At 56.3% G+C, this 54,050-nt stretch carries 49 protein-coding genes and 1 tRNA gene; 21 read left to right on the forward strand and 29 right to left on the reverse strand.

The features are described from left to right. The 3 genes from VFU50_10675 to hpt form a co-directional block, all read right to left on the reverse strand. Positions 1–1,689 (reverse strand): GAF domain-containing protein (locus tag VFU50_10675; protein HEU5233317.1); only part of this gene is annotated, 1,689 nt, incomplete at its 3' end. 145 nt (positions 1,690–1,834) lie between these two features. After that, positions 1,835–2,551, reverse strand: a complete 717-nt coding sequence (gene deoC / locus VFU50_10680) for a deoxyribose-phosphate aldolase (protein ID HEU5233318.1) — start codon at positions 2,549–2,551, stop codon at positions 1,835–1,837. A gap of 21 nt (positions 2,552–2,572) precedes the next feature. After that, complete coding sequence (gene hpt / locus VFU50_10685) at positions 2,573–3,127, reverse strand: hypoxanthine phosphoribosyltransferase (protein ID HEU5233319.1); 555 nt, start codon at positions 3,125–3,127, stop codon at positions 2,573–2,575. A 315-nt stretch (positions 3,128–3,442) separates the two neighbouring features. Between hpt and VFU50_10690 the strand changes: the two genes are divergently transcribed. After that, entirely contained in the window at positions 3,443–5,401 is a 1,959-nt protein-coding gene (locus VFU50_10690; protein HEU5233320.1) for a CocE/NonD family hydrolase, read from the forward strand. A gap of 18 nt (positions 5,402–5,419) precedes the next feature. Here VFU50_10690 and VFU50_10695 read toward each other — a convergent pair whose 3' ends face one another. Further along, positions 5,420–6,973: an alpha-L-rhamnosidase gene (locus VFU50_10695; GenBank protein HEU5233321.1), complete on the reverse strand. Its 1,554-nt coding sequence runs from the start codon at positions 6,971–6,973 to the stop codon at positions 5,420–5,422. A gap of 158 nt (positions 6,974–7,131) precedes the next feature. Here VFU50_10695 and VFU50_10700 point away from each other — a divergent pair, with 158 nt between their 5' ends. Further along, positions 7,132–7,488, forward strand: coding sequence for a hypothetical protein (locus VFU50_10700; protein HEU5233322.1), 357 nt, complete (start codon positions 7,132–7,134; stop codon positions 7,486–7,488). Here the strand turns inward: VFU50_10700 and VFU50_10705 are convergent. Beyond that, positions 7,485–8,378: a cytochrome D1 domain-containing protein gene (locus VFU50_10705; GenBank protein HEU5233323.1), complete on the reverse strand. Its 894-nt coding sequence runs from the start codon at positions 8,376–8,378 to the stop codon at positions 7,485–7,487. The two genes, VFU50_10700 and VFU50_10705, sit on opposite strands and share 4 nt — an antisense overlap. Before the next feature lie 218 nt (positions 8,379–8,596). Here VFU50_10705 and VFU50_10710 point away from each other — a divergent pair, with 218 nt between their 5' ends. Next, positions 8,597–10,771, forward strand: coding sequence for a discoidin domain-containing protein (locus tag VFU50_10710; protein HEU5233324.1), 2,175 nt, complete (start codon positions 8,597–8,599; stop codon positions 10,769–10,771). Positions 10,772–10,851: 80 nt separating this feature from the next. Next, on the forward strand, positions 10,852–11,676 hold the full coding sequence (locus tag VFU50_10715; GenBank protein ID HEU5233325.1) for an FKBP-type peptidyl-prolyl cis-trans isomerase: 825 nt from the start codon (positions 10,852–10,854) through the stop codon (positions 11,674–11,676). 177 nt (positions 11,677–11,853) lie between these two features. On the opposite strand, the gene VFU50_10720 is transcribed toward VFU50_10715, so the two are convergent. The 9 genes from VFU50_10720 to VFU50_10760 all read right to left on the reverse strand — a co-directional run bounded on the left by VFU50_10720 (position 11,854) and on the right by VFU50_10760 (position 22,752). Beyond that, the gene (locus tag VFU50_10720; GenBank protein ID HEU5233326.1) at positions 11,854–12,786 is read right to left on the reverse strand and encodes a hypothetical protein; all 933 of its coding nucleotides are present in this window, start codon (positions 12,784–12,786) and stop codon (positions 11,854–11,856) included. A 105-nt stretch (positions 12,787–12,891) separates the two neighbouring features. Then, the gene (ftcD, locus tag VFU50_10725; GenBank protein ID HEU5233327.1) at positions 12,892–14,373 is read right to left on the reverse strand and encodes a glutamate formimidoyltransferase; all 1,482 of its coding nucleotides are present in this window, start codon (positions 14,371–14,373) and stop codon (positions 12,892–12,894) included. Positions 14,374–14,428: 55 nt separating this feature from the next. After that, positions 14,429–15,538 carry a D-glycerate dehydrogenase gene (locus VFU50_10730; GenBank protein HEU5233328.1) on the reverse strand — a complete coding sequence of 370 codons (1,110 nt, stop codon included), beginning with the start codon at positions 15,536–15,538 and terminating at the stop codon, positions 14,429–14,431. Between the two features lie 154 nt (positions 15,539–15,692). Next, a complete protein-coding gene (locus VFU50_10735; GenBank protein ID HEU5233329.1) occupies positions 15,693–16,886 on the reverse strand; it encodes a pyridoxal phosphate-dependent aminotransferase in 1,194 nt (397 codons plus the stop codon). Between the two features lie 223 nt (positions 16,887–17,109). Beyond that, complete coding sequence (locus VFU50_10740) at positions 17,110–18,363, reverse strand: glycosyltransferase family 4 protein (GenBank protein ID HEU5233330.1); 1,254 nt, start codon at positions 18,361–18,363, stop codon at positions 17,110–17,112. A gap of 40 nt (positions 18,364–18,403) precedes the next feature. Continuing rightward, complete coding sequence (locus VFU50_10745; GenBank protein HEU5233331.1) at positions 18,404–18,772, reverse strand: hypothetical protein; 369 nt, start codon at positions 18,770–18,772, stop codon at positions 18,404–18,406. Next, a complete protein-coding gene (locus VFU50_10750) occupies positions 18,765–19,610 on the reverse strand; it encodes a response regulator (protein ID HEU5233332.1) in 846 nt (281 codons plus the stop codon). Before VFU50_10750 ends, VFU50_10745 begins: the two co-directional genes overlap by 8 nt. 35 nt (positions 19,611–19,645) lie before the next feature. Then, positions 19,646–20,677, reverse strand: coding sequence for a UDP-3-O-(3-hydroxymyristoyl)glucosamine N-acyltransferase (gene lpxD, locus VFU50_10755; GenBank protein ID HEU5233333.1), 1,032 nt, complete (start codon positions 20,675–20,677; stop codon positions 19,646–19,648). Between the two features lie 101 nt (positions 20,678–20,778). Continuing rightward, on the reverse strand, positions 20,779–22,752 hold the full coding sequence (locus tag VFU50_10760) for a mechanosensitive ion channel family protein (GenBank protein ID HEU5233334.1): 1,974 nt from the start codon (positions 22,750–22,752) through the stop codon (positions 20,779–20,781). A 345-nt stretch (positions 22,753–23,097) separates the two neighbouring features. Between VFU50_10760 and VFU50_10765 the strand changes: the two genes are divergently transcribed. Beyond that, positions 23,098–23,922, forward strand: a complete 825-nt coding sequence (locus VFU50_10765; protein ID HEU5233335.1) for a fatty acid desaturase — start codon at positions 23,098–23,100, stop codon at positions 23,920–23,922. A 344-nt stretch (positions 23,923–24,266) separates the two neighbouring features. Here VFU50_10765 and VFU50_10770 read toward each other — a convergent pair whose 3' ends face one another. Then, on the reverse strand, positions 24,267–24,827 hold the full coding sequence (locus tag VFU50_10770; protein HEU5233336.1) for a hypothetical protein: 561 nt from the start codon (positions 24,825–24,827) through the stop codon (positions 24,267–24,269). A 229-nt stretch (positions 24,828–25,056) separates the two neighbouring features. On the opposite strand from VFU50_10770, the gene VFU50_10775 reads away from it, so the two are divergent. Together VFU50_10775 and VFU50_10780 are read left to right on the forward strand one after the other, a co-directional pair. Next, positions 25,057–26,319: a GAF domain-containing protein gene (locus tag VFU50_10775; protein ID HEU5233337.1), complete on the forward strand. Its 1,263-nt coding sequence runs from the start codon at positions 25,057–25,059 to the stop codon at positions 26,317–26,319. Between the two features lie 259 nt (positions 26,320–26,578). Beyond that, the gene (locus VFU50_10780; GenBank protein ID HEU5233338.1) at positions 26,579–27,214 is read left to right on the forward strand and encodes a hypothetical protein; all 636 of its coding nucleotides are present in this window, start codon (positions 26,579–26,581) and stop codon (positions 27,212–27,214) included. 92 nt (positions 27,215–27,306) lie between these two features. Here VFU50_10780 and VFU50_10785 read toward each other — a convergent pair whose 3' ends face one another. Continuing rightward, positions 27,307–29,121: a family 43 glycosylhydrolase gene (locus VFU50_10785; protein ID HEU5233339.1), complete on the reverse strand. Its 1,815-nt coding sequence runs from the start codon at positions 29,119–29,121 to the stop codon at positions 27,307–27,309. Positions 29,122–29,447: 326 nt separating this feature from the next. Here VFU50_10785 and VFU50_10790 point away from each other — a divergent pair, with 326 nt between their 5' ends. Beyond that, complete coding sequence (locus VFU50_10790) at positions 29,448–31,349, forward strand: alpha-L-arabinofuranosidase C-terminal domain-containing protein (protein ID HEU5233340.1); 1,902 nt, start codon at positions 29,448–29,450, stop codon at positions 31,347–31,349. A 113-nt stretch (positions 31,350–31,462) separates the two neighbouring features. Here the strand turns inward: VFU50_10790 and hpnI are convergent, their stop codons facing one another. Then, positions 31,463–32,665 (reverse strand): bacteriohopanetetrol glucosamine biosynthesis glycosyltransferase HpnI, encoded by a 1,203-nt coding sequence (gene hpnI, locus VFU50_10795; protein HEU5233341.1) that lies wholly within the window; start codon positions 32,663–32,665, stop codon positions 31,463–31,465. Positions 32,666–32,777: 112 nt separating this feature from the next. On the opposite strand from hpnI, the gene VFU50_10800 reads away from it, so the two are divergent. Beyond that, positions 32,778–32,854, forward strand: a tRNA-Pro gene (locus VFU50_10800). Positions 32,855–32,915: 61 nt separating this feature from the next. Further along, complete coding sequence (locus VFU50_10805) at positions 32,916–33,398, forward strand: GNAT family N-acetyltransferase (GenBank protein ID HEU5233342.1); 483 nt, start codon at positions 32,916–32,918, stop codon at positions 33,396–33,398. A gap of 161 nt (positions 33,399–33,559) precedes the next feature. Here the strand turns inward: VFU50_10805 and VFU50_10810 are convergent, their stop codons facing one another. From VFU50_10810 to hfq, 6 genes are all read right to left on the reverse strand, one after another. After that, positions 33,560–33,832: a hypothetical protein gene (locus VFU50_10810; protein HEU5233343.1), complete on the reverse strand. Its 273-nt coding sequence runs from the start codon at positions 33,830–33,832 to the stop codon at positions 33,560–33,562. Between the two features lie 80 nt (positions 33,833–33,912). Next, the gene (gene obgE, locus VFU50_10815; protein ID HEU5233344.1) at positions 33,913–34,971 is read right to left on the reverse strand and encodes a GTPase ObgE; all 1,059 of its coding nucleotides are present in this window, start codon (positions 34,969–34,971) and stop codon (positions 33,913–33,915) included. A 181-nt stretch (positions 34,972–35,152) separates the two neighbouring features. Next, the gene (gene rpmA, locus VFU50_10820; GenBank protein ID HEU5233345.1) at positions 35,153–35,416 is read right to left on the reverse strand and encodes a 50S ribosomal protein L27; all 264 of its coding nucleotides are present in this window, start codon (positions 35,414–35,416) and stop codon (positions 35,153–35,155) included. A 57-nt stretch (positions 35,417–35,473) separates the two neighbouring features. Then, a complete protein-coding gene (rplU, locus tag VFU50_10825) occupies positions 35,474–35,971 on the reverse strand; it encodes a 50S ribosomal protein L21 (GenBank protein HEU5233346.1) in 498 nt (165 codons plus the stop codon). A 769-nt stretch (positions 35,972–36,740) separates the two neighbouring features. Beyond that, a complete protein-coding gene (hflX, locus tag VFU50_10830) occupies positions 36,741–38,198 on the reverse strand; it encodes a GTPase HflX (protein HEU5233347.1) in 1,458 nt (485 codons plus the stop codon). A 20-nt stretch (positions 38,199–38,218) separates the two neighbouring features. Then, positions 38,219–38,542, reverse strand: a complete 324-nt coding sequence (gene hfq / locus VFU50_10835; GenBank protein HEU5233348.1) for an RNA chaperone Hfq — start codon at positions 38,540–38,542, stop codon at positions 38,219–38,221. Between the two features lie 334 nt (positions 38,543–38,876). Here hfq and VFU50_10840 point away from each other — a divergent pair, with 334 nt between their 5' ends. From VFU50_10840 to VFU50_10855, 4 genes are all read left to right on the forward strand, one after another. Then, complete coding sequence (locus VFU50_10840) at positions 38,877–39,452, forward strand: BON domain-containing protein (GenBank protein ID HEU5233349.1); 576 nt, start codon at positions 38,877–38,879, stop codon at positions 39,450–39,452. 139 nt (positions 39,453–39,591) lie between these two features. After that, positions 39,592–41,430: a glycoside hydrolase family 15 protein gene (locus VFU50_10845; protein ID HEU5233350.1), complete on the forward strand. Its 1,839-nt coding sequence runs from the start codon at positions 39,592–39,594 to the stop codon at positions 41,428–41,430. After that, a complete protein-coding gene (locus VFU50_10850; GenBank protein HEU5233351.1) occupies positions 41,427–41,909 on the forward strand; it encodes a hypothetical protein in 483 nt (160 codons plus the stop codon). The genes VFU50_10845 and VFU50_10850 overlap by 4 nt, the downstream gene beginning before the upstream one ends. Before the next feature lie 132 nt (positions 41,910–42,041). After that, positions 42,042–42,437, forward strand: a complete 396-nt coding sequence (locus VFU50_10855) for a response regulator (GenBank protein ID HEU5233352.1) — start codon at positions 42,042–42,044, stop codon at positions 42,435–42,437. A 163-nt stretch (positions 42,438–42,600) separates the two neighbouring features. Here the strand turns inward: VFU50_10855 and VFU50_10860 are convergent, their stop codons facing one another. Together VFU50_10860 and VFU50_10865 are read right to left on the reverse strand one after the other, a co-directional pair. Continuing rightward, a complete protein-coding gene (locus tag VFU50_10860; protein ID HEU5233353.1) occupies positions 42,601–43,431 on the reverse strand; it encodes an alpha/beta hydrolase in 831 nt (276 codons plus the stop codon). 190 nt (positions 43,432–43,621) lie between these two features. Beyond that, the gene (locus VFU50_10865; GenBank protein ID HEU5233354.1) at positions 43,622–43,993 is read right to left on the reverse strand and encodes a hypothetical protein; all 372 of its coding nucleotides are present in this window, start codon (positions 43,991–43,993) and stop codon (positions 43,622–43,624) included. A gap of 337 nt (positions 43,994–44,330) precedes the next feature. On the opposite strand from VFU50_10865, the gene VFU50_10870 reads away from it, so the two are divergent. Beyond that, entirely contained in the window at positions 44,331–46,766 is a 2,436-nt protein-coding gene (locus tag VFU50_10870; GenBank protein ID HEU5233355.1) for an ABC transporter permease, read from the forward strand. 162 nt (positions 46,767–46,928) lie between these two features. On the opposite strand, the gene VFU50_10875 is transcribed toward VFU50_10870, so the two are convergent. Both VFU50_10875 and VFU50_10880 read right to left on the reverse strand, forming a co-directional pair. After that, positions 46,929–47,081 (reverse strand): DUF3309 family protein, encoded by a 153-nt coding sequence (locus VFU50_10875; GenBank protein ID HEU5233356.1) that lies wholly within the window; start codon positions 47,079–47,081, stop codon positions 46,929–46,931. A gap of 74 nt (positions 47,082–47,155) precedes the next feature. Next, entirely contained in the window at positions 47,156–47,554 is a 399-nt protein-coding gene (locus tag VFU50_10880; GenBank protein HEU5233357.1) for a hypothetical protein, read from the reverse strand. A 354-nt stretch (positions 47,555–47,908) separates the two neighbouring features. On the opposite strand from VFU50_10880, the gene VFU50_10885 reads away from it, so the two are divergent. Next, complete coding sequence (locus tag VFU50_10885) at positions 47,909–48,895, forward strand: hypothetical protein (GenBank protein HEU5233358.1); 987 nt, start codon at positions 47,909–47,911, stop codon at positions 48,893–48,895. 55 nt (positions 48,896–48,950) lie between these two features. Here VFU50_10885 and VFU50_10890 read toward each other — a convergent pair whose 3' ends face one another. After that, entirely contained in the window at positions 48,951–49,502 is a 552-nt protein-coding gene (locus VFU50_10890) for a PadR family transcriptional regulator (protein ID HEU5233359.1), read from the reverse strand. Positions 49,503–49,536: 34 nt separating this feature from the next. After that, positions 49,537–49,845, reverse strand: coding sequence for a helix-hairpin-helix domain-containing protein (locus VFU50_10895; protein ID HEU5233360.1), 309 nt, complete (start codon positions 49,843–49,845; stop codon positions 49,537–49,539). Positions 49,846–49,992: 147 nt separating this feature from the next. Here VFU50_10895 and VFU50_10900 point away from each other — a divergent pair, with 147 nt between their 5' ends. The 5 genes from VFU50_10900 to VFU50_10920 all read left to right on the forward strand — a co-directional run. Beyond that, positions 49,993–50,673, forward strand: a complete 681-nt coding sequence (locus VFU50_10900) for a VOC family protein (GenBank protein ID HEU5233361.1) — start codon at positions 49,993–49,995, stop codon at positions 50,671–50,673. After that, entirely contained in the window at positions 50,670–50,894 is a 225-nt protein-coding gene (locus VFU50_10905) for a hypothetical protein (protein ID HEU5233362.1), read from the forward strand. Before VFU50_10900 ends, VFU50_10905 begins: the two co-directional genes overlap by 4 nt. Before the next feature lie 289 nt (positions 50,895–51,183). Beyond that, positions 51,184–52,710 (forward strand): glycosyltransferase family 39 protein, encoded by a 1,527-nt coding sequence (locus VFU50_10910; protein ID HEU5233363.1) that lies wholly within the window; start codon positions 51,184–51,186, stop codon positions 52,708–52,710. A 159-nt stretch (positions 52,711–52,869) separates the two neighbouring features. Then, complete coding sequence (locus VFU50_10915) at positions 52,870–53,436, forward strand: type 1 glutamine amidotransferase domain-containing protein (protein ID HEU5233364.1); 567 nt, start codon at positions 52,870–52,872, stop codon at positions 53,434–53,436. Positions 53,437–53,465: 29 nt separating this feature from the next. After that, a partial coding sequence (locus VFU50_10920) for an alcohol dehydrogenase catalytic domain-containing protein (protein ID HEU5233365.1) occupies positions 53,466–54,050 on the forward strand: 585 nt, incomplete at its 3' end.

The following is a 54,050-nucleotide window of genomic DNA, read 5'->3' on the forward strand; positions in this document are numbered from 1 at the left end:
AGCATCGGCGATACCGTCGCTGAAAAATACGAACAGATCGCCTGATTGCGCGTTGACCGTGACCTCGTCGTAGCTGGCTTCTTCAAACAGACCGAGCGGCAAGCCGGCGCTTTCGATGACCTCAAGGTTCCCGTTTCGGCAAACGATCGGGCGGGGAATACCGGAGTTTGCCACAGTCATGGCGCGCGATTCGTCGTCCCACACCGCATACACGATAGTCACGTATTGTGCTTCGATGTGACGCTCGTTCAGCGAAAGATTGATGGCCGAAAGCATCTGGGCAGGAGAAGGCTCGAGCGATGCCGTGGAACGCAGCAGGCCGCTGACAAGCGCGGCATACAGCGCGGCCGGAGCGCCTTTGCCGCTTACATCCCCCAGAGCGAGTGCCACCCGCCCACCGCTGTACTCGAGGAAATCGAACAAATCCCCGCCGATCAGCAGCGCCGGTTCGAACTTAGCGGCGAGATCGGCATTGCGAAGCTGCGGACACACAGGAGGCAGCAGGCGTATCTGGAGTTCGCGGGCCATGGAGAGATCGCGCTCCAGCCGTTGTTCTTCGCGTGCCAGGCGCTCATATAGACGAGCATTCTCAATCGCAATCGCGATCTGTCCGGCGAGCGTCGTCATCGTGCGCACGTGATCTTCGGTGTAGGAATTGCGCCGGGTGTTTTCGAGATCGAGCACGCCGATAGCCCGCTCCTTATAGATCAGCGGCACGCAGAGCTCCGAACGAGTCTCCGGATTGAGTTCTATATACCGAGGATCTTTGGTGACGTCGGGCGCGAGCACTGCGACTTTCTCTCTGACTGCGTATCCGACGAGTCCGCGTCCAACCGGAATGTCATGTTTGAGATGAATGTTCTCCTGATATCGCAACGAGAAGCGATGGACGAGCATGGCCTGTTCTTCGTCCACCAGGAGGATCGAAAACATCTGGTACTCGATCACCCGCGTGAGCAGCTCGCCGATGCGTTTGAAGAGCTGATCGACATTCAGAATCGAAGTAAGCTCGCGGCTGATTTCGTTCAGGACCATGAGCGTTTGGGCCTGTCGCGCTACGCGCGTGTACAACCGAGCGTTTTCGATTGCGGCTGCGATGCGCGATGCGACGAGGCTCAGAATCCGGCTGTGCTCTTCAGTGAAATAGGCTTCTTTGCTCGCCTGAATATCGATCACGCCGATCACGCGCTTCTTGGCAATCAGCGGTACCGCCAGTTCGGAACGGACCAGAGGGTGAGCATTGATGTACTTGGGTTCTTTGCGAACGTCCGAGACCAGAACGGCACGTCGCTGCTCGACCGCCATTCCCGTAATCCCTTGTCCGACTTTGATCTTCAGCCGCTCGACTTCTGGTGTATGCCCGATTTGAAACCGCATGCGCAGCTCTTGCGTGCGCTCGTTCAGCAGAAGAATGGCAAAGATCTCGTAATCAATGACCTGCCGCACCAGTTCAGCCACACGCGCGAGAAGCTTGTCAGTTTCCAGCGTGCTGTTAAGCGTATCCGCGACATCGATGAGAAAAGTTTCGAGCTTGAGGGAAACCTCGGCCGCGCGTCCGCCTTCCTGATTGGCCTTCAAAACCTCAGATAGGGGAGCGGTCTGCCCGGCGGGATTGCCTTTCCCTCCGTTGCTGACCGGCTCTGCTGCAGGGCTGTCCTGCGCCGGAATTTTTGTGCGCGTAGCGGCCATGATTCGCCTTCGATGATAGCAGTGGGGATTAGAGCGCCGAAAAAACCCTATTTCACCACGGAGACACGGAGAACACGGAGAAAAGCGAAGCAACAACTCAGTTCTGTTGTTCTCCGTGGCTCCGTGGTGAATAAGCTGTTCGACGTTATCGCTTTCGCGCGGCTTCGAGGATCGCGGTTGCGGAATTTGTGGTGATGCGATTGGCGCCGGCTTCCATCATCGAATGCACATCTTCGAGTGTGTCGATCCCGTCAGAAGCCACCACGTCCAGCTTGTCACCGAGCACGCCGCGCATTAGCGAAACGTCCGACGGCGCGGAAGAGATGCCGGTGAAGCCCGTTCCCGAACTGACGCCATTGCTTCCCGCTGTCACTGCGAGTTGGCATGCCAGGATCTTTTCTTCGAGAGATAAGAGTGCAACTTCAATACTGACGTGCAATGAAGCGTTGTTGTCGTGAGCAAGGTCCGCCAACGCTCGCATTTCTGTTTCTACGCGAACTCGATCGCCCGACTTGAGCGCGCTCACGTTCATGATCAATTCAAGACTGCGCGCGCCTAATCGAATTGCATCGAGGGCTTCGTACCGCTTGGTCGTTGTTGTGCTAGTCCCGTAAGGGAAGCCGACGAGTGTGCCAATCTTCACTCGGGTGCCTGAGAGCAGGGAAGCACACAAGCCAATGTGAGCAGGGCTGACCACGACGCAATGGCAGCCGCGGTTAGTAGCTTCGGCGCACAATTGTTCGATGGCGGCGTAAGTGGCGTCTCCTCTTAGGAGACGGGAGTTGATGCGAGAAGCAAGGAGCTTCCAGTCTTGGGCTGGAGACCCCACCACAGATGGAGCTTCGGAAATCTCGATCGCCATGACTGCTAGGCCGATTTTAACTCACTCGTCTCCTAATGCACTCGGGGGAATCACGCAGATGTCGGGCAGGTTGCGGTAACGCTCGGCATAGTCCAGTCCGTACCCAACGACGAACTTGTTGGGAATGGTGAAGCCGATGTAGTCGCCTTCGATCTTCTGAATGCGGCGCGCGGGCTTATCGAGTAGAGCGGCGATCTTCAGGGACTTTGGTTGGTGCGCGCTGAGCACCCTGCGCAAGTACGTAAGCGTGAGGCCGGTATCGAGGATGTCCTCAACCAAAATGATGTTCTGCCCTTCGACAGAATGATCGACATCCTTCAACAGCTTGACTTCGCCGCTTTGCTGATGTCCTTTGCCGTAGCTCGAGGTGGAGAGAAAGTCGAAAGTGGCGTCGAGGCTGATGCAGCGCGCCAGATCGGCGAGGAAAATGGTCGCTCCCTTCAGCACTCCGACCAGCACAACTTTTTGTCCGGCAAAATCACGCGAGATCTCCTCACCCATTTCGGCCACACGTCGTGCGATCTGATCGCGGGTGTAGAGAACGTCGAGCCCGGCATGAACGATGGGGGCGGCCATAGGCGTATTGTCGCCTCGCTTCGCTGGAACGGCAACTGCAAAGCTAGCGCGTGGGACCCGGTGGACGCGATGGACGAACTGGACAGAATGGACGAAATGCACGGCTTTGCTGCTAGCGGGCTTTGCTTATCGATCTGGAGATAGATCGCTCAACAAAAATGTGATCTTCTAGCGAAAAGCACCCCTGTTACAACCCGCTTGCACGAGGTCCAGTCTTCCGTCCACAAAGTCCACTGAGTCCACAAGTTCCACCTCGTCCACTCATCCCGGCATTGACCTTTGCTGCGCGCCCGTGTTCAATACCTGCTTTCAGCCATGAACAAACTTATGGGTTTATTCCATCGAGCTGCATTTTTCGTTTTACTACTTGCATTTTCACTACTGCCACTACGCGCGCAAAAAGTGCAGTACCCCGACCTGCCCAGCGAAACTCCGGCCGAGCTTAAGACGGCGACTGAAACCTGGGACTACACGCGTCGCGAGGTGATGATCCCCATGCGCGATGGCGTGAAGCTGCACACGGTGATTCTCGTGCCCAAAGGCGCGAAGAACGCGCCAATTCTGCTTACGCGAACTCCCTACGACGCGACGGCGCTCACCAGCTATGCGCACAGCTCGCATCTCGGTCCGATCATCAATGGCTATGACAACGCCGTCGATGTGATCCTCGACGGCGGATACATTCGCGTGGTGCAGGACATTCGTGGCAAGTACGAGTCGGAAGGCGATTACGTGATGACGCGTCCGCTGCACGGGCCTCTGAATCCGACGCCTGTCGATCACTCGACTGATACTTACGACACCATCGATTGGCTCGTGAAGAACATTCCCGAAACGAATGGGAAGGTCGGGATTCTGGGAATTTCATACGACGGATTTCTTCCGCTCATGGCGCTGGTGAACCCGCATCCTGCGCTCAAGGTCTCTGTGCCGATGAATCCCATGGTCGATGGCTGGATGGGAGACGACTGGTTCCACAACGGCGCCTTCCGCGAGCAGAACATGCCCTACATCTATGAGCAGGAGGGCACGCGCAAGAACGACGCGAAATGGTGGCGCAGCCACTTCGACGACTACGACGAATTTCTCGCCGCAGGTTCCGCAGGCGAGTTGGGCCGCAGTCATGGCCTTGAACAGATGGGCTTCTGGCGCAAGATCCTCGCGCATCCCACGTACGACAGCTTCTGGCGTGAGCAGGCGATGGACAAGATTCTCGCCGCCCAGCCGCTGAAAGTTCCGGTAATGCTGGTCGATAGCCTCTGGGACCAAGAAGACATCTACGGCGCGACTGCCGTGTACAAAGCGATTAAGCCGAAGGACACGAATAACGACAAAGTGTTTCTCGTGATGGGACCGTGGCATCACGGGCAGGAGATTCACGAAGCCAGCAACCTGGGAGCGATTAAGTTCGACAGCGACACTGCGCTCTATTTCCGCCGCAACATCCTCGCTCCGTTTCTCGCACATTACTTGAAAGACGATTCGCCGAAGGACGATGTTCCCACTGTCTCGGCGTTCGAAACTGGAACAAACCGATGGGAACGCCTGTCTTCATGGCCCTCTGGCTGCGATTCGGGATGCCAGATTAAGCCGACTCCGATGTATTTCAACGCCGGGCTCAAGCTCAGCACCGCCCCTCCCAAAACGGGAGATCCAGGCTATGATGAGTACGTCTCCGACCCAGCAAGGCCGGTAACGTACCGGCCGCGCCCGATCGTTCCCGTGTACTCCCCGGGCTCAACCTGGTCGCAGTGGCTCGTCGATGATCAGCGCGAGATGTCCGGCAGGCCGGATGTGATCTCGTACGTTACAGATGTTCTGAGTTCACCAGTAAAGATCAGCGGGCAGCCGATCGTGAATCTGATCGCCTCGACCAGTGGCACGGATTCCGACTGGGTGGTGAAAGTTATCGACGTGTATCCCGACGAAGTCGCAGTGGATACACCGATGGGCGGATATCAACTGATGGTCTCAGCCGATATCTTTCGCGGACGTTATCGCGAGAGCCTCGACAATCCGAAGGCAATCACGCCCGATAAGCCATTGCTTTATAAGTGGGCTCTCCCCACGGCAAATCATGTCTTCCTGCCCGGACACCGAATCATGGTCCAGGTGCAATCAAGCTGGTTCCCGCTCTACGATCGCAACCCGCAGACGTTTGTGCCGAGCATCTTCTGGGCGAAACCCGGTGATTATCGCAAAGCGACGCAGCGCCTATATCACGCGCCGAGCCAGGCGAGCTTCGTGGAGTTGCCGGTGGTAGAGGGTCAGTGAATGCATATGATCTTCGGTTCAACAAGCATTTAGATCCTTCGTTTGGTTCGGGCCAATGGTGAATCTCTTGCCCCTTCCCGAAACGGGCTTTAGAAGTACATCGGTCTTCTCTGCCGCAAGGCCGACGGCTCGCCTGATTGAGCCACGCTGATCCGTTACGATCCGAACTGTCTGCTTTGATTGGCAAACGGCGCGGCCATTTATTACCGCTCTGGCCTCTCGTCCGCGGTAATGCAGCTCGGCAATTATCGTCGGACTTACGCGTAGACGAAAGCTGCTGCGCTTGTTTGCTTCGGGACGGAGATTCCACTCCAGTTCGTCTCCAAGTTGACGCACTCCCGACAATCGCCAGGTGAAGTCAGTGAAGACGAGCGCGGCGGGCGAGTAGTCACCTACGTCAGGCGTGAAGATTCCCGTATTGGGATCGAGCTGCTGCAGGAATCTGGGATCGCGCAGGATGGCGCGAACCCACTGCTGCATCAGATGCGCAAGATCGGCGGGCTTGCCGTAGTGCTCCATCCAGCGCGGCGTTCGTAGCGCGGAGAGGGCCTGCGAAGCGCCTCCCCAGGAGTTGCGAGGAATCGGACGCACGAACGTTGGATCGTCGAGCGCGATGGACGGTAGCGGATATGCCGCCCAGAAGGCGGATGGATTGTGAATCTGCCGTCGATAGATTTCTTCGAAAGCCTTCTGATCGACAACGTGTTCACCCAGCACGCGACTGATCACGTCGCCGCGTATGCGAACAAAGCGGTTCTGCGCGTCGAGATCATAGAACGCCGCGTCTTCCGGTAGGTATAGCTTGTTCATGATCGCGGACTGAATCGCGGCGGCATCGGTAAGCCAGCCGTCGGCTTCGGCGGATTTGCCAAGCGCGTGAGCCATGGCTGCTAAGGCAACACGTCCGCCGTAAACCGTGGCAGAGAGATCAGGGCATAGCCGTGGAAGGGAAGCTACGGGTGGGCACTTGTGCGCATCCGTGTCCGGACAGCGATTGGGAATTCCCGCCCAGCGTGGACTGTTGTCGTGTCCGGTGTCGTACGTGCAGAAGCCCTCGCAGAGACCAGTGTGGCGCGTATCGCGGTAGCGGCGAAGCCAGGCGTCCCAGCGGCTGCAGGCGGCGTAGGTTTTTTCGAGAAGCTCGTTATCACCCGTGCGCTGCGCCAGCTCCCACGCGGTAGCCGCGATCGGCACCACCATTTGAATTTGTCCGAAGCCTACGGAGTCTTTGCGCAGCCAGCAGGGAAGCTGGCCGTCCTCGCGCTGCTGCGAGAAGAATGCGAGGTGGTTGTTGCGGGCTGCGTCTGGTCGGAAGCGGGAATAAACGAGGCCTTCCTGCGGCGCGCATTCCTGCCAGATGCCGCCGTAGGTGCTGCCCTCGATTAGGACTGGACCGGGATACGTGTTGAGCTTGGTCGTGTTGCGATGGAGGACGTCGAGAGCGCGTGCGTAGGTCGCTTGATATTGCTGGTCGTCGGTTTCGAATGTTGGCTGAGAGTTGCTATTGTCGTGCAGATCACGATCTATGTTGTAAGCATGCAAGCCTCGCGTCGAGACAGACGCTAGCGCCATGCCAGCTACAGTAAGAAATTCTCGCCGGTTCAAGATTTCTCTGCCGAATCGCTCCTGTTCCCCGGACTGCGCTCAGGAGCATCTTTCTTGTAACGAATCGCCCTCGTCACTATGAGCGGAGGGCGACTTACCTTATACATACACTCCGGAAACACTCCATGTCAGTTTCGGCACATGTATCGCATCCGGTTCGCCGCTCGCAGCGCTTCAAGGTGAATTTTGCCATCAAGCTATTCACCATTGTGCAGCAACGCAAATGTGTCCTGCAGGGACGCAGCCATGATCTGTGCGAAGACGGCATGGCCATCTACATCCCGGCGGAGCTGCAGCGCGGACAAGTCGTGCAGATGGAGTTCATCCTCCGTACATTCAGCGCCGATTGGGCGTGGCGGCTACTGTGCGCGATTGCGAAGGTTTCCGCTGCGGTCTGCAGTTTGAAAACCTTAGCCAAGCCGAGCAGGACGCGATCGAAGAATGCTGCGGCAAACTCGCGACCCTCGATTAGCGTGATCTAGTCGCCTGACGCAGCCCAGGCCAATCCATCAGCACCCGCTCCGACGTTAATCAATCGATTCACCTTCCAGGTTCTCAGATCAATCTCAGCTATTTGCTTGCTGCGATCACACGAGACGTATGCGACCTTGGCGTCGGGACGCATCAGGATCTCTTGCGGAGCAGGTGGAACGTCGATCTTGTGCTCGGCTTTCATTGTGTGCAGGTTGAGCACCGCAATCTTGCCGCTCACAGGCAGCGTAATCAGCAGCCAGTTTCCGTCGAGAGTTGGACGAGTGCCGAATGCGATGTCCGCTAAAGGAACCCATCGAGCGATCTTGTTCCTTCGAGTATCGATTACGGCGAGCCGCGGCTTGGTCTGGTCCGCTGTGAAGACCCAGCGGTCGTCAGGAGAGATGGCGATGCGCTGAGCGATTCCGGAAACAGGAATGATGGCCAGAACTTTCTTATTAACCAAATCGATTGCTGAGACGGAGCCAGCGCCAACATTGGAGGTGTATCCCCGGGTTCCATCGTTCGAGATTGCCAGCATGTGCGACTCCCGCTCGCCGGTTGGGATGGATCCGATGATCTTGTGGGACGTGGGATCGATCACATCGATCGATTTCGTCAGCTCGGCTGTTACGTATAGCCTGCCGTCTTTGGGTCCGAAGACTGCGCAATGCGGGCGCGTCGGCTTTTGGAAATCGATTGTGTCAACAATTTTGCGCGTCTTCAGATCGATGACGCTGAGCGTCTGACCGTCTGTTCCAGGTCTGCCTACGCCCGAGTTTCCATAAATCGGCGCCCAGGCGAGGGAACCGTCAGGTGAGGCTGCGACTTCGTGAACCGTGATTCCGCCCACAGGCACGGCAGCAAGCTCGCGGCCGGCGTCGGGGTCGACGATGCTCACTGTGTGGTCTGCTTTATTTGCAACGAGGAGCACGGCGTGTGTTTTCGTGGCGTTGTTTCGCGCCGCAGATATGCTTAACAGGGCCAATAATGCAGCCCCAAGCACGCAGCTTCTGCGGGCAGCGTTCATCCATCGACTGCGACATCTGAAATCTTTGCTTGTCAAAGCGAACGATTCTCCATATCCTTCGACGAATTACAACTCAAGGTACCGAAACGTTGCCATCTTACGCTCAACTGCTCAGGCCAGGAAATATCCGCACGAATTCCAAATACTCGCTGCTGCGCCGGGCGGCAAAGACGTTTGCAGTCTTAGCGCTGGCGGGAGCAATGGCGCAGCCGCTTTATGCCAGCGGTCATTTTCAAGTTCTCACCCGCGCGTACGACAACCAGCGAACCGCTGCGAATCTCTCCGAAAAGAAACTCAAACCTGGCGACATCAATTCCGCCCATTTTGGGAAGCTGTTCATGCTGCCGGTCGACGATCAGATCTACGGTGGGCTTCTCTATGCGGCTGATCTGCGTGTCGGTGGTCATAAACATAACGCTCTGTTCGTGACTACTGTGAACAACAGCGTGTATGCCTTCGATGCCGACAAGCTCGGTGCTCCACTTTGGTTCCGCAACTTCAACGGCAATGGTCGTCCTACGCGCAACACCGAAGTAGGCCAGGCGTGCAGGATCTATCGCGACTTCATTGGCGACATCGGCATCGTGGGAACGCCCGTGATTGGTCCAGATCAAACGATGTACTTTGTTACCCGCACGGTCGAGCCAAGCGGAACCGTGCAGCGTCTCCATGCCCTCGATATCACAACGGGCAACGAACGTGCGAACAGTCCGCAGGTGATTCAGGCGAGCGTGCCGGGAAAAGGAGACGATTCAGATGGCGCCCACGTTCGCTTCAATCCGCTTACCGAAAATCAGCGTCCGGCGCTTGCGCTGAACAATGGCATCGTGTACATCGGCTGGGCTTCGTTCTGCGATACGCGTCCGTACCACGGCTGGATGATGTCGTATGACGCGAAGACTCTCGCGCAACTCGGAGTGTTTAACGCTACGCCGAATGGAAACATGGGAGGCGTGTGGATGTCGGGAGCGGCTCCGGCGTTCGATGTTGCTGGGAATCTGTATGTCTCGACCGGAAATGGCACCTACGACCAAAACGATTATGGCGAGTCGCTGATCAAACTCGAAGCCAAGACGCTGCGCGTGCTCGATTACTTCACTCCGTCGAATTTCAACACGCTGAACGATTTCGATTTGGACTTTGGCACGCAAGGCCCCACGATTCTGCCCGGCACCAACCTTCTCGTGGTTGGGGGAAAAGAAGGGAAGATGTATGTGCTGGATATAACCAAGCTCGGCGGCCAGGCTCCCGGCGATATTCAGATCCCGCAGGTTGTCCAGGCAGTGGATGCGACTGTTCGTCCGACGATCTCTCATCACATGCACAACGCCATTCCCGCGTGGCGCAGTTCGCAAGGGATGAACGTCTACGTATGGGGCGAAAGCGATTTCCTGCGCATGTTTCGCCTGAATGATTCCACCAAAAAGTTCGACGTGCCTGCGGTATCGACAGCTTCTATTCTCCCGCCCAGCGGTATGCCGGGAGGAATGATGACTATCTCCGCAGATGGTTCCCGTTCTGGAACTGCAATTCTCTGGGCGGCTGTACCGCGCGCTGGTGATGCCAATCAGATGACCGTCCCGGGAGATCTCTATGCCTTCAACGCAGAGAATCTCAATCTGCTGTGGTCGAGTAGTGGCGCCGGGGATGATCCGCTGAACTTCGCGAAAGGCAGTCCGCCGATAGTCGCGAATGGGAAAGTCTACGTGGCCTCGATCTCGAACTTCGTTTCCGTGTATGGACTCCGGAAGAAACAATCGCGGTCACAAAATCTAGCGGTGAAAGCACATGCAACTGGCAGTGCTCCGTGTAGCTCGCTAGAGACGCCGGATAAGGCGATCAACAACAGCACAGAAGGCGGCCCGGCTGATAAGTGGTGCTCATCGGCGCCAAATCCGTTTCTGCAGCTCGATCTTGGACGAACAGCGACAGTCGGCCGGTTCGTTGTGGAGCACGCGGGAGCAGGTGGCGACGACTTGAATCTCAATACGAGCGACTTCAATATTCAGGTGAGCACCGATGGAACGAATTTCCAAACGGTGGCAAACGTAACCGACAACGTTCAGAGCATCACCACGCACGATATTCCGCCGACCGCCGCGCGTTTTGTACGGCTGAATGTGTTGCCTTCTCGCGGTGGCTCGCCAGAACCGGCGAATATTTACGAGTTTCAAGTCTTCGCCGCAAATGGTTCCAACGCCCAGGCTGCTGCTCCGAATGTCGGGCCGGGAGCGGCTCAACAGACTAGTGCTTCGATCCACTGACGATGAATAAATCTCCTCATCTTTTTCAGTCCTTCCGCTGTCTCGGTTTGTTGATCGCGGCCTGGCCGCTTGCAAGTGGCATGGTTTTCGCTCAACAGAGTTCCGGTCCGACCGAGGTCACGCGAACAGGGCGCGTCATCACTGCTCCTCCAGACGTCGCCGCTGCTCCGCCTGACGCGCAGGTCATGCCTTCTGGCCTCGCGATGAAAGTATTGCAGCCGGGAACAGGGTCGGAGCATCCCGTCTCAAATGATTGTGTGACTGTGAGCTTCGTCGCCTGGAAAACGGACGGATCCCTATTCTCAACCTCCACCACAATGGACGATGCCGATGTTCTCTGCCTCAATGCCTCCATAATGGGAATCTCGGAAGCGCTGAAACAGATGGTGGTTGGAGAAAAACGCAGGCTCTGGATTCCCGAAGATCTCACCTTTCATGAGGGGCATCATCACGTACAACGCAGGCCCGAAGACGAAGAGCCGCCGCATAAGGACCTCACCTTTGACTTGCAGCTCTTGTCCATTCTGAAAGCGCCGCCGACTCCCGAGAACCTCACGCAGGCGCCGGCCGATGCGACTCGAACAAGCTCCGGACTCGCATACCTGATCCTGAAGCCCGGAATGGGAACGGCCCATCCGTCCATTACAAGTAAGGTGACGGCTCACTTCACTTCCTGGAGAAGCGACGGCCGAATCTTCGAGACTACTGTGATGACGAATCATCCGGCGATGGTATCGGTTGCGAGTTCGCCGACAGGTTGGCGCGAAGCAATCACATCGATGGTTCCTGGCGAGAAGGCTCGGTTCTGGATTCCGGCTGCATTGGCTTTTGGCGAAAAGCCTGCCAATCGCTTCAACCCTCCAGGAGACCTCGTCTGTGAAATCGAGTTGATCTCAGTGGAATAAGAGCCATAGGAGGTTGGTGTGCTCCGCGGCCTCAAAGAATGTCTGAGAAGGATCTTCGGCAGCAATCCCGCCGAACCGCCTAGAGATCCTTACGCCCCAGTCCGCGCGCCCAAGAAGCCGAAAAGGCCACAGCAAAGTGGTGCTGTGGCCTTGGCTGAGCCTGAAGAGTAACTCTGGCTACTTCGAGATCGCAGTAAACAGATCTGAGTTCACCAGGCTGATGAACTTGCGATCGTCGGTTTCGAATTTGATTTTCAACGCGCTGCTGTCGGAATCGACGCCGATATTTTCGAGCGCTATCTTCTCGGCTGGAGTGGCATTCATCTTCTTGTAGAGAATGCCGGCGCGCAGGAGAGAAGAAAGCGTTGCCGCGGTAAACGAATCTGACGTGTTCACCTTCAGATCGAACTTCACGCCGTTGCCGAAATCCATTTTGTAAGCGGAAGCTTTAATGCGATTCTTAATCGCGTTGTAGTCGCCAAGATTCGAAGCCTCGCCTAGTGCCGACTTCATCATCTCCTGCGTGCCCTTTTCGTCGAGCACACTCCAGATCGCGTCAGAATCAACATCGGAGATCAGGTCGGTGATTTGCGAATTTGAATTGAGACTGCTGCCTACACCATCGCGAACGTCGAGCGCCGATTTCAGCGCGGCCGAATCGCCGAACAACATGTTGTAGTTGTCGAGCAGCGTCATCGACATTCCGCCGTCGAGCGGATACATCGCGGATTCGCGATACATCGCCGGCTTGACCTTCTTCGCTTTGAGCTTGGCGACGACTTTGTTGGAGGCGAATTCGCCCTGCGCGATTCCCACTACCTGCAAACCATTCTTCACGCGAAACGAGGCAAAGGTGAGCTGCTCTACGTCTTTGTCAGGATCGATGCCAACGCCTTTGAGCGCAGTTTCGAATTTCTTCAGCTGTTCAGGCAGGACGCGGGCCTTCAAAGCCTGTCCGCTTTGCGAGTCTTCCATGCTGCGGTAATCGACGTTGATCACCTGTTGCACGTCGGCAGGGATCACCGCACGCGTAGCGCTGGCCAGGGAAGAAGCAAAGCTGAAGACAGGAGCAAGGAAAATAGCAATCAGAGCGGGAATACGAAACTTCATAGCCACCTTGTAATTTTAATCCAAAGAATTAGATGAGCAGCTCTGATCGGATGTTACCTCCGGCCCTACACTCGAGGCCACCAGCCTTAGCCCTAGTTGGCACCCTTAGTTGCTACTAGGGATTCTTGATACTGACTGCAGCATCTCTGCTTTGAACGCTTCGTCCTTGATTTCTTGCAGGTTGATCCGGACATTTGCGAGGCCGCCGTCGATACCGGTTTGGGCGAGAGATGATGCTACGGCGAGGTCTGACCACATGTTTTTGCTCGTGATAGGTTTCAAGGCTTCCACGATCTGTCTCACTTCACTCGATTTTTGCGCTATGGAGAGAGGCACTCGGGTTGCATTTTTCAGCGCGTCGGAGATGAGGCGCTCGCCCATCTCAGACGCGGCCGACTTCGCATCTTTATACGCCTTCATCACCTCGGCGTAAGACGCGGCATCCAAATCAATGCTGGTCTTCAGTTCCTCTCGCAGATGAGTCAAACGAGAGAGAGCGTCACTCAACTCACGCTCGTATTGCTGATAGGCTTTCTTGCCGCGAGACATTCCCGCTACCATGCTGGCCAGCGCGGCAGCCATTGCGCCGGCCGCCGCCGACGCGCTGCCTCCGCCGGGAGTGGCAGTCGGAGCAGCCAGTTGCTCGATGAAGGGTTCCACTCCTGCTCGAATGCCACCCACGGCCATTTTTCCGCCTGTTACTGCGGCGAGCCGATTCTCCAGGATCAGCGACGAATCGAAGTTCTCGACCTGCAGGAACCATTCGGCGGCTTCCTCGAGTGCCTTTTTGGGAATCAGGCCGACGATCTCGCTGGAGACCGGCATCACACCGTATCGAGCGGCTTCCCGTTTTACGAACTCAAATACGCGCGCGATTGGCGTTTGTTCATAATCTGTGAGGTTCATCGAGACCTGGGCCATACCGCGAACCAAAACGCCCATGCCCTTCACGTATCGCAGGCCTCCCGAAGAGAAGCGAACAGCTTTGCCGATCTTCTTCGCAATCTCGACATCGCTCGTATTTAGATAGACGTTGTAGGCTATCAGCGGCTTACGAGCTCCTACCACAGTCGCGCCGGCCGTGGGATGGAGCGCGGCCTCGCCGAAATCCGGACGCCGCTCGGTGTTGCTCGCGACCTCTGTTCGCAGTCCCTCGAACTGCCCGCGGCGGATGTTCTCAAGATTCTGCCTTTCGGGTTTTGTGGCGGCGGCTTCGTAGAGATAGACCGGAACTTTGTATCGCTTCCATATTTCTGCCCCGACGTGCCGCGCAATAGCGACGCAGTCTTCCAACGTGACTCCCTCGATGGGAATAAACGGAACCACATCGGAGGATCCGATGCGCGGATGGGCTCCCTGATGCTTGGTGAGATCAATGAGTTCAGCGGCCTTGCCTACACCGCGAATCGCAGCCTCCGCGATCGCATCGCGATCGCCTACGAGCGTGATGACACAGCGGTTGTGGTCGGCGTCCATTTCTTTGTCGAGCAGATAGACGCCATCGATCTTCATCGCGGCGATGATTGCTTCCACCTTGGCAACATCGCGGCCTTCAGAGAAATTCGGAACGCATTCAACGAGAGACATAGAAGGGAACAGGTTACAGGCAACAGGGTACAGAGAAAAAGCTGGATGCTAGATTCTAGGATCGAAACGCTTCTTTGTTTACGACGTACGGCATCTTACTGATATCTCCGCCGTAGTTCCGCTCCAGCACGTCAATCAGTCCCTGCACACACCGGCCCGCCATTCCCAATTCCGGATCGGGAGACAAACGCGTCTGCGTAGCTCCGCTGGCGAAGTGGTGAAAGAGGCGGCAGCGATCCTCGATCTCTGGATCACGAAGCGGTGAATCGGCGGGGAGAGGTTCTTTTTCGAAGACGTCGAGCGCAGCTCCGGCGATCCAGCGTTGCTTCAGAGCTTTTGCCAGTGCAGCCTCATCGACCACCGGGCCGCGTGATGTATTGATGAGATAGGCGCTTGGCTTCATCTTGCGCAGATTCGTCTCGTTAAACAGGTGGAAGGTCGGCGTCGCAGACTCCCCTTCGCGCAATAAGGGCACGTGAATGCTCACGAAATCAGCCTGACTCAGGGCTTCGTCAAAATTCACGTACCGGATGCTCGTCTTGTGCTTCTGAATGCCAGACTGGTGGCGCAGGTCCATTAATCGCTGAATGGCTTTGATGTATTCATGATTCTCATAGGCAGGGTCGTAGCACAAAATGTTCATGTCCATGCCCGTACATTTCTTGATGATTGCCAAACCGATTCGGCCAGTGCCGATGATGGCCACAGTTTTTCCTGTCACCTCATCGCCCAAAAAGGGAAGGAAGGGATGCCATGCGCCCCAGCGTTTGTCACGAACCAGTTTCTCGCTGGGCCAGAGTTTGCGCGCGACTGCACCCATCATGAAGAAGGCGAACTCGGCGGTGGCTTCGGTGAGAACGTCCGCCGTATGGGTGAACGGGATCTTGTAGCGATTCGCGTCGGCACGATTGATGTTGTCGAAACCAACTGCAATCTGTGCCACAACTTTCAGCTTGCCTTTACCGCCTTCGAACACTTCAGCGTCGATGGAATCGCGCAGCGTGGTGATCAAGCCGTCGACTCCGCTTTGAACCTTCTCGATGATCAACGATTTCGGCGGCGGATCCGATTTGGGATAAACCTCGACCTCATACCCGCGCTCGCGCAAACGATTCAGCGCCGGGTCGCCAATATCACAGGTCGCGAAGACTCGAAATTTCGCCATGGCAAAAGCAAAACATGACACGGATCACACGGATGCTACGGATGGGACGGATAAGTGATAGTGCTGTCTGATTTACTCAGAATCTAATCCATCTTTGATCCGGTGGAATCCGTTAAATCCGTGTGATCCGTGTCGTGTTTTTAAGTTTTAGAGTTCAAATGTGCTCAGAGGTCCACTTATGTATGCGATCCAGCGCCTTCTGAATATTCTCCACCGAATTCGCGATGCTGAATCGGATAAAGCCTTCGCCCCAGCTGCCGAACGAAGTGCCCGACAAACACGCGACTCCGGCTTGCTCCAGCAAGGCATCAGCAAGCTTCTTCGACTGCCATCCAGTTCCTTCGATATTCGGGAAGACGTAGAAGGCGCCGTAAGGCATCTGACAGCGGAAGCCCCTGAGTCGATTCAATTCGCTCACCATGAGATCGCGTCTTCGGCGAAACTCTTCAACCATTCTCTTTACCGGCGACTGATCGCCATGCAGCGCTTCGATCCCAGCCATCTGCGTAAAGCTCGCGGTGCATGAGTTTGAATTGGTCATCAGGCGTGAGACTTGAAGCGCGAGGTCCTGGCGCATAACACCGTAGCCCATGCGCCAACCAGTCATCGCATAGGTCTTCGAAAATCCATCTAGCAGGACTGTGCGCTCGCGAAACTCTGGAATCGACATCAATGAGAAATGCTCGCCCTCAAAGATAAGCCGGCTATAGATCTCGTCGGAGAGGATGATCACATCGCGGTCGCCGATCGCGCGTGCAACTCTGCGGATTGTGGCTTCGTCGAGAACCCCGCCGGTTGGATTATGAGGAGAGTTCAGAATAATCAGCTTCGTACGATCGGTAATCTTGGAGGCAAATTCATCGACAGCGAAGCCGAAGCCCTGCTCTTCGCGCAGTCGAATAGGCACGGCGCGCGCGCCGAGAAACTCAATCATCGATTCGTAAATGGGAAATCCCGGATTCGGATAAATCACCTCATCGCCTTCTTCGACCAGCGCCAACATGGTGAAAAAAATGATTGGTTTGCCGCCGGGAACGACCACTACCTCGTCGGGAGAGACATTGATACCGCGGCTTCGACTCACATACTTCGCGATCTCCTGGCGCAAAGCAGGCAAGCCGGCGGACGGACCGTAATGAGTCCATCCGGTCTTGAGCGCTCGAACGCCCGCATCAATGATGTTGCTCGGAGTGTCGAAATCGGGCTCGCCAATTTCGAGATGAACGATGTCTTTACCAGCAGCTTCCAGCGCGCGGGCTCGAACCAGGACTTCAAAGGCGGTTTCGGTACCCAGCCGTTGCATGCGGCGAGCGAGCTTCAGAGGACGAGTCGCTGGAATAGTCACCATATCGGGCTGAAAGCAAACTCGTGATTATAGCCTTATAAGTATTTTGAAAGGCTGCGCCAAAGAGTAACGCCCCGGACAGCCAGAAGCTGCCGGGGCGCGGGTTCGGAGGGCATCCGATAACGTCGTGTTATGACTGCGAGCGAGCTATAAACTTTCCCACGTAACCATGGGCAAATAGTAAATCTTTTGCACACCTTTTGAACGCAAATCGCCCTTGCGGCGATTACGGACGTAATCGCCCATGAGGAGTGCTAAGTGATTGAAGGCCATCGACTAGCGCACCACGAAATCTGCTCCATGGATAGCGTTCTGCACTGTTTCGGGCAGCAAAACGCATCTCGGTCAGTTCGTCCCGGTGGCGGAATATCCATTCGATTTTGGCACTGAGCGCGGCGAGATCAGCGGATGGAACCACAAATCCATTTTGTCCCGAGGAAATCAGGTCGGAAGCCCCGCAGCTCTCGGTTACCAGCGCCGGAGTTCCGCACGCCATTGCTTCCAGCACGACATGACCGAATCCGTCGCTCAATGATGGAAGGCAAAGCAAGTCGGCTTGCTGGTATTCGGCACGAAGCTGTTCGCGATCTAGCGCACCCAGGAACGTTGCTTGCGTCCTGTATTCACGTATAAAGCCGCGATTTTCGCTTGAGACTCTGCCCGCAATCCTGAGTTCTGAATCGGGAAGACTCAGGCAGCGCCATGCCTCCAGCAAGTAATGCAATCCCTTCTGACGCGCGATCTGGCCGGCGAATAGGACTGTGAATTTGTTTTTTATTCTTTGCTGGGGACGAAAAAAATCGAGGTCAACGCCGTAAGGAATTACCTGGATGCGCTCAGGCTCGACGCCATTCTCAATGAGGGTTTTGCGCGTGTAGGTTGAAGCTACGATGCATAAGTCGGCGAGCAATGGCTCTCGAGAATACGTTTCAAGAGCCTTATCCGGCCACGTGAGCTCATTGAATGCGCCTTCGATCACGTCAGGACGCAACGAGTCACTCGCAAGTGCTGTCCGGACCGAAACGGGATGCGGCTGGATTTGCAAGAGGACCTTCGGAGCGTCGTCTGCATTCCCGAATGCGCTCGTCGCCACGTGCGAATACGCGATCATCCCACAGCCACTCTTCCGCGCGGCTTCGCCGGCACAGTCGCCTAATAGATGCGCATAGCGAATCCATGCGGATGCATCGCGTCGAGTTCTGAACAAATATTTAAGGCTCGTCTCAACTTTGGTTGACGGTAGCTCCGGAACAAAGCGGCGCTGCCCGCGTTTCTGTATTGCCGAAGGAATGAGCCTGCTTAAGGCAATTCGATCAAGGGGTGTATAGAAGTCAGTGAAGAACCGTTGCAGGAGACCCGCTTCGTGAAGAGCGATCGGGACTTGATACGCGTCGCGGGCGCCTGCGCCTACAACGATCCACCTTGTCGCTTTCGGTTTTACTTGGTCAGGAATATGGAATGTAATGCGCGAAGCCGACATGAGAACGCGGCATGATAACCGCTGGTTTGATTGCTGCCAATCATTTCTTCTCGATTGTCGTGTGCCACTGCTGGTTTGCATCCTGGTCGATCACGATGATTAGCCGCCCGGATTCTCCCGCGCGTACAGATCCTTGCTTTTTGCGAACGGTCTTTGCTTCCGGCAGCTCAAAGCTAAGCGTGAGGTCCCCCTCCGAGGTCGGTTTGATGTGGTACCAATATGAAGCTCCAGGCGCGATCTTTCCTGTTCCAAACGCCGCTCCCGGATAATCAAGTTCGACGTTTCGCAGCGGCACTTTGCTGTTGTTTTGAATGGTGACGTTGATTCCGCTGGAGTGACAGGCGAGTCCCAGGACAGCGCAGAAGCCGACCAGAAAGTAGAGAACTGCTTTTACTCGAAGATTACGCACGAGTAGGGTCCGACATTTTCACGGGATCTTTGCGTTCGAGGATACGAGCGCTGAGGACAACGCCATCGCGATTGTCATGCAGTCTCAGAGAAAAGACGAGCACGTTCCAAATGTACCGTGGACTCTTCTTCGGCAGCGGCAGACCCCGAAAAGTTCGATCAATGTAAGTCTCGCGAGTGTCTGCGACGGTGCGAATGATCTCCTGCCAGTCCTCGCCCAATTCAGGAAATTCCTTGAACAAATTTCTGCCAATGAACCAGGATCGCTTTTTGTCGAGCAGCTTGGCCAAACTTTCATTTACATATTGCCAATTACCATCGCGATCCATGATCTCGAGCACCACATCATCGCCCATGGCCATGTTTATGCGCGAGTAGTAAAAATCCCGCGCATCGACTACAACGGGTTTTCCCCGCCGCTTTGCTTCGAACGAGCGCAGCGCGTTGAGCAGATCATCGACCGAGCTGTAGCCCTTAAGCAAGTGCATGTCTTCCACACCGCCGAACCGGCGCTCCAGCGTAGCCGAAAGAATAATGATTGGAACTTGAGGACGCTTCTCGCGTAGCGTGTTGGCGACTTCGGTGCCGAACTTGCCCGCACCGAGGTGGTAGTCGAGCACAGCGATATCGGCCTCATGTAAGCGGGCCTCCGCTTCTTCGATTGAAGACGCAGTTACGGCCACATAGCCGTGTTTGCGCAGAATGGCGGAGCGGAGAAAGAGGTTGTCGATGTGATCGTCGAGCAGCAGAACTCGGATGGGCTGGCCTGCGGCTGACGGCTTCTTGTCTTCCATCGTGATAGAGGAATGCCCCGGCCCGTCCATTGTCCCGCTACTCACCTCAGGTGCTTGGATGCGAGCACGTCATTACGAGTCTATTCGATGGCTGCCGCTTCTCGCGCACCTGTACCACGCGAGGAAGCCCGCAAGCTCCGCGCGAGCTCCGGCAGGCGATTGAAGACTGCGACTGCCCGCAGCCATTGCCGGTTTTCAATGGCTGGATAGCCGCTGACCACTTTTCCTGCGGGGACATCGTTGGGGATCCCACTCTGCGCGGTCGCGATGACTCCATCCCCAATGGAGCAGTGCCCCGCTACCCCGACCTGACCGGCGAGGATGACATCGTTGCCCACTTCTGTAGAACCGGCCAGCCCTACCTGAGCACAAAGCAACGTCCTCTGGCCCACTTTGGAACCGTGACCCACTTGGACGAGATTATCGATCTTCGATCCGCGTCCAACGCGTGTTTCGCCGATGCTGGCGCGATCGACGCAGGCATTGGCCTGAACTTCCACATCATCTTCGAGCACCGCAGGGCCGGACTGAACAATCTTGTGCCATTCGCTTTTCTCGTCTTTCGCAAAGCCGAATCCGTCTGCCCCGATGACTGCGCCGTTCTGGAGAATGACGTCGTCTCCCACAATGCAGTTTTCTCTAACAACCGCATGTGCGTGGGCGAAAAAATTGTCTCCGATGCGAGCGCCCGCGTAGATGACCACATGGGCGAGCAGCGTGCAGTTATCGCCGATCTCAGCGCCTGGCTCAATCACCACATAAGGTCCGATGGAAGCCCCTTTTCCGATCTTGGCGCTCGCATCGATGACGGCGGTCTTGTGAATGCCCGGTTGGCGCATCGGTGTCGAATAAAAGAACTCGATGGTGCGAGCAAAGGCGAGATATGGATTCTCATGTCGAAGCAGCGGACGTGAGAGGGGAGGAAAGTCGCTTCCCACGATGATGAGCGACGCCGCAGTGGATCGGGCCGCTGCTGCATATTTCGGATTGGCCACGAAGGTCGCCTGTCCCGCGGATGCTTCTTCGATTCCCGCCACTCCTGTGATATCGACGTCTGACGAAGCGTTTTCCAGCCGTCCGCCGAGCCGTTGCGCAAGCTCATGAAGTTTCATGCGGGCAATTCTAGTCGGGTCGCTTGCGAGGACACTAGCTCTCCGGAAAGAGCGCAGAACGTGGGGAAAGTGGCAGCCTGTGCCTACCCGTCACCCCCGCTTTACTGCTTTCCGTCACTCTCCGCCTTCACCTCATGCGGTTCACCAGATACCGGCGAAGTTGAAACTGCTTGAATGTTCGGTGTTCCCGAACCGACCAATTTCAAGCGTGGAGATTTCGCCAGCGCGGCCAGAACTTCGCGAGTGATGTGGTCGTCGATCTCCGCCGCATTGTCGAGTTCGACGGGATATCGGATGACAACTTCAAGCCCGGCTTGCGCGAGTCGCAGGCGGCTCACAGGTTTTGGAGTTGCCGCCCGCACGTTGAGCAGGTTCTGCATCTGGCGATGCTCTTGCTCGATGCGCTCACGATATCCGGCGTATACCTTTTCGACGGCTCCGAGAATTCGCGATTCCGCCAGCTTGATATCACTGTCGGGAGCGAGTGTGAGCGAGACCTCGTGCCAGATGAAGTTTGTTCCCGGGGCCTGCTTGTAGAAACTCGCAGTGGGCTGGAAGACGATCGAATTGGAAAACACGACCACGCGTCCGGTGGGCTGAATGTAGTTTCCGCTTCCTCCCATTTCCATGAGGTGCAGGCGGACAAGGCCGATGTCAATCACATCTCCGGTGACTCCGGAGATCTGCACTCGATCTCCGACGCGGACGCCATAGCGACCTATTAAGAAGAAGTAGCCTGCGATTGCAAGGATGACGTTCTGCAAAGCCACGGCAATCCCGGCGGTAATTAATCCAGCAAAGGTTGCGAGGGACCCGATTTCAGTGGCAAGCGCGAAGGCAATCGTAATTCCGATCACGAGCCAGAGGAGGATTCGGCGCAACAAAAGGAACTGATAGCGTCGGCGGAAGTCGTGGACGTAGCGAAATGTTGCCCGTTTCCAGACCTCGCCCAAAACTATGAATGTGACAACCACCAGCGCCAGCACCAGCAGGCGGACACCGAGGTTCTTCACATCCATCTGGTATTGCGCCTTCACGGCGTTACGCCAGCGGGCCAGATTGCTCTTATAAAGATCAAGCAGCACCGCCTGTTTGCTGAGGGGCAGTACCAAACTGGAATTCTGCTTAAATTGCGCCGTGAGGGCGTCGAGTTCACGCTTTTGCTGTTTCAGCCCGCCGACGTCGCTGGTATCGGCTGCCTGCGCGAGTTCATTTCCTCGCTGAACCAGGGGAGCGATGTTCTTTGACAGCGGTGTGCGCAAGTCCTGCGCGGTTTGCGCAAAGGCATCGCTCGCGCGAATGCTGTCGTCGATGCTGTGAATCTTGCGCGTAAGCGCGAAGACGTCGGTAATCAGCGCTAACAATCCCGAGGGCTGTTCGCGGCGCGGTGCGGCCGACGCATTGTTGCTCGATGAGGATGAGCCGCTGCCGGATTTGCTCTGGTTGTCGGAATTTGCAGATGCAGGAGTCGCACTGCTGAGCGTAATCTCCGGCACGGAGCGCTGCAGCTCCTGCACTTTCGCAAGAAGGTTGCCGCTCGATGTACCCGAAGAGCCGGCATTCGAGAATTGCAGAATATTGTGAACGGCGTCGCTTCGAGCTTGCGCCAGAGCCAGTTCCGATTGCAGCTCATCGATCGTCGCCTGCAGCTTCGGTCGCGCTGACGGCCGCGCTTTGTCGAGCTCGTTCCGCGTCTGCTCAATCTCTGCCTGAGTCTGACGGATCGTGTCGTCAGTCTGCGTGGCAATGCGCATCAGATTTTGGAAACGAGAGCTGGCCGTGTTCTGGGATATTTCAGGCGCAGCTTGTGCACTTGCGAGCTGAGCAGCAGCGCGTCCGAAATCGAACGAGAGCCGAACGATCTGGTTTGCCATCTGCCGATCGTCATTGACGAACAGCGTATCCGTCGCGTCGGTCGCACTGTCTTCTTCGACGGCGAGATGACGGTACCAATCGATGGATTGATTGAGATAACTGAGGACCTGTTGAGGATCCGGCGTCGCCAGGTTTGGCGCCGGTGCGGTGCTCTGGGCAAGGCACGTGATCGTGCTCAGTGCAAGCAGAGCAGCTCGCAATGCGTCTTTGCGCAGCTGAGAGATACCTTCTTCCTCGCGTCCGGTGTGGGAGTAAGGAAAAAATAGGATGCAGGAGACGAGCTGCTCGTTGCAATCGCGCCGTTACTTTCGTCGTGCAACTCTCGCGCGAGCGCGATTCATTACGTTGGTAATAGCTCGCAACTGGTATTACACAACTATTACACACTCAGCGGCGCGCTGTTGCTATCGTGAAATACGGAGCTAAAGGTAAATCGAACGGAGACTATGAGCGCAATCATTACACCTGACAGTCTCAGTCAGCCTGCGGTTACGCAGGTCTATACCGCCAAGCGCGGAAAGATCAACTGGTACACAGCATTCATCATGGCTGTGTTCCATGCCGGAGCCATCGCTGCGCTGTTCATGTTTTCATGGAAGGCACTGCTGGTCACCGCTATTCTTTGGTATTTCTCGCTCAGTTTCGGAATTGGAATGGGCTACCATCGCCTGCTGACGCATCGTGGTTACAAAGTTCCAAAATGGTTCGAATATTTTCTTACCGTGTGCGCGACTCTTGCACTTGAAGGCGGACCGATCTTCTGGGTAGGCACGCACCGCATCCATCACCAGACCAGCGACCGCGAAGGGGATCCCCATAGCCCGCGTGATGGCGGCTGGTGGGCGCACATGGGATGGATCCTCAGTGGCGAGGTCCTGCACCACGGCAATCCCGAATTGGAACGATACACTCCCGATCTCCGCCGCGATAAATTCCATGTTTGGCTTTCAAAGTGGCACTGGGTCCCGCTCACCACGTTGGGCATAATCCTGCTCGCACTGGGTGGATGGAGCTACCTCTTGTGGGGTATCTTCTTCCGCGTGACCGTTGGATTACACGCCACTTGGCTTGTGAATTCCGCCACGCACATGTGGGGCAGCCGTCGCTTCATCACGAAAGACGACTCCACGAACAACTGGTGGGTTGCGATGGTAACCTTCGGTGAAGGATGGCACAACAATCATCATGCGCATCCCATTTCGGCCCGACATGGACTCGCGTGGTACGAAATAGATTTGAACTATCTGGGCATCCGGATGCTTAAGATTTTTGGCTTGGCAAAAGACATTAAAGTTGTAAATCTTCCGGAAAAACTGGCCGAGCAGGAAAAGAAACTCGCCACCGGAACAACAGAATTGGTTTCTGCATAAACACCCCCTCGAATTCATGGCATCCGCAATGCGGATGCCATCTTTGTTTGGGGTATGTACGCCTGAGGAACCCCCTTCGCAGAATACCGACTTGCCCGTCAGGCGGTTGGGGCGCAATTGCCGTATAGGACAAAGTGCGAAAAGTAGCGCAAAAGGAAAGATTCGAAGCTACCTTTCGACGCTCTGCAAACAAGAAATACCCCATCGAGGCGAACAAGGCAGATCCAACTCCAATTTGGGAATAGCGCAAAACTTTGGAGAGGTTCTGTATCAGCAATGCGTGCTGGCGTGTACCTCAGAAATATAAAGAAACGCGCCTGTGATGGAAGACGTGGTGAACGGAATCAACTTGCGCTCGCTGCTAAAGCCTGTTCGCGCATCTGGACGCGATAGCGCCAGGCGAACCACGCGACCGTCGCAAGCATTCCACACCAAGCAACAAACCGCGTCGCCGATCCTATCTGAAGGGCGTGGGGCAGTATGCCCAGCCGCATGAAAATGTTGTACCAATCGTGGTCGGATTCGTCTGCTACAGCGCCAACGGTGACCAGCGGCAACGCTCGAGCAATAGCATCGCTCATGTAAGTGGCGACGCCGTTGAGGCTGTGAAAAAAGGCGAAAACGCAGAATGCTGTTCCCGGAATTTGCTGGCGGGTGGCGAAGTACCCGGCGAGCAGCGCGGGAACCAGCAACTGAAAGATGGTTCCTCCCCAGAGGTGCAGCGTGTCACCGAAGTAGCTGAAGAAAAGATGCCCACCTTCGTGAATCGGCAGGTGGACGTTGTCGAGCAAAGTAAGCTGTCCGAAATTCCCGCCCAGATAGAACAGAAGCAGTCCGTAAAAGCTTAGCCAGCCATAGAACTCGATTCGTGAGACTGGTTGCCATTCAATTTCGGCAAGCTGCATGGCAGCATTCTAGGGCGAGACTTGCCCATGGCAGCTTCTCCCGCATATCGATGGTAACTAACGTACTGATTCTGACCGCGAGAATAGCTGACGTGAGGGCATTCAATGAAGGCAATAAGCCCGCCGCAATCCACAGACCTGCTGTACAACGCGCGAAAAAGCCTATCAACGTTGTAGCCAAATTCAGAATCCCTCCCTATACTCGAAAAGTAAGGCGTGGGATTCTGAAATGGCGGAGCGAGTCCCAATTTGGTACAACGTTCTCGGAGGCCTGGCTGGTTCGGCTGAGGCCCACGGGACTGTTCAGAACATCGCAGCACAACTCCACGAGGAACTAAACCTCTCTTTGGCCATTGCTGTAGCCGAACACGACAGTGATGAAATTGTGTGCGTCGCTAGCAGCGGTCCTGCCGCTCCCCCCATTGGAACGAAACTCAGTGTAGAGCAGGGGATTTGCGCAGCATGCGTTCGTCAGAATCGGCTGCAGCTCTCGAACGACACTGCCATCGATCCAATGCTCTCGGCTGAGCTTTGCGCGCGACTCCGCATTCGTTCCATTCTTTCAATTCCTCTGAGGCGACACTCGAGATGTGTCGGCCTCCTGGGCGCATTCTCCGATGTCGCCGGCCGATTTGAATTGTCCCTAATCGAGCGCCTTCGAACTGAAGCCGCAAGGATTGAATGTCTTTTTAAAACTTCGCCGAATGTTTCAGCTCGCGCTTCGGAACACATTGAGTTCGGATTCGAAGCTCCGAAGCTCGAAAGTGGCGAGTTAGCGAGAGCTTCCTCCGAGTATCGATCTTGGCTTGGTGGTTTTCTGGCATATGCCCGTCCCATTTCGATTGCCGCGCTTACAGGTTGCGCCTTCACGATGGTCACCATTCTCCCGCGAACTGCTCGCTCCAAAACGTCAGTCCCGCACCAGCAAGTACTAGAGACTGCACAACAGGCGTTGCACGCTGGCGAGGGGGAAGACGCCAATTTCATCAGCAACCTAAACGCGGACAATTCCAAATTGCAGGACCTGCGCCAACGGGCAAACTCGGGCAACGTCGGCGCGCAAAGGCTGTTGGCTGCTCGATATGAAAGAGGTGATGGGCTCCTGCGCGACTCGCTCAAAGCATGCGTCTGGTACATCATTGCCGGCTCCAACGGAGACCTCGAAGCCAAAGATCGCGCGGTTCGACTCTCGCATAGGCTTTCGCAATTTCAGATCGCGGAGATCCGCTTCAATGTAGGGAAAATGTACGCGCAGGGTACAGGAGTACACCGTGATCTCGTGGCGGCCTACTCATGGTTTACTTTGGCACAGGCAGCCGGAGATATTCGTGCTCGCGATGAGCAGGAGCAGCTCGAAGCCTCAATGACCCGCGAGCAAATATCCGAAGGATTGCGTCGTGCCTCTGACTGGCTGCTTGCGCATCGATCTGGCGCTGGTCAGCACACACGTGAACTTGCTGCGATCCCCCAACGATGGCGCTCCGCTCGATAAAAATACATCACGATGAGAGATATCAACGACGTCATTCGCGAGAAGGAATCAGAGTTAGCCCGTATCAACCAGGAGTTGGCGGCATTAAGACTTGCTGCCCGCCTGCTATCTGACGAGCCGGTGCAAGAGTCCCGTGCCCCGCGCGAAGATTCCCTTAAGCCAGCACCAGTCCGCATTAAGAGTTTTCCATGATTCTGTTTCGTTTGTCACCACGATCCCGTTTCGCTCCCACACGTGTGCTTCAATTGCGCATTATCTGATGTGGAGAACGTTCGCGCTCTATCTCGTGTCTTTTGCCGGAGTGTTGAGTCTTGTGGCATGCAACGATCCTGCGCGCCCGGGGAATCGTAAAGGCACCCCCATCAGCACCACTCTTCTCTGCCACTGCGAGCCCATAGATATTACGAAAGACGACTGGCGGATCGAGTACAAGAACGAATCGCTTCCGGCACGCGAGCCTGAAGATACAACGGTCGCTGCAATCCTCGGCTGGCCGGAAGGACCCGAGCCCGATCCGCGCACCCCGCGCAGCGGCCCGGAACTGAAGATGTACCGCATCCGCCATGCCTATATGCAGACAATATTTTTAAGAAAAGGCGATTGCGATCTCCACGTCGAGATCTCCGAGCAACCAGATAAGAACGCTCCTCGTATGATCGTGGAGACTCCAGGCACATCCACTTACTGCGCCGCTCGTACAAAGATGTACGTGGATTTACAACATCGTGGTTTCACGCTTACCGACTTGAATCAGGAACTCTCGCCGCCTTTATCGGTGGAAGTAGAAGGCGCTGCTTTTCGCGATCAGGCGCACACAGTGTGGTCCGCCCGAGGTTCAGATCGCGTGAAGACGTTGTGGGAGATTCATCCAGCAATCGTGAGAATCAATTTCTGAGCTTTGAAGAAGGACTTAACACGATGTTCACGAAGCTTGTCGTGACCTTCGTTAACCTCAGTGTGCTTCGTGTCAGCCCCGGTTGCAGAAGCTCATTGCAACGTGCTCACATGCACATAGTCAAAATACGTCGAGAATCCCGCTCCGTTCATAGAGACCAAACCGATCTTTGCAGATGGGCCGAGCGCATGGGTCCACGTAGCGCCGCGCTGCCAGTTTACGCCGTCATGACTGGAGTAGGCCGTGTAGGTCTCCCCGCCGGACGGATTCGATCGTTTTGCAATTCGCAGGTACGTCGAGTCTGATGGAGAGGAGAGCAGCGTGCTTCCGTACTGCGGATATCCCGCCGGCAGGTTGTTTGTCTGTTTTCCAAATTCAATCTGCCGCGTATTGCCGATGGCTACATTAACCAGCTTGACATAGTTGTTGTCATCGCCATAAATCAGCACGCCACCCTGCACGAAGCTGTCATCGCCGGTGAGCGGCACGGTCGTGGAGAGTTTGATTTCGACAATGCAATCATTGGCGGGCGCAGGCTCGGTGAGAATCGAAACGTTGTTACTGCCAACGTAAAGCGCTCCCGGCTGGGTATCAAAACGGAACATGCCATTCGCGACGCCATAACCGCTTAGCAACGAAGGGCGAATCCAGTTCCACTGTGCAGAGAGCGCTGATCCAGAAAAGTCATCCGAAAGGGAAACGATCGCAGCCCCCGGTGTATCGAACGGAGCGGGCGGCGTGACGTGCGGGTTAGGAGCGCCTGCACTTACGATGGGTGCCTGTTGCACCGAATCCGAAGGCCCGGCGCCGTTACGCACGCGCGGCCACCCGTCCACCCAGTCAACTGCGTCCATCAACACGGGTCGGCGCGTCCAGCCATTTGCGAAATATGGCCGGTTCAGGTCGACAGCATGGTAGAGCATCCAGTCCTGTCCGGAAGCATCAGTGAAAAGCGCGTTGTGCCCGGGTCCGACGAAGCGATTGCCGTTCATGTTGAGCACCGGCGTGCCGCCCACGCGCGAGTCGAGCAGCGAACCTCCGCCTTCGTCGACATATGGGCCGAGTACGTTCTCTGATCTTCCGGCAAACACGGCATATCCTGTGAGCGGACCGCGACAGCAGTCGCTCGCTGACGCAAACAGGTAGTAGTAGCCGTTGCGCTTTACTACGTACGCGCCCTCATACCGATCTGCAGTGGTGATTTGAATCTGCGTCGCGGGCAGCGAACTGACGCCGTCGGCCGACAAAGCTCTGGCTGCGATCCCGCCCTCGTACGTGCCATAGAAGATGTAGCGCTGACCGCTGTCATCCTGAATTACGGCCGGATCAATAGTTTTTCTCTCGGAAGTGGGCTCAACGACCGGAGTGCTGCTTGCGCTCCACGGGCCCACAGGGCTGCTGCTGGTGGCGACAAAAATCGCGCTGCCTCCGCCCGCTACCATCGCATCGGAAACGGCGTAGTAGAGGTAGTACTGCCCATTGAAGTACTGAATCTCAGGTGCCCACAGCCCTCCATCGGGTGCGACCCACGACGGTGCTTGTGCGAACACGTCGCCGACGTAAGTCCAATTCACCAGATCCTGCGATTTCGAAATGGGAATGAGATGGAGCGGGGAATTGTCGTGGAAGACCTCGTTGGTGCAGTACATGTACCAATTCGAATCCCCGGGCTGCTGACCGTGGATGATCGAGGGATCCGGACAGCTTTCCATCGCCGTGCCGTCTCCCAGCGAGATTTGCAGCGGATTGCTGTAAGTTCCCGCAGCAGGAGGAGGGCCCAGGGGCGTAGGTGTGTTCGCAGCCGAGATAACCGGAAGAACTGCGTTGAGCACCGCCGATGAGCCGCTCGCTCCTCCACATCCGGCAAGGCAGCAAGCTACGGCTGCAATCAGCAGAAATCGAGACACAACTCACAACGTTAGCGAACGAGTGGTCGTGAGTAACTAAGCCGATGTTCTTAACCGAAGGCGAACATTTGCGTAACCCGACCAGAACAGAACCGCCCGCGGTAGCCGGTAGGGCTTTTTTTTGCGCCTGCGTTCTTTAATTTGATTGCGGCGTCGTCGTTCCCGGAGCTGGCCATCCGGCCATCTCCGGCCCACCGGCTAGCGTCGGCGGTTCTGCCTTGAGCAAACGTTTTCTAGCAGGTATATTCCTCTCGACGTTTTTTCTGCCGTCAATCCTTCCGTTGTTTGCGACAAAAGCTCGATTCCAACACAAAGGCGCTTTGCAGATGCACGCGAAAACGATTGCTCGATACATCGGCAGTTTAAGTCTTCTTCTTTCATCCATTGCCTACGGTCAGCAGGCCACGCTGACTGTCCATCTCGATAAACCCGCTGGCAAGGTCAGCCCGACTCTCTACGGCCTCATGACCGAAGAGATCAATTACTCCTATGACGGCGGTCTCTACGCCGAGATGGTGCGCAACCGCACATTCCGCGGCAATTGGTCCGGCATCCTGTATTGGTATTTGGTGGAAGGCGGCAACGCCCAGGCGAAGATGGAACTAGATAAATCGACAGGCCCCAGCACAGCTCTGCCAGAAAGCCTGAAGGTGGAGGTGACGCAGGCCGACATGCAGAATCAGGCGGGCGTGCTCAACCAGGGATATTGGGGCATGGCGGTCAAGCCGAACACGACCTACAGCGGCTCTCTGTACGCGAAAGCGGATTCGCCTTCACTTGGCCCGATCACAGTGAAGCTCGTGAGCAACGCGGACGATAAGACGCTCGCCTCGGCAAACATATCTGGCCCGACGACTGATTGGAAACAGTACCAGTACTCGCTTCGTACAGGAACCGTGCCAACGTCGTCGGAAAATCACTTGGAGTTGACTGTCGGCCACCCGGGGACGCTGTGGCTCAATTTGGTCTCGTTGTTTCCGCCCACCTACGAGAACACGCCAAACGGCAATCGGGTAGATCTAATGGAAAAGCTGGCGGCCATGCATCCCGCGTTTTTGCGTTTTCCGGGCGGGAACTATCTTGAAGGCGATCACATTGCCGATCGCTTCCAGTGGAAGAAGACAATCGGGCCTCTGGTCGACCGTCCAGGTCATCCGAGCCCATGGCGTTACTACTCCTCCGACGGTATGGGTCTGCTCGAGTTCCTCGAATGGTGTGAAGACCTGAAGATGCAGCCGGTGCTCGCCGTTTATGCGGGATACTCTCTGGCGCAAGAGCACGTGAATCCCGGTCCCGATCTCGAGCCCTACGTGCAGGACGCACTCGACGAAATCGAATACGTTACCGGAGGAAGCGATACACAATGGGGCGCAGTACGGGCGAAGAACGGCCACCCGCAGCCGTTCAAGTTAACTTATGTGGAGGTCGGCAACGAAGATCAGTTTGATCGCTCCGGCAGCTACGACGGACGTTACGAGCAGTTTTACAAGGCGATCAAGGCTAAATATCCCCAGCTGCAGATCATCGCGACCACGCCGGTGAAGAGCATCCGTCCGGACGTAATCGATGACCACTTCTACAGGCGTGCGACCGAGTTCTTCCACGACACCGCGCATTACGACAAAACCGACCGCAACGGTCCGAAGATCTTCGTCGGCGAGTGGGCCACGCGCGAGGGTACTCCCACTCCCAACTTCGGCGCCGCGCTTGGCGATGCTGCCTGGATGACAGGCATGGAGCGCAATAGCGACATCATCATCATGGCGTCGTATGCGCCGCTGTTGGTGAACGTAAATCCCGGGGGGATGCAGTGGGAGACTGATCTCATCGGCTACGATGCTCTGTGCAGCTACGGTTCACCCAGCTATTACGCGCAAGTAATGTTCGGGAGCTACGTCGGCGACGCAATCCTCGATTCGCAGCTCCAGGGCGGCGGACCGAAGCTCTTCTATTCAGTCACGAAAGACACGGCAAGCAAGCGGACCTACCTAAAACTCGTCAATGCCGCCTCGGTTCCCGAGAGTGTCGATATCAGCTTCGAAGGCGGCAATCTTGCCCGAAATGGGAGACTAGTGCTGTTGAAAGCGGCCAGCACCCAAGCAACCAACACCATTGAGCAGCCGCAAAACGTCGTGCCGGTCCAGAGCACTCTCCGGAATGTCGGGAACACGTTGCGCTATAACGCGCCGGCATATTCCATTCAGGTGATCCAGGTGGATGAGAGATAGTACGACGCGCTGCTCGCAGTGGTTAGGATCAAGTGTGTTGAATAGCATAGGCCGCGAACATTGGTTCAGCCTGTAGGACCGCGGTCGGCGAAGTTGATAATTCTCAAATCACGTCACGATGCTTCAATCGTAACCTTGTTGTTCACTTTTGGTATGTGATCGCGTAGCATCTTTCCGCCTGTAGTCAGCTTATATTCCTCACCCCGCCAATCGATTTTCGCGCTGACATAGCTGCCGACCCAGAGAAAAGCTCCGAGCAGGTCCCGTACCGGATACAGCCAAGCGCCAGTTAGCGCTTTGTGATCTCCGGCGACGACGTAACCGGCTAGAACTGACTGGATGACGCGATTCAGGAATGCAGCGGCGAGCAGGCTGATTCCCACTTTGGTGTGTCCGCTCACCAGACCTGCGAGAAATCCGAGAATACCGAACGGCATCGCATACGTCAGCACTGTCCCGAGATGGCCTTTCGGTCGTGAAAATCGCGTGCTCCGCATCCAGCGTACCTGGTGGCGCATGGACGACAGGAAAGAATGATGGAAGACCATATGGTCGATGCTGTGGTGGGAGAGGACGACCTCCATTCCCGATTCGGCAACGCGGTTGCCCAGGATGTAGTCGTCGGCGCAATAATCGTCCATGAAGCCGAAACCATTCAGCGCTTCCACGCACTGGCGGCGTACCACCATCGTGGGGCCGAGAGCGAATTTCATCCCTTCAAGCATGTCGGCCACGACTACGCCGGACGTCATTTCCACCGAATAACCCAGTGCTTCGAGATCGGTCCAGAATCCACCAGCCGGTAAGCCGCGGAAGATGCAGGTCGTCATTCCTACTTTGGAATTCGCAAATGGCTTGATGATCTCGCGCAGATAGTCCGGCGCGACGCGCACATCGCTGTCGCTGATCACGAGCAGATCGTGCGCTGCCTGCTTCCACATCTTCTCCAATGAATAGAGCTTGGCGTTGGTCCACGGAGGTTCGCCGCTGGTCATGAAGCGGACCTTCACCGCCGGATATTTCTCCGAGAGCTGGCCCGCAATTTGCAGCGCTGGATCGTCGTCGCGACGCGCACAGAAGATCAGTTCAAAATCGGGATAATCCTGGCGAAAGAAGGTCTCAAGGTTCTCACGCAGGTTCGGCTCGTTGCCGTGTACAGGCTTGAGCACACTGACCGGCGGGGTGTAAGCCGGAGCTTGGACCAACTCGCGCCGGCGCTTGGCAAAGCGCAAAACGCCTGCGATAACCAGAAGCAGATACGCCGTCGAGGTCACCGTTCCGAAAATGGCAATGGCCAGCAGAGCGCGTGCGAGCATGATTTGGATGAAAGCTCGATTCTACGGGACTGAATCGGCTGGAGTACAGGAAGGGCTGTAGTATCATGGAGCTACCCCAATCCCTCTGCACGGGATTCCTTCCTTCTCACGTCGGGACGTGGCTCAGCCTGGTAGAGCACTCGCTTGGGGTGCGAGGGGTCGGCAGTTCAAATCTGCCCGTCCCGACCAATCATTCTGCTCGGCCAACCCCTTTTTTACGGATCCGCCCAGACCGACATATTCTCAATCCATGCTGAACATTCGTCCTGGCACTCGCGATGATGCAGCTTTGATTCTCGAACTCATTCGCGGTCTCGCCGAATACGAGCGTGCGCCTGATGCGGTCGTTGCGAGGGAGGCTGACATTGTTCGCGATGGGTTCTCTGAGAATCCGAGATTCTATTGCGTGATCGCGGAGTGGGATGGAGAGCCTGCGGGGTTTGCCTTCTACTTCTTTCATTACTCGACCTGGTTGGGGAAGGCGGGTTTGTATCTCGAAGATCTTTTCGTCAAACCGGAGCTGCGCGGGAAGGGAATTGGGAAGGCGCTACTCGTTCATCTGGCGCAGACCGGGGTGCGCGAGAACTGCTATGGAATGCGCTGGCAGGTGCTCGATTGGAATCAGCCCGCGATCGATTTTTACGAGAGGCTCGGAGCGAAGGTCATGCGCGAGTGGCTGGATGTGCGGATCAGCGGGGAGAGCTTGCGGGAGTTGGCGGCAATGCGTGTGTAGACATTCCCGAAATGAAACCGATGCCGTCCTACGGGGTCCATTGCCCGGGGTCCATTGCCTTTTTTGTTCGACCCACGGCTTGACGCGCGTGGGCTAGGGGAATGTCGCCCTTCGGGCTCTTAGCTTAGCAGCTTAGAAGCTCAGCAGCTAGGAGCTGCTGTTCAAATCCCCACTCCGTATTCCGTCCCGTTGAACATCTCTTCCCCGGCATGGCTGTAGCTGTCGTAAGGAGTGCGGTTGGCGAGGCGTTTTTTGCGCAGTTCGTTGCCGAGATATAGGGCGCCGGCTACGATGCCGATTCCCAAACTGGTCCACATCAGGATCATTAATGGGCGACGGATGCTTAGATTCATTTGAATATCGTCTTCCTCTACCACCGTCTCAGGACCTGCGGGCTGAACGATTTCGAGCCTTCTCGCGTGTATCTTCGACATCCCATCATAGGATGCCCCTGCCCGCCCGGCGTTTGCCGGATTATTTGCCGCAACAAGTTACCAGCGTAATACCTGCACGCCTATGCGGGAAGTGACTGCGTGTCGTCTGCCGGCGTTTCGGGCGCATTGGCACGAATCTCGCGCACCCGCTCAGCCACAGTGTACTTGAGCTTTTCGATGCCTTCTCCGGTCACAGCCGAGATCGCCATAAAAGGCAGCTTGCGACGCGAGGCGAAGCGCTTCAGTTTGGCTAGTTTCTCCGCGTTCGCTACATCGATCTTTGAAGCCACGACGATCATCGGCTTCTGCTCCAGACCCGTGCCCCAGGTTTCGAGTTCGTTCATGATGACTTTGAAATCCTGTGTGGGATCGGGACGTCCGCTCGCGTCGGAAACATCGATGACGTGCAGCAACAGCCGCGTGCGCTCGATGTGCCGCAGAAACTGGGTACCGAGTCCGTGTCCGGCACTGGCTCCTTCAATCAGCCCGGGAATATCGGCCACAACGTAACTGTACTCGTCGGGCGCCTCGCCGGTGGTCACGACCCCCAAGTTCGGTTCCAAAGTGGTAAATGGATAATCGGCGATTTTGGGACGAGCCGCCGAAATGCGCGAGATCAAAGTTGACTTTCCCGCATTGGGATAGCCGACCAGACCGACATCCGCGAGGAGCTTTAGCTCCAAGCGATAGCTGCGTTCTTCTCCCGGACGCCCAAGCTCGTGTTCGCGCGGCGCTTGGTGCGTGGGCGTCGCAAAGTGCTGGTTGCCGCGCCCGCCGCGTCCGCCTTTGGCGATGACGATGCGTTCATCGGCATGAGAAAAATCGTGGATGCGCTCGCCGGTCTCGGCGTCGTAGAGGATGGTGCCCACGGGAACTTTGAGGACCACATCCTGCCCTTCGGCTCCAGTGCGGTTCGAGCCTTCACCGTGCCGTCCGCGCTCGGCGTTGTATTCGGGATTGAAGCGGAAATGCACGAGCGTATTGTGGCGCTCGCTCGATTCCATGAGGACGTCGCCACCGCGCCCGCCGTCGCCGCCGGATGGTCCGCCGCGCGGGACGAACTTCTCCCGGCGAAAGGCCATGCAGCCGTTGCCGCCGTCTCCGGCCTTTACGCGAATTTTGGCTTCATCAATAAACATCAGCTTCTGAGCTGCTGAGCCGCTAAGCTTCTAAGCCTCGCAACTCGGTTCCAGACACCATTACTTCTGATTCCAGCAAAAAGCCCCGCGATGCGGGGCTTTTCAAGTCTTAATTCGCCTTCCACGATCCTCTTGCATTACATACGGCGAACAACGCCCATGCAAAGCTAGGAGCCAGCAGCTAGGAGCTAACAGCTGGTTCAACATGCACGAAGCGGCCCATGTTGCCGCGATCTACGAAGCGGATTACTCCATCCACCTTTGCAAAGAGCGTGTCGTCTTTGCCGCGGCCTACGTTCTTGCCGGGTTTGAGACGCGTGCCGCGTTGGCGGACGATGATCGATCCGCCAGTTACGAGCTGGCCGCCAAATGCTTTTACTCCGAGCCGCTGTGCATTTGAGTCGCGGCCGTTTTTGGAACTGCCTAGTCCTTTTTTGTGTGCCATATGTAATTTCTCTTGGAACTCACTAAACTGCGCCACCCGCTACCGCAGGTGGTTCTGTTACTTCTTCTTTGCCGGTTTCTTCGCCGCCCTTGCAGTGCCCTTATCGGTACGACCTTTGCTGCTCTTTGACGCTTTCCCTTCGGCTCCGGTGCGACCCTTCTTTTCTGCTTTCTGCTCGGTCTGCTTGCTGGCCATTTCTTTCTTTTCCTTTTTGGGCTTTGCCGGCTGATCGGGAGCGGTGAACTTCTGGCCGTCAAAGGCGATCTCAGTGATGCGGACGGCGGTAAAGGGCTGGCGATGTCCTTGCAGCTTCTTGTATTGCTTCTTGCGTTTGAAGTGGAAGACGAGGATCTTGTCGCCGCGTCCTTCTTCCACAACGCTGCCCACGACGCGCGCGCCACTCTGCGGACGCACGAGCGCGCCCGGCTCTCCGGAAACTGCCAGCACGTCAGTAAACTCGATGTTGCCGTTCTCTGCCGCCTTCTGGTCGACCCTGATCACGTCTCCGGGTGCGACGCGAAACTGCTTTCCCCCGGCGCGGATAACCGCGTACATAGGCTGTTCCTTCTGTCGAGAAAAGTTGCTTGCTGATTCCTACCAGCCGCTCAGAAGAGGGCTACGGGTCCTCAGACGAGGACAACTAGGACAGACAAACCCAACTAGTTTAACGTGCTACGAGGAAATGGGTCAAACAGGGAGAGCGGCACTCGGCATTCGGCAGCCAGCATTCGGCCAAAAAGACAGAAACGCGTTTCGGGTTTCGAGTTTCGGGTTTCGGCAAAGCCAAGCGCGGCGATTCAGGTGAGAACTGGCTTTGCCGAAAACCTTGAAACGTGAAACTTGAAACGCCTTTTTACGGACGCGTCCGTGCCATGCAGGCTGAGGATTTCGCAACTCGAATCTAAGTAAAAATAGTCCGCGCGCAGCTCTCGACTATCCTTGACACGTCCTTGGGATGGGCGGACACTTGAAGTATCACCTCCGATCCGATTCAGGATCGAATGGGCTCTCGGCTTGGAATGTCACCGCATCCTAGTCGGGGGCCTATTTAATTTCCGGCACAACAGACTGATTCACCACGGAGACACAGAGGCACAGAGAAATACAAAAAAGCGTTTCCGAGTTTCCCGTGTCGGGTTTCGGCAAAGCCAGCTCGAGCCATAGTGACAAGGACTGGCTTTGCCGAAACTTGAAACCTGAAACTTGAAACAGCTCAAAAAAGTTTCCGGTTTCGAGTTTCAGGTTTCGGCCAAGCCAGTACAGCCATCTGTGTGGAGGACTGGCTTTGCCGAAACTTTGAAACCTGAAACTTGAAACAGCTCTACTAAGCCTTTCTCCGTGTCCTCCGTGGCTCCGTGGTGAATTGATTTGCTATCCCAACGCGAAACCGTTCGAGATTGCGCAGCAGTGATTCCGGCCCTTCGACCGTCAGGTCCACGCGGTCGCGTCTAAATTCCCGATTCAGGATTTTGCCTCGGGCTTCGATCGTTGCCAGCAGCTTGCCTTCGCTTTGAGGAATGCTCACTGTCATTTTGCCTAACGGATCGGCGGTCAGGATTGCATCGATTCGTTCCAGCAGATTTTCCAAGCCGTCGCCTTTCATCGCGGAGACCTGAACGATGTTCTCGCCGGCGGAAAGCGACTCGCGCTCTTTGCTGGATAGCAGGTCAATCTTGTTCAGCACCTGAATGGTTGGTTTTTCTTGCGCCTCTAGTTCTGCAAGTACTTTCTCGACTTGTTCCTGCTGTTCGGCGGCATTGGGGCTGGTTGCGTCGGAAACGTGCAGAACCAGTGACGCGCGCTGCACTTCCTCGAGAGTGGCACGAAACGAAGTCACGAGCGTGTGCGGTAGATTGCGGATGAACCCTACCGTGTCAGAGAGCAGGACTTTGCGTTTCGATGGCAGAGTGATCGAGCGCAGCGTGGGATCGAGCGTCGCGAACATGCGCGAAGAGGCCAGCACCCCGGCCTTGGTCAGTGCGTTGAAGAGCGTCGATTTTCCCGCATTGGTATAGCCGACCAGCGCAACCGTTTCCACCGGAACGGATTCGCGGCGCTGCCGCTGCTGTGCGCGAATGCGGCGAACGTTCTCAAGCTGCTGCTGCACGTGGCGCATGCGGCGGTAGATTTTGCGGCGATCGGTTTCGAGCTGCGTTTCACCGGGCCCGCGTGTGCCGATGCCGCCGCCGAGTTGAGACATTTCCACGCCGCGTCCGGCGAGGCGCGGCAGCAGATATTCGAGTTGCGCCAACTCCACCTGAAGCTGGCCTTCACGCGTGCGCGCGTGGCGAGCGAAGATGTCGAGGATCAGCTGCGTGCGGTCGATGACGCGCGCGTCCAGCTCGCGTTCGATGTTGCGCTGCTGCGAAGGAGAAAGATCGTGGTCGAAGAGCACGACGTCGGCTTGCGATCCGGCTACTGCGCCCTGAATTTCTTCGAGCTTGCCGCGTCCGATGAGAGTTGCCGGATCGAGTTTGTCGCGCCGCTGCACGACTTCGCCAACGACTTCGGCTCCAGCGCTGGTGGCGAGTTCGCGAAACTCCGCCATCGACTCTTCTGTGGTGAATGCCTCGGGAGCAGTTCGCGGCTTACGGTCGCCGTTGGTAGGCTCGGCGCCATCATCGCCGCGAGCAACTTCGGACGCTTGTCGCGCGAGCTTTGCCTGCGGCGGCGGACCAGAGCTGCGCTTCGCGCGCAGGTCAATGCCGACGAGAAAAGCGCGCTCGGCGCCGTTAGCGCCTGCAGCTTCATCGCGATTCGCAAAAGACGGACTTCTGGCCACGATGAACTTCTAACCGAAGCTCAGCCTTCCGAGGCGGCGGTGCCTGGACCAGCTTCGGTGTGAGGTGCCGCACCAGGCTGCCGCTCGGAAGCGGGCGGACGATGCTCGCCTGCAGGGCGGTCCATGTGATGCGGTCCGCGGGCGATCACCACAGTTGAGATCGCGTGCTTAAAGATGAGCTGCTCCTGACTGTTGGTCTCCAGGACGACGGAGTATTTGTCGAATGAGCGAATGCGGCCGCTCAGTTTCACTCCACTCATTAAATAGATGGTGATTGGAGACTTGTCCTTACGAGCAGTATTTAGGAAAGTGTCCTGAATATTCTGCGCCGGCTTCGTTTCCATTGCCGATCTCTCCTTGATCCAGAACCAGATTGGGCCTGCAACAGCCCCTCCAAGATAGAACCCGACCGGAGGTCTTGGCAAATGGGAAACACACAGGATGGCGGTGGCGGTTGCTGTTCCATTGCCATGCTGCGACGTGCATCATGAAGTGCAGCCGTTCAGATGCGGGTTGGACCACGTATTACCATAGCGGTTCTGTTTCCGCGGCAACACCGCCATTCCAGCGAAGTTGCGCCGTGAAACGACGCGTTGACCACGCATCGGTGCACGCCAGTAAAGCATCTATATAGGCGGATAAAAGTGGTGAAAAAAGATTTTTGCTGGAGGCAAGATTATGAGATTGGTTTTAACTTTCCTGCTGCTTGGTGGATTGTCATTCGCTCAGGCGCAGTCGAACGGCAATGCAGGCAACGCGCAGGCGCAGATGGCCATGCGCCCCGGTCCGAATGCTGATCAGGATCGTATCGCGAAAGAGGTTCGTCATGAGCTGGTGATGCTCCCGTACTACTCTATCTTTGACGATCTGGAGTTCACGGTGAACGGCGACACGGTTACGCTGCTCGGCTCGGTGACCCGGCCCACCTTGAAGAGCGACGCGGAGAACGTGGTCAAGAAGGTAGAAGGTGTGAACAAGGTAAATAATGAGATCAAGGTGTTGCCGCCTTCTCCCAACGACGATCGCATTCGCATGGAAGTTGCGCGCGCAATCTCGCGCCAAAGCAGTTTGTACCGTTACTTCATGGGGGCGGTCGGATCGATCCACATCATCGTGGACAATGGCCATGTGACGCTGAAGGGCTTTGTCGACAATCAGGCTGACGACACTCAGGCGAAGCTGGCTGCGAATCAAGTGCCGGGCGTCTTCTCGGTTACCGACGACCTGCAGGTCACGAATCAAAAAGAGCGGTAAGCAGAACTAAATGAAAATACGGGTCCGCACGGTTAACGCGGACGCACAAGCAGGCGACAGCAACTCTGGCGTAAGCCAACAGGAGCTGTCGCCTTTTGCATCACCTAAGTAGGTCGGTCTATCGACACACCGCAACGGAATGCGCTACGGCAGAGATGTTGCACCTCGAATCGACGATTACGGCATCATCGGCGACTGCCGTTCCGCAGCTCTGATTTCCCGTCACGGATCCCTCGACTGGCTCTGCTGGCCCTGGTTCGACAGTCCTTCACTGTTCGCGGCAATTCTCGATACGGAAAAAGGCGGCTTTTGGCGCATTGCGCCTGCGGGCGAGTACAGCTCGACGCGACGATATCTTCCGGGCACCAACGTTCTGGAAACCGAGTTTCAGACCAGGACCGGAACGCTGCGCCTGCTCGACTGCATGCCCGTATATGACACGTCATATGAGCGACAGCACATGATCGCCGACCGCGAGGTTCTCCGGGTTATCGAGTGCGTAGAAGGAGAGGTCAAGCTCGACGGCATCTATGCTCCAGCTCCGAAATATGGAAAGTGCTCTTGCAGATGGACTCATAGCCGCAGCCTGGGAATTCGCGTTGAGTTTCGCGGAGGAGCGGTTTGGTTTCGCAGCGATCTAGATTGGCACTTCGATGACCACTATGCCGTGTGTAACGACACACTCAAGGCGGGCGAGCGCAAGTACTGCTCGATGGTCTTCATGGAGCACGGACCTGCGGTGCTCTCGCCGTTAGGCCAGTGGTCCGACGCCTCGCTGCAGCAGACCATCGGCTGGTGGAAGCGCTGGTCCGATCGCTGCGCCTATGAAGGACCATTTCGGGAATACGTCGTCCGCAGTGCGCTGGCGCTGAAGCTGCTCAACTTTGCGCCATCGGGAGCGATTGTCGCTGCGCCAACCGCTTCTCTGCCGGAGCGTTTGGGCGGCAATCTCAATTGGGATTACCGATACTGCTGGATGCGCGACGCCTCCATGACCGCAACCGCATTCCTTGGCCTCGGTTATAAGGACGAGGCTGAGGCCTTCATCGAATGGCTGCTGCATTCCACGCATCTGACCCAGCCCCGTCTTGCCGTCATGTACAGCGTCTACGGACTTCGAGCCCAGCAAGAGCGCGAACTGGATTACTGGCAGGGTTATCGCGAGTCGCGCCCGGTGCGCGTAGGCAATGGCGCGCGCGACCAACTGCAGCTCGATGTCTACGGCGAGGTCATTTCGGCGACTTCGCAGCTCGATGAGAGCAGCAAATGCATCGACCGAGCCAGTGCCAGAGTGCTCCGCGGGCTGGGAAAATACGTACGCAAGCACTGGATGCTTCCCGATAAGGGAATCTGGGAGCCGCGCACTCCTGATATGCATCATACCCACTCCAAGCTGATGTGCTGGGTGGCGATGAACAAGCTGCTGCGTCTGCATGAGACCGGCTTGCTCAAAGATCTGGAATATGACGAGGTGAAGCAGACTCGGGACCAGATGCGGCAAGAGATCGAATCACGAGGCTGGAATGAGGAGCTGCAGACCTACACAGCCATCTATGACGGCAGGGAAGTGGATGCCAGCCTACTGCTCTTTCCCAAACACGAATTCGCGTCGGCAGATTCGCCACGGCTGCAAACCACTTACGCGAGAATTCGCGAGAAGCTCAGCGCCGGTCCTGGATTGCTCTATCGCTACCGCGACGATCTAAGCCCAGGCGAAGGAGCGTTCGGAATTTGCTGCTTCTGGGCGGCAGAGTTTCTTGCCTTGGGCGGCGGCACGCTGGAAGAAGCGGAGGAGGAGTTTCGTTGCGTGCTTCAGTACGCCAACGATCTGGGATTGTACGGAGAAGAGATCGATCCGGCGACTGGCGACATTCTGGGAAATTTCCCGCAAGGTTTCACCCATATCGGGCTGATTAACACCGCGCTGACGATCGCCGAACGGCAGGCGCGCGAATCCAAATCAAAGAATGCGGCATGATTATGCAGATTCATTGGGGAGACTGGATATTCTGGGGCTTTGTCGCCACTCTTGCCCTGGTGGTGACCGAGAGCATTGCCCAGGGACTCGGCCTCACCCGGCTAAACCTGCCACTCATTTTGGGCGCAGGTTTCACTCCCGACCGCGATCGGGCGCGTGCTCTGGGCATTGGACTGCACATCCTGATGGGTTGGGCTTTCTCCTTCTTTTATGTGATCGCCATGAACATGCTGGGCGGCCCGAACTGGTATCGAGGAACTCTGATTGGGCTCTGCCATGCCTTGTTCATCTGCGTGATCGGCTGGCAGGCGCTGCCCGGCATCCATCCCCGCATGGCCAGCGAAACACACGGCCCAACTTCTGCGCGGATGCTCGAGCCTCCCGGATTCATGGGGCTCAACTATGGCGTGAGCACTCCCATCGCTGTGTTCGTCACGCATGCGATCTTTGGGGCGATTCTGGGCGTCTTTTATCACTGATCATTTCCGAATCGGGAAGACAGCAATGAGGATGGAGCTTTGCCTCAACTCAGCTCGAAGGACTAAGAGGGATTAAGTAGGGCAAGTTTAGAGTCACAGGATGCCATTCCGATATGAGAGGATGTTCGAGAAATGAGCCATCAACGTCCCCGAGTTCTCAGTATTGATGACAACAAGATGCTCAACCTCATGCGCCAGAAGGTGCTTGGCATCAGCGGCTTCGATTGTGACCTTGCCTACACCGCTGAGCAAGCGCTCGCCATGGTGATTACTTCTCATTACGACGCAATCCTTCTTGACTACTATCTGCCTGGTACCACCGGCTTGAGCGTGGCGCAAACCATCAAAACCATTCGTCCGGGTCCGCCGGTGATCCTGGTTACCGGAGAAGAATTGCTGGAACGCAGCAATGCGATTCACAGCTACATCGTAAAGGGTGAAGGTCCCGAGGTTCTGCTAGACAAACTGAAAGCAGCAATTGGCCAGCGCCGCGAAGTCAAGAGCATGCAGGCTGTCGCAAGCTGGTGAGAAGCGCAACGCGTCCATTCTGACGCAATGCCCATTAGCAGCCTGCGACTCTCGTTCCTTAGTTGCTGCCAATTGCCATAGCGGCGAACCCGTAAACACGGCAGGTTGCGGGCATATTGGTCGGCGAGTCGCGAGATAGAAGTGCACTGGTTCGACACTGTTTCTACGCGGCTCCCGCCGCTGATGTCCTTCCGGCTTGGCGCCGCAGAAACTGCAATGTCGTTTCGTTGAACTCCTCGACTTTTTCGTAAAACGGTGCGTGTGAGCACTCTTCGAAAATCACAATCTCGGAATTGCGAATCGCTTTCGTCATTTGATCGGCAAACCGAATCGAGGTGACCGTGTCGTACCGTCCGAACGTTATTTGTGTCGGCGCGGTGATCTGCGAAAGCTGTGCCTCGACATCGTGCGTAATCACCGCGTTCGATTGCTTGTGGAATGATTCCACCGGCTGGGCAGGCCGCGATCGCGCAAAATCGGCGAGCGATTCAATGTACTCCGGCCTGGCGGCATAGAGTTCAGGAGTGAAGCACCACGGAAAGATCGCCTGGATGAGCGTTTCAGATACGCTGGCGAGTGCCTTCGCCGTGGTCTGCCAGCTCTCAAGTACGGTCTTCAGGAAAAGATCCGTTTTGGGCCAGCAGCTGTGCACCGAGAGCGACAGCACTTTCGCCGGGTATTTTGCTGCCAGCCACAGCCCCACCGCCCCTCCCATAGATAGGCCAGTCACGTGTGCTCTCTGTAAGCCGATGGCCTGCATGAACCCTGCTATGTCGTCTGCGAGCGTCTCAGTCGAATACTCGCCGGCAGGATCGTCGGATTCCCCAGTGCCTCTTAGGTCAATGGAGATGCAGGTGAAATGCGCAGCGTAATTCTGAACCTGAAACGCATAACAGGCGTGATCGGCTGCGAGGTGAGGAATGAGGATCAGAGGTTCGCCGGATCCTTGCTCCTCATAGTTGAATGTGATGTTGCGGGCCGAAACCTTGGGCATGGATATTCTCCTTACAATCGGCGGCGCTGGCCCTGAGTTGTCGGGCGCATTATGACTCCAAATGCCCCTGCTCGTACTGAAAAATGGCGATCTCAAAGCGTCCCCACCCATCAAAAAGTGGGGATGAGTGGGGGCTCGCTCAACCGAATCGGTCTCGGTCGCATGAAAGACTTTCGAATTTCGAAATCGCTTACGCTCCAGTTGAAGTGCCCTGAAAGTTCAGTGCGACGTTCTTGAAGTCTATTTCGTCGAGAACACTAGCGTTGTTTGCATTCTCGTGGGTTTCGAGAGCAGGTCCATTTTGGGCGACGCTGGACGCCAATCTCTCATGTGACAATTTCGCCGGCGCCGTAACCACTTCCTTGTTGTTTTGGATAAACGCAACTTGCACGTTTGGTCCATTTCCGGTCCACTCCACCTTGTAAGTTCCGGGTTTTAACTGTTGATTAGCGACGAGCGTCGCCGATTGGATCTCGATGTTCTTGCTGTTCTTGGTTGCCGCGAGTGAGACAAGCGGAGCCGACAGCATAAACGAGAGCAGAAGTATCAGATTCGTTTTCATAAAGGATTCGCTCCTATAAATCTTTCCTACTTATGTAGACGCGTCTGAACGTAAAAACGCGACCCAACCTGCTGATGCATGCTCATGTGGGATAAAACGATTGCTGGAGCAATGACTTGGGAGAGACGGGTGGGACGATATGGACAGCGATAGACTCTGTGGACGTAGTGGTTTTCTCCGACGTTCAACCTGTTCAGATTCGGACAGCTCTTTTCGCATCCGACGCTCCGCTTCCGCCTTTCGCCTATAAGCTTTTCGTAAGTCTTTGACCGCATTGCACCCGGTGGAACCAATTGGTGGAACCAGCAATGCACTCAAATCCTGGTTCGAGGAATTCATGCACCCCCTGATCCACGATTTTCGCTATGGTTTGCGCATCCTGCGCAAGAGTCCCGGTTTCACGATCGTTGCCGTCCTGACTTTGGCGATTGGCATTGGCGCGACGACGGCGATTTTCAGCATCGTCGATGCTGTGCTGCTGCGGCCTCTCGCTATGCAGAACCCGGAGCGAGTGATGCTGCTTCAGGAAATGTGGCAGGGACACGGAGGTGGCGGGGTTTCGGTCGGCAACTACTCGGACCTTCACGAGATCAGCCGCTCGTTCTCGAGTCTTTCAGCGTCGGCTTCGGCGGCCTTCAATCTTGCCACTGAAGATACTCCCGAGCGCATCGATGGCGAGAGGGTCACGGCGGAATACTTCAACACATTCGGCGTGGCGCCGCTGATGGGACGCTACTTCAGTCGGAAAGAAGATGCTCCCGGGCAAAATTCCGTCGCCATTATCAGCGAAGACCTCTGGCGAACGCGCTTCCACGGCGACTCGACGATTCTGGGTCGCAGCATCCACGTGAATGGCGCTCCGACCACGATTGTGGCAGTGATGCCGCACAGCTTCGATCCTTTGCTGAGCAAATCAAAGATCTGGGTACCAGCGGCGTTTACCTCCGCGCAGCTCAAGGATCATGACAATCATTACCTGATCCTCTTCGCGCGACTCAAGGATGGCGTATCGCTGCCGCAGGCCCGCGCCGAAATGCAGGTGCTGGCTGCACGGCAGGCGCAGCTTTATCCCATCGACGACAAAGATCGCGGCTTCAGTCTTACTCCGCTAACGGATGCACTGTTGGGCGATCAACGCGTGACGCTGTTCACTGTGCTAGCTGCCGTCGGATTCGTTCTGCTGATCGCGTGTGCGAACATTGCCAACCTGCAACTGACGCGCGCAAGAGCGCGACAAAAGGAAATGGCAGTGCGCGCGGCGCTGGGCGCGAGTCCGAGCCGGATTGTGCGGCAGCTCCTGGCTGAGAACGTGGTGTTGGCGCTCCTGAGTGCAATTTTGGGAATTGGGGTAGCCGCCGCCGGCGTGAAATGGCTCGTGGCCAGCGCGCCCGCAGGCGTGCCCCGCATTGACGATGCGCACCTGGACTTTCGCGCACTGCTGTTTGCGGCAGCGATCGCACTGTTCTCAAGCATTGTCTTCGGCCTGACCCCGGCGTTGCGATCCGCCGCCGTGCGCCTCACGCAGGCACTCAACATTTCCAGCGCAATCGGCAAGAGCACGCGCGATCGCGTTCGCAACGCCTTGGTTGTGGGTGAAGTCGCGCTGGCGCTGATGCTGCTCGCGGGTGCGGGATTGCTGGTCCGCAGTGCGCTGGCTTTGTCGAATGTTCAGCCGGGATTCGATACCGCAAATCTGATGGCCGGGCGTGTCGGTCTTTCCGAAGCTACTTATCGCGATCCGGTCGTCGCTAGACAGACATTTGAGGCCATGCTTCGCAATGTAGAGCAATTGCCCGGAGTGCAAGCTGCCTCGGTTGTCTCTCGCGCTCCAATGATGACCGGCGGCAACAGCAATGGCTTGCTCGCCGAAGGGCAGGCGTTTGATCCATCGAATCTGGTTGATGCCCGCCTGCGCCTAGTCACACCGGGATATCTGAACACTGTTCGCGTGCCGCTGAAAATGGGCCGCGGATTTACTCCGGCAGATACGCGCGCAAGCACCTTCGTGACTTTGGTGAACGAGACGCTCGCGCGCACGATGTGGCGCGGGCAGAATCCGATAGGGAAGCGCTTCGCCTGTTGCGAGCCTGGTCCCAAGGGACGACTCGATCCGGTCTGGCATGAAGTCGTTGGTGTAGTCGGCGACACGCGCGCATGGGGACTTGATCAGCAAGTGCAGCCTGAGTTCTACCTGCCGATCGCGCAGATGCCTCCCGGTGCATGGGATTGGGTTGGTCGCACCATGGATGTAGTGGTGCGCACCGGTGGTGCTCCGCTTTCCGTAGGCGAGCTTCGATCCGCTGTAGCGAAAGCTGCGCCGGGAGTGCCGATCTACAACGTGACCACGATGCAGCAGAGGATGTCGACACAGCTCGAGCAGTCCCATTTTGATACTTATCTGCTGGCCATCTTTGCCGCCACCGCGCTGCTGCTTGCTGCCGTAGGCATTTACGGCGTGCTCTCGTATACGGTCGCGCAGCGCACGAGAGACATCGGTATCCGCATGGCTTTGGGTGCTACGCAGACTACCATTGCTCGCGATGTGCTTTCCCACGGTTTACTGCTTACGGGAATCGGGTTGGCAATCGGCGTGATCGGAGCACTGGTTTGCGCTCGGCTCATCCAGAGCATCCTGTATGGGGTACATCCAACCGACGTGCCGACGTTTTTTGTGGTCTCGGCACTGCTGGCCTGCGTTGCGTTATTGGCCAGCTATCTGCCCGCGCGCAAGGCCAGCCGGGTGGACCCAATGGTAGCGTTACGTTACGAGTAGTTGTCGCCGGTTTTCGTGAGATTGAACTCTTAAGAAACGCGCTCTGCGCGTGGGCCAGCGCTAAAGCGCAATTGTTACTCCATCAACCTGCAGGGCTAACGCCCTGCGCCCCGGACTGAAGTTGGAGGCTTTCACTCACGGACCACTCATCTGTAAGCGGCCTTAGACGTAATGCAGTAAGTACAGAACCAACACTATGAACAAAATCGTACTCAGCGTTCCGCTCGGGTAGTATCCCCATCCGCGGCTGTACGGATATACCGGCGCTGTTCCCGCTGCGAGAATCAGCAGAATGATGAGTAGAATCAGAAGCATGCGAACCAATTCCTCCCAGCATCTCTGATTCGGAAGGCAGCGTGAAGGTTGGCGCGATATGGCGCTGGGCTGCTCTACTTCGATTTCTTCAAGTGGATTTTGCGGAAGACTACATTGTCAGGAACGATCAGTATGCCATCCATCGTGCTGTCACTCACGATCAGCTTCCAGTTACCTCGCGGAATGTGCCAAGTGAGAGTGCCTGTGGACTTGTCATACGTCCACTCGCTCACACCCATGGTCACTGGTTTGCCGTCGACGATCTTGTCGGCTTGAACAGTGATCTTGTCTTGGTGGGGCTGGGAGAACCGGAAGACCACATGCTCATCGTGACACGGAGAGGGCTTCACCTGGCACAAAGACGTTCCGGCCCAATCACCCACCAGATCGGAGATTCGAGGCGCAGCGAAGCCGAAGGCGTACGCGCGAGTAGCAAGAATGATCAAAACCGTCAGTACGGTTGGGAATCTCAAGTGCCGCTTCTTATCTCACCAGCAACAAGGACGATGAGTACTAAAGAGCGTGAGCAATGGTTGAAATCGGAAACAATAACAGCGGTCCCTTGCTCGTCACTCGTATAATTTGCGCGCGGAGAAAAGGTCCGAATCTTTTCCAGCTCCAGGGAAGCCGATGAGGCCGATGCGCAGGATTATATGGCAAAGGCATCCGGATCGTGATCGAGTCTCCGCGACCGACGCCACCCAGATGCCGCTAAGCAAGGACTCGCGCGAGTTAGTCGAGTGATTAAACGCGAACAGCCGGAATAATGTTCTGCAAGAGAGAACGGCTGTTACCGTTCTTCCGTGCGAGCTTGTTGTCTTCAGAGTATGCGATCCTTATTTGGTTTTCTGCTGCTGCTTACGTGTGCCGCTTTTGCTCAGCAAGATTCCTCATGCACCGGTACAACTATCGATGAGAGCGCCAGCTTAGGCAATGCGCTAAAGGCAGCGTGTCTTTCTCCTGAAGATATCGCCCAATCACCATCGAAAGTTGACTCTCAGATCACCAGCTTCGCTGTCTTGAACACGTCTTATGAATTTGTGATCGCTTATTACGAGCGCCAGGAGAACTCTGATGTGCTCGCGGCGCCGCTACATGTGCTTCGCTTTGTTCGCAAGCCGAAGCGCTGGATGCAGGCTGACCTGCCTGGCTCGAACGGTTCGTCAGGCTTGATGCCCGATGCCGCATGTGAGGGTTCGGCTGTCGCTGTGCATCGCGCCGGAGGATTCTTGTACGTGGGACTTCATCTGAATCCCTCCGCCGAGTGCACGCTGGTGCTGGACGGCAAACTTGATTTTAAACAGATTCTCTCAGGGTGGTATGTGGCCGGATTTCAGAACGGGAAAATCATCTATGAACACAGCACGACACACTTTGCTGCCACCCATCCGCTTGTGGTGTCGCTCTACGATCCGGTAGGAGCAAAGGACACGCAGCTCTATCCCCCTGAATCGGATTCCTATCGCTCCGAATTCATCGATCAGCTTCAGCACATCATGGGAGTCGATCGCTGCACAGGGGAAAACTGCGCTTCAGACCCTGAAAGGTTCGAGACCGACTTGAGCGAGTCGGCTAGCAACGATCGCACGAATTCCTTCGCCTTCATCGCGCAATATTCGCCCGTGGGATTCGTGCGTGCGGACGAGGTGGACAGTCCCGAACTCAATAAGAAGATTGTGTACGTCTACCGCATTACTCGCGATTCCGTCGAGCACGCAGAGTTCCCAGCCGATGAGATGAAGTCTCGTTATGGGACTGAGAACCTCAACGATCTGCTCGCATGGAACACTCTCATGCACGTTCTGGCCCGATAAGGTCGGTTTATCCGGTGTTTCTGCGCTTTCCTCCAGTTGCGTTCATTTTCCTGAATCATTCGCGCACGTAGTCCGGATTCCGCGCTTGCCTGCGATGGGGTAGTCCGCGCTGCAAATCGTCTAGCCACTCCAACTCAGCCTTGAATTGCTTGATTGTCAGCTTTAGCATCCAAACCGCCTCGTGGTATGGATGGCCCACTTCGCGTAAGACTGAACGCAGCACGTCTTGTTCTCGCGCCAGTTCCGACTTGAGAAAATCTCTTCGGCGCTGAATCTGTGCTTCGAACACTCCAGGGCGCGCCAGCCATGACAGAGCGATCCAGGTGAGAAAGCGAGGTCGCTCGCGCTGCCTGGTCCAGTCTTCGCGTTCCAGGGCATCGGCGAGAACGGATCGGCCGCCCGCAGTGACTGCGAGAACGCTGCGCTCCGGTCCGGCTGCAGGCTCTTTGTCACGAGCGGCACGCACGAAGCCGAGGCGCTCCAGTTTCTCCAGGGAGTAATACACCTGCGGACGCGAGATGCCGGCCCAATCGCGAACCTCACGGCGTTCGAGTTCTAGATTCGCCTGGTAGCCGTGCATCGGACGCTCGGACAGGAGGCTTAGCAAAACGAGGTCTGCTGTTGTTAGTGCAAGCTTGCTCCTAGTCTTTGCCACTCCGTGCCTTTCGTTTCCTGCTCCAGTACCGCCATACCGACTGCTCCGGCGGGAGCAGCGGGTCGCGCGCCTGCGCCACCGCTGCCTCGAACACGTCCAGGCAGCAGATGTCATGCTTCTGTCCAGTGAGCTCACACAAACGTTTGTACATATGACACGGATTCTGTCGTGCCAGAGTGGGAACATCGCGGATTCCCAGCAATTCGAAATCTCGGAGCATCGCAGGCCCGACGGAAATCAGGTCCTGCAGTTTGCGCGCCGTTGAATGGGATGAAATTCCAGTTGACGCAGTCATAGAGCTCCTATACCGTTCACTAGTCTAAATAAGACTACTAATGAAGAAGAGAGGAAGTCAAGTTCGCATGAGCCATTTCGGCTGTTTGTTACCATCGCCTGCCTTTCTCCACTTCGTTTTTCGCAGAACAAATCAGAGGAGACAAAGATGAAGGTAAAAAAAATTACACCAGTCCTTTATGTAGAAAAGATCGAGCCTTGCATCGACTTCTGGACTAGCCGCTTCGGTTTTCAAAAGACCGTCGAAGTTCCCGATGGCGATCGCCTGAGCTTCGTGATCTTAGAGAAAGACAACCTGGAAATTATGTATCAGAGCTTCGCTAGCGCCGCGAAAGATGCACCTGCAATCGCCAAAGATATAGAAGGTGGACGGACGTTCCTCTACATGGAAGTCGATAAGCTTGAACCTTTCATCTCCGCGGCGAAGAACGCAAACGTTGTTCTGCCGGTGCGCACGACGTTTTATGGGGCCAAGGAGATCGGTCTCAAAGATCCGGCCGGTCATGTAATCGTCTTCGCGGAAATGGGGGGGGCAGCCGCAATAACGTCGGTACGACGGCGACGGGCTGGAATTCGCGATTACGGTAAGGACGCCTATCGCAGCCAAATCGTCTTGTACGAGATTGTCTACGACGAGGTAATCGCGAAAGAGGCCAAAGTGCTTAAAGCTTCGTTTTTCCGCTCGCTGAAATCAGCAGCTCGCGGAGACGCGCGGCCTGACTTTGCTCCTCATCGGTGTCGACCAGAAATTCAATCCCATACGAGTAGCCGCGGCGGTTGCGGACTTCGGCCTTCACTCGCATCGGTTGGCCGGAGTATGCGGGCGTGAACTCGACTTCGATAATGTCGCCGATGCGCAGTTCGACGCCGGCGAATACCGCCATGCCGCCTTCGCTCATGTCGCGTCCGCGGGCTTCCACGATCTTGGCGGTATGGAGCGAGTTCCAGAAGATGAGGCGAATTGGTACGTCGATACCGCTGCGTTCCCAGCGCCGTTTGCGTGCGAAGCCTGCGGAGGATTGGGCGGGGGTAGCGGTCGCCATGCGCTGATAATATCGGCGCTTGTCAGTTCTCCGAAGATTACGAAAGACACATTGACGACATAGCCTGCACTAAACCCGTTGCCAGCTCCGCAACCAAAACAAGCAATATCTCAGGCAAACTTTCCGGGCGCCCTGTGCAAGCTGTAGGCGATGTCCCAACGAGAACTCATCCTGAGTTGGAACGTGCCCATGTCGGCAACCAACGTGCTCGCCGCCTATGAACTTCTGCGAGGCGTTTGTCGTAGCTCTGGAGTAACCTTGGACAGCTCCGACCATCCAAGGGCCGGCACATGCAAATGGCGACTCCGAACGTAGCCCGCAAACTCACGCTTTCAGACTCATATACACCGCGAGCCACGGCTGTGGTGGCTCTCATTGCGCTAGGAATCGCAGCTGTTCATCTGCTCACCAACCAGCGATACGGCTTTCATCGTGACGAACTTCAGACGCTCTCCGATGCTCTTCATCTGGATTGGGGCTTCGTTGCCTATCCTCCGCTAACGCCACTCCTTGAGCGAATCGGGCTTCACCTCTTCGGACTCTCCCTGGTTGGATTGCGACTCTTCTCCGTAATAGCGCAGAGCACAGCGATTTTCATTACCGGTCTGATGGCATGGGAACTCGGCGGCGGACGCTTGGCTCAAACAACGGCGGCGCTGGCTGTCGCGGTTGCTCCGTTGGCGCTGTTCGAAGGAACGGAATTTCAGTACACCTCTTTCGATTATCTGTGGTGGGTACTGCTGGCTTACTTTGTCGTCCGCCTCCTCAAGAGTGAGAATCCGCGCTGGTGTCTCGCAATCGGCGCGGTGGTTGGTATTGGCCTCGAGACGAAATACACGATGTTCTTCTATCTGGCCGGCGTGCTCGTCGGATTACTCCTAGCACCCGCACGCCGCTATCTGCGGACTCGCTGGTTCTGGGCTGGAGCCGGGCTCGCGCTTCTCATCTTCCTGCCCAACTTCATCTGGCAGATACGCCATCACTTCATCTCGTTGCAGTTCCTGCACCACATCCACACGCGCGATGTGGGTGAAGGCCGCGCAGAAGATTATTGGAGCTCCCAACTTCTCAATGCAAATCCGATCTCCATTCCGCTGTGGATCGCGGGTCTCATCGGATTTTTCCGCAGTGAGCGTTTTAGAACACTGGCCTGGATGGCGGTAATTCCCGTTCTGATACTGTGGGCCTCTAAGGGTCGGGGTTATTACCCGGGCGCAATATATCCCATGCTGCTGGCGATGGGCGCGGTCATGATGGAGGGTTGGATCCGTCGGTCCGGCCGGACCTGGTTAAAATCCGCCGTTGCCGTGTACTTGCTCATCCTCGTTGCGGGAGGAGCGTACGCGAGCACCATCCTGATCCCCTGGACTTCGAAGGGTCCGCTGCGCGATCGCGCACTGAAGAACAACGGAGATCTGCGAGAGGAGATCGGCTGGAACGAGCTGGTGAAGATTGTTGCTGGTATTCGCGATTCTCTGGCTCCGGACCAGCGCGAGAGTGTTGGCATTCTGGTCGGCAACTATGGCGAGCAAGGTGCGATCGAGCTCCTCGGTCGTGCTTACCATTTGCCGGCTCCGATTTCTATGACGAACTCGGCATGGCTGCGGGGCTACCCAGTGCCCCCGCCATCGACGCTGATAGTGGTTGGAAACTCAGCAGAGTGGGTGGATAAGAACTTCAGCTCGTGCCGACTTGCCGGTCATAACGCGAATTCACAGGGAGTGGACAACGAGGAGAGCCACTACCATCCCGACATTTTCGTCTGCGGGCCTCCTCGCCTGCCCTGGGCGGAGTTCTGGAAGCACCATCAGAGGTTCGGATAATTCGAAGTACAACCGGTGTTCACATTACATCGCTGTCCGGGGCCATCCCGCCACCCTGAATCCCTGATCTTGGTGTCAACCTCGCAGTCTGTCTGATCCTCCAATCGAATAAGAACAAGGTCTGCGAAACGCCGACCTTTCATAACAGGAGCTCAGACAATGGCAGAGGATCTCGCGGGTGTTCGCGTTGCAGTGTTGCTCACCGACGGAGTAGAAGAAGCCGAGTTCGTAAAACCCAAAGAAGCGCTGGAAGAAGCCGGAGCACAGGTCACGGTCATCTCGCCAAAAGGCGGCGAGATTCAGGCGTTCCAGCATCACGACAAATCTAAGAAGTACAAAGCAGACAAGAGTCTAGACCAGGTTGATCCATCGCAATTTGACGCTCTCCTCCTTCCAGGAGGAGCACTCAATGCAGACGCTCTCCGCGTTGTCCCGAAGGCGCAGCAGTTCGCGAAAGCAATCGACAGTTCCGGTAAACCTATTGCTGTGATTTGTCATGGACCATGGTTGCTGGTTTCCAGTGGGTTGGTCCGCGGCCGCAGGATCACGAGTTATCACACGATTGAGGACGATCTACGTAATGCCGGCGCCGAATGGAAGGACATCGAGGTGCTGGTCGATCGCAATTGGGTCAGCAGCCGCAAGCCCGACGACATACCCGCATTTAATCGCGAAATGCTGAAGCTGTTTGGCCAGGCCGCGAGGCAGAGCCGCAAAGTCGCTTAACCCATCTTCCAAGCAGAAAGGAGACTCTCATGAACGCAGTGGTATTCCGTGGAGTCGGCGATATCCGGCTCGAAAACGTCCCTGAGCCCGAAATTCAGAAACCTAATGATGCGATCGTCCGCCTCACCGCGAGTGCCATTTGCGGAACCGACCTTCACATGGTCCGCGGCACCATGGCCGGCATGAAGCCTGGAACCATTTTGGGACACGAAGGCGTTGGTATCGTAGAGGAAGTCGGCAGCGCCGTTCGCAACTTCAAGCCGGGAGACCGCGTCGTGATTCCTTCGACCATCGCTTGCGGCAACTGCTCATACTGCCGCCAGGGCTATTACTCTCAGTGCGATAAAGCCAATCCCAATGGACCCGACGCTGGAACCGCCTTCTTCGGTGGACCGCAATCGACGGGACCATTCGACGGACTGCAAGCCGAGTACGCACGTGTTCCGTTTGCAAACGTCGGACTCGTAAAGATCCCGGAAGGAGTCTCCGACGATCAGGCAATCCTCATCTCTGACATTGTGCCCACTGCCTGGATGGCTGCAGAGTTAGCTGAGATCTGCTCCGGCAATACCGTGGCTGTGTTTGGATGCGGCCCCGTCGGACAGTTCGTGATT

It is taken from the genome of Terriglobales bacterium, from assembly GCA_035764005.1.
GTDB lineage: Bacteria > Acidobacteriota > Terriglobia > Terriglobales > Acidobacteriaceae > Gp1-AA112.

Coding starts and splice junctions, on each gene's coding strand:
- deoC (HEU5233318.1), bottom strand. CDS start 2,551: ATGGCGATCGAGATTTCCGAAGCTCCATCTGTGGTGGGGTCTCCAGCC.
- hpt (HEU5233319.1), bottom strand. CDS start 3,127: ATGGCCGCCCCCATCGTTCATGCCGGGCTCGACGTTCTCTACACCCGC.
- VFU50_10690 (HEU5233320.1), top strand. CDS start 3,443: ATGAACAAACTTATGGGTTTATTCCATCGAGCTGCATTTTTCGTTTTA.
- VFU50_10695 (HEU5233321.1), bottom strand. CDS start 6,973: ATGGCGCTAGCGTCTGTCTCGACGCGAGGCTTGCATGCTTACAACATA.
- VFU50_10700 (HEU5233322.1), top strand. CDS start 7,132: ATGTCAGTTTCGGCACATGTATCGCATCCGGTTCGCCGCTCGCAGCGC.
- VFU50_10715 (HEU5233325.1), top strand. CDS start 10,852: ATGGTTTTCGCTCAACAGAGTTCCGGTCCGACCGAGGTCACGCGAACA.
- VFU50_10720 (HEU5233326.1), bottom strand. CDS start 12,786: ATGAAGTTTCGTATTCCCGCTCTGATTGCTATTTTCCTTGCTCCTGTC.
- ftcD (HEU5233327.1), bottom strand. CDS start 14,373: ATGTCTCTCGTTGAATGCGTTCCGAATTTCTCTGAAGGCCGCGATGTT.
- VFU50_10730 (HEU5233328.1), bottom strand. CDS start 15,538: ATGGCGAAATTTCGAGTCTTCGCGACCTGTGATATTGGCGACCCGGCG.
- VFU50_10735 (HEU5233329.1), bottom strand. CDS start 16,886: ATGGTGACTATTCCAGCGACTCGTCCTCTGAAGCTCGCTCGCCGCATG.
- VFU50_10740 (HEU5233330.1), bottom strand. CDS start 18,363: ATGTCGGCTTCGCGCATTACATTCCATATTCCTGACCAAGTAAAACCG.
- lpxD (HEU5233333.1), bottom strand. CDS start 20,677: ATGAAACTTCATGAGCTTGCGCAACGGCTCGGCGGACGGCTGGAAAAC.
- VFU50_10765 (HEU5233335.1), top strand. CDS start 23,098: ATGGCTGTGTTCCATGCCGGAGCCATCGCTGCGCTGTTCATGTTTTCA.
- VFU50_10770 (HEU5233336.1), bottom strand. CDS start 24,827: ATGCAGCTTGCCGAAATTGAATGGCAACCAGTCTCACGAATCGAGTTC.
- VFU50_10775 (HEU5233337.1), top strand. CDS start 25,057: ATGGCGGAGCGAGTCCCAATTTGGTACAACGTTCTCGGAGGCCTGGCT.
- VFU50_10780 (HEU5233338.1), top strand. CDS start 26,579: ATGTGGAGAACGTTCGCGCTCTATCTCGTGTCTTTTGCCGGAGTGTTG.
- VFU50_10790 (HEU5233340.1), top strand. CDS start 29,448: ATGCACGCGAAAACGATTGCTCGATACATCGGCAGTTTAAGTCTTCTT.
- hpnI (HEU5233341.1), bottom strand. CDS start 32,665: ATGCTCGCACGCGCTCTGCTGGCCATTGCCATTTTCGGAACGGTGACC.
- VFU50_10805 (HEU5233342.1), top strand. CDS start 32,916: ATGCTGAACATTCGTCCTGGCACTCGCGATGATGCAGCTTTGATTCTC.
- VFU50_10810 (HEU5233343.1), bottom strand. CDS start 33,832: ATGTCGAAGATACACGCGAGAAGGCTCGAAATCGTTCAGCCCGCAGGT.
- obgE (HEU5233344.1), bottom strand. CDS start 34,971: ATGTTTATTGATGAAGCCAAAATTCGCGTAAAGGCCGGAGACGGCGGC.
- rpmA (HEU5233345.1), bottom strand. CDS start 35,416: ATGGCACACAAAAAAGGACTAGGCAGTTCCAAAAACGGCCGCGACTCA.
- rplU (HEU5233346.1), bottom strand. CDS start 35,971: ATGTACGCGGTTATCCGCGCCGGGGGAAAGCAGTTTCGCGTCGCACCC.
- hfq (HEU5233348.1), bottom strand. CDS start 38,542: ATGGAAACGAAGCCGGCGCAGAATATTCAGGACACTTTCCTAAATACT.
- VFU50_10840 (HEU5233349.1), top strand. CDS start 38,877: ATGAGATTGGTTTTAACTTTCCTGCTGCTTGGTGGATTGTCATTCGCT.
- VFU50_10845 (HEU5233350.1), top strand. CDS start 39,592: ATGCGCTACGGCAGAGATGTTGCACCTCGAATCGACGATTACGGCATC.
- VFU50_10850 (HEU5233351.1), top strand. CDS start 41,427: ATGATTATGCAGATTCATTGGGGAGACTGGATATTCTGGGGCTTTGTC.
- VFU50_10855 (HEU5233352.1), top strand. CDS start 42,042: ATGAGCCATCAACGTCCCCGAGTTCTCAGTATTGATGACAACAAGATG.
- VFU50_10860 (HEU5233353.1), bottom strand. CDS start 43,431: ATGCCCAAGGTTTCGGCCCGCAACATCACATTCAACTATGAGGAGCAA.
- VFU50_10865 (HEU5233354.1), bottom strand. CDS start 43,993: ATGAAAACGAATCTGATACTTCTGCTCTCGTTTATGCTGTCGGCTCCG.
- VFU50_10870 (HEU5233355.1), top strand. CDS start 44,331: ATGCACCCCCTGATCCACGATTTTCGCTATGGTTTGCGCATCCTGCGC.
- VFU50_10875 (HEU5233356.1), bottom strand. CDS start 47,081: ATGCTTCTGATTCTACTCATCATTCTGCTGATTCTCGCAGCGGGAACA.
- VFU50_10885 (HEU5233358.1), top strand. CDS start 47,909: ATGCGATCCTTATTTGGTTTTCTGCTGCTGCTTACGTGTGCCGCTTTT.
- VFU50_10895 (HEU5233360.1), bottom strand. CDS start 49,845: ATGACTGCGTCAACTGGAATTTCATCCCATTCAACGGCGCGCAAACTG.
- VFU50_10900 (HEU5233361.1), top strand. CDS start 49,993: ATGAAGGTAAAAAAAATTACACCAGTCCTTTATGTAGAAAAGATCGAG.
- VFU50_10910 (HEU5233363.1), top strand. CDS start 51,184: ATGGCGACTCCGAACGTAGCCCGCAAACTCACGCTTTCAGACTCATAT.
- VFU50_10915 (HEU5233364.1), top strand. CDS start 52,870: ATGGCAGAGGATCTCGCGGGTGTTCGCGTTGCAGTGTTGCTCACCGAC.